Below are 57671 nucleotides of genomic sequence, written 5' to 3'. Positions count from 1 at the left end.
GGGAATCTGAGGATTCGGTACTAAATTTGATTTAAGGAACACATTCCAAACCCCGGACATTTGGTTCAAAAGTCTGGATCAGGCCCTAGTTTACGTAAAATTCCCGAAAATATTGTTTCCAAAATGGCCATTTTTTCCATAACTACTACTAGTTTATGGAAATATTTGTTACAGCCGTCACGATTTTCGTTTTAGCGATTTTCGTGGGATTTGAAATCATCACAAAAATCCCTCCCATCCTCCACACCCCACTTATGTCGGGTTCGAACGCCATTTCCGGCATCACCCTCATCGGTGCATTGTATGCTGCTGGAATCCAAGAGAGCAATATCACTAAAATTTTGGGCTTACTCTCTGTTATTTTTGCTACCATCAACGTTGTGGGCGGATTTCTCGTTACACATAGAATGCTTGGCATGTTCAAGAAAAAGGATGCACCGAAATAATGGAACTCATCAGCATTTTAAATTTAGCCTACCTCGTTGCTTCCATCCTATTCATCATTGGTATCAAACAATTAGCACATCCAAAGACAGCCACTCGGGGAAACCTACTCGGTGCACTGGGCATGCTCATCGCAGTTGTCGCAACACTCTTTGACAGAGAAATTCTCTCTTATGAATGGATCGCTGTTGGTGTTCTCATTGGATCTGTGATTGGAATTATCCTCGCAATCAAAATCCAAATGACTGCGATGCCTCAACTTGTGGCCGTTCTCAATGGATTTGGTGGTATTGCGTCTGTATTTGTAGCTGGTGCTGCATTACAATTGTCGATTCCAAAATATGCGACAGCGGTGAATTACCAGGAAATTGTTTCGATTGTTTTCTCTGCCATCGTGGGTGGGATTACTTTCTCTGGAAGTTTTATCGCCTTCGGAAAGTTACAAGGTTTTATTACAGAAAAAGCAGTTCGTTATCCAGGTGACCAACTTGTTAAGATCCTAGTTGGACTCACTGCAGTTGGTCTCGGTGTGTATGGTTGTATGGAACCAACAGATGAGTCTATTTATTGGATCTTAAGTGGTGTGAGTTTACTTCTTGGAATTTTTCTTGTGATTCCAATTGGGGGAGCTGACATGCCAGTTGTGATTTCCCTACTTAACTCTTATTCTGGGATCGCGGCATCTGCAACAGGATTTGTTCTCAATAATAATGTGCTTATCATTTCAGGATCACTCGTAGGAGCATCTGGAATCATTCTAACACAAATCATGTGTAAAGCGATGAACCGAAGTTTAACGAATGTTCTCTTTGGTGGATTCGGGGCTGTTGCTACAGAAATGAAAGATGATGGCGATTTTTACTCGGGTAAAGTCAAATCAACGAGTGCAGAAGAAGTGGCAATGTTACTTGATGTTGCAAGAAGTGTCGTAATTGTTCCTGGTTATGGTATGGCTGTGGCACAAGCACAACATACAGTAAGAGATTTATACCAACTTTTAACAGCTCGTGGAATCGATGTTACTTTTGCAATCCATCCTGTAGCAGGTCGTATGCCTGGTCATATGAACGTATTACTCGCTGAAGCAGATATTCCTTATGATCGATTGAAAGAGATGGACGAGATCAATAGTACTTTCGAAAATGTTGATGTTGTAATCGTTAATGGCGCCAATGACGTAACGAACCCTCTTGCAAAAACAGATCCAAAATCACCAATTGCTGGTATGCCGATCTTGGATGTTGGAAATGCAAAAACGGTAGTTGTGATCAAAAGAAGTTTGAGTGCTGGATTTGCGGGAGTTCCCAATCCACTCTTCATTGCTGACAACTGTTTGATGTTGTTTGGTGATGGTAAAAAAGCTACGCAAGAGATGATTGCAGCGTTAAAAGAATCTTAGAGCCGGAAGTTATGAAAAAACAAGTCTATATCGTTGATGACCATCCTCTTGTAGTAGATGCATTACAAAACCTAATCGCTAAATCTGATGATTTAGCGTGCATTGGAAGTGCCGATAATATTGAAAAAGCTTTCAACGATATAGAACAAATGCAACCTACACTTGTTTTGATTGATATCCAACTCAAACAAAACCAAAACGGTTTACAACTTCTGAAGAAACTTCGAACAACTTTTCCAAATATTGCCGTCATCATCATCAGTATGTTGACGGACGATACCTTTGTGGATCGTGCATTCAAATTAGGTGCTATGGGTTACGTCTTCAAAGAAGACACAACCACACAAATTGTAGAAGCAATTCACACCGTACTAAAAGGTGATTATTTTGTAAGTTCTTCCCAAGCGACAAGACTACTTGGGCATTTATACCGTGCATCTCAAAAAGACGAAAAGGATCCAATTGATCGATTGTCCAATCGAGAGTTGGAAGTATTTCTCATGATTGGAGAAGGGATGCCTGTGAAGGAAATTGCAGCCAATATGGGACTTGCACCTTCTACGATTGAAACCTTACGTTCCAGAATCAAATCCAAACTGAGCATCACAGAAAACGAAAAATTGATTCGTGTGGCAGTGGAGTGGAAATACACCCAAGCCAAAACGGATATCGTTGTTTCGTAATCTAATATCTTAATTTAAAGTAGTGATAGAGTAAATCCTTTCCTTCGCGGGAAGAGAGTAACATTCTGTACGCTTCTGCAATTTTCGATTCGTTTTGAGATTGTTTTTGGATGAAATGAAAAAAGTCGTTGGCCCTTTCATCAAATCCTAAATTGAGAAGTAAGTTTAAATAAAAACTTTGGTCATATTCATCAGCAAACGGAGAATAAGCGATCGGTCTGAGTAAATTCTCCGCTTCTCTCCATTTTCTCATTTCAAAATAACAACGAGCATATACCTTTTTTTCTCTCCAACCCAATGCCCTTGGGTTTTTTAAATAGGTAAGAGATTTTTTTGGATCTTTTTCGAGTAAATACACCACTCGTCCCATTAAATGAGATGCCAACATATGTTTTGGATCTTGTTCTAAAATAGTGGTTAGTTCAGATTTTGCTTTTTCTACTTGGTTAAGTTCCAAATAGGTTTTTGCTAATATGAGTTTTGCTTCATTATAATTGGCTTTGTATTCCAAAGATTTGCTTAAAGAATTGATAGCATTGTTGTAATCTTTTAAAATGTAATACGCTACTCCTAAGTTATAGTGATAAAAAGGATTATAGGGTGAAATTTGGTTTGTTTCTAGCCAAGTTTCCTTTGCTTCAGACCAACTATCCTCTTGCGCATAAATCATACCGAGTAAGAAACTTGCTGCTTCATGATTTGGTTCTTTTTTTAGAGTTCGATTTAAACTTTCTTTGGCTTCTTGCCATTCCATTCTTGAATATAACAAACTTCCATTTAAATAATCGTACTCAGCAAATGATTTGTAGACTTCTGATTGGATTTTTTTCCACTCTGCATCTGCTAAACCAAATTTTCCATAACGTAAAGCATTGATGATATTTCGACTTACCTTTTCGATTTCAATTTTTGCGTTGATCTCGATCGATTCCTGATCCTCTGCATCAGCAATTAAGGTATATTGAAATGTTAAAAGCAATAGTATAGTGAAGATGAACTTATGTTTTATTTTCATATCGTGTTTAAACAATGGAATTTAACCATCTTAGAATTTTTGTATGAGCATCGCGAACCAATTTGATTTTCTTTGAGTTCGTTTTGTTAGGAAAATGATTGATTTGATTCAGATTAGCTAAGGAAGCAATGTATGGAATTCCTAGTTTTTGTTCGGCAAACAAACCAAGAGTTTCATGGATTTCAGAAATTCCAATTAAACATACCTTTTTGAATTTTGCCATTCCTTCGATCATCGTTTGACCAAAATACGTGCATACCCATTCTGATGAATCAATTTCTCTGAGGAATTCTGAATACGAAATTCTTGGTTGGTATTCAATTTTTGAATCCTTTGGTTTTTTTCCACCAATGCGCACAATGGAATGAAAATGTGGATTCACTTGATTTTTGGATTGGTGGAACCTTAATAAAAACTCATCAAGCTGTGTTGATTCGGTTTCATCCAATTGTCCAGCATAAACCAATAATTTTCCAGATGATTCTGGAATTGTTGATTTGAGTTCAGACAATGGTGAACTATAGTAGGAAAGTGAAACTTCATTCGGAATAGAAATGGAAGGGTGTGGGAGAAAAAAAGTAGAATTGGTTGTGTTCGGTGGATGATTGAAGTTATCGATATAAAAAGCATTTTGAACTGGGTATTCGATTTCCCTTGTATCAAATATATGGGGAATGTTTGATTCTTTTTCTAAAAATGAATCTATGAGTTGAACATCATAACCATTCAGTTGTAAGTAAATTGATAAGGATTTACAACGTTCAAAGTGTCCGTATCCGAATTGGATTGGGTTCCCATATAAAACATTAACCCTCCTTTTGTTTTTTTTTGTTTTGGGAAGTGTAAATACAACTTGTTCTACGTTTGCATTCAAATCATAAATATTTGGATTAGAATCATATAATTGTAATACTTCTTCTGCTCCAAAAAAAGGATTCGTTTCTCCCAGTTGAATCCAAATGTTGCAGATCATTTCAAAATCTTTTTTCTCATCAACTGTGATCCTGAGGTGTGATATCTCACCGTTTTGTAATTTTCGAAAGATGTCTAGTGTTTGTAAATGGGGTGGAGAAAGTCGATATTGTTTATGAATTTCTGGGAATTCCTTTATGTGTAAGGATACATGTTCTTTATGTCTTTCCAATTGGGTTTCTTCTGAATCATAAAACAATGAAGCCGTTGAAAAACATTCCACACCCATTCCAAGAGGTAACCCACTCATTGACAAACTATAATAAGTGTCCTTGATTTCTAAAATTGCTTCATATAAATAACGAATTGAATTGATATCTATAAATGGATTATCAGCCGTTAGTCGAAAAATATGTTTTGCACCAAAATGTTTTGCCGCTTTGCGAAATCGATCCCTAACATCCAATTCAGATCCGCAGAAATAAAGATAACCTCTGGAGTTTAGAAATTGAATGGACTCTTCATCTGATTCTGGGATGAGGAAGATGATTTGGTTATGTTCAAATAAGGTTGACAATCGCCGATGGATATGATCTAAAAATGTGACTCCTGAATCCTCAGGAATTGATTTTAATATTTTTTTTGGAAATCGTGTTGAGCCTAGTCTTGCCTGAATGAAGGCAAAACTATCATGCGTTGAATGTATACCACTCATCACAATTCAAACAAGGTGCAGGGATTTTGTCATGTTCGCCATTAAAACTTAGGCGAAAGGAGTCATGGCCTTTTTTCCAAACATCAGATAAGGATTCAGTATAGAGATTTCCAATGATTTTAGTTTGGTTTTGTTTACAAATTGAAACATCACCTGTTACAGATACATATAAATCGCGTGTTAAATGCCAACAAAAGTCTCTATGGATTGGCGTAAGGTCACTGACTCTTCGTTCTGGTAGTTGATTGGCAAAACGATTGTATTTTTGTAAAATGATGTTGATTCCTTTTTTTTCAAATGAAGTAAAGTAAGGATCAATTTCATCTTCTACTTCTTTCATCTTAATCATTTGCACATATAAAGAATTTTTTGGTAATAGTTTAGAAAGAGTATCCACCGATTCTAATACAGTAGTTAATCCTTTTTTGCCATATAAAGTTTGGTATGTTTCTTCTTTTAAGGTACTGAGATTAGTAATGATACAAAGTTTTTCTTTGTTTGTTTGGTCTAGTTCCTGGATGAGAGAAACCAAAACATCAACATTTTTGTATAGTGCTGTTTCAATGATGAGTTCTTTGAGTTGGGGAAGAGTGAGGATTTCTTTTATAATTGAGGTAAACTCAGGGTGTAAAAGCGGTTCCCCATTTCCTGATAAACTAATGGTGATAGGAGAAGTTAATTCCTTTTGGAATTTTGAAACCATTGTTTTTACAGAAGTGAGTGGAACAAAACTTCCATCATTTGATTTGTCAATGAACTCGCGTGGGCAAAATACACAGGACAATTCACATCCTTTGTAAATTTCCCATTCCATATAAGATGGGGAACTGCGATATAATTCGGGATTTTGTTTTAAAGTGGAGTGTAAATCTTCATAAGGAATTTCTTCTGCTATAGCAAGTAATCCGTTGATGAGAATATTGGAGCGTACCGAATGATAACGAAAATCCAAACGTAATTGTCGTAAATCAGGAGATTGGAAAAAAATATCTACATCATATTGGTTGATATTTTTAAGAAAAAAGGAATGAATATCGGTTGTTAGTTGGTCTGGTAAAGAACTCAAAAATTCTCTAGTGATCACCGTTGGAATTAGGCCAGGTGGAATGTTTTCCGAATAAGAATACTGTGAAAAAAAGTTTTTATGGCGATTCCAAATTTTTTCAGTTAACGATGTGTTGAGTAAAGGTGAAATTCCAGTAAAATATAAAAAACAAACTTCGTCCCATTCTGGATCTTTAAAAATCGATTCAGGTAATAAGCTTCCAAATTGTTTGAAGAATTCAATTTCTGTTATATTTGGATCGTAAAAAACAAATGAATTTACGAATTTTGAACCAGATAACTTTGATTTAACGGAATCATTCACATTTATGTGGAGATTTAAATTGGGAAACACTTTGTGAAGTTTTGAAACAAATGTTTCAAATAATTTTATATCAAAATTAGATTCTAAAAATGAAAGTGTTTGGGTGTCTAAATAAACAACGGCAAAACTTGGATTGTATTCTTTGCGATTGATCATTAATCTGAATTGTACTTTTCTTCGGGATTATTTATATTATGTTCTTTGATGTAAATTGGATCAAAGATTGTGATTGCCATATTTTTGCGAGTCACAACAACCCATTCTTCGAAAGAAGTTTGTTCCTTTTCACGAAATAAAAATCCCTGGATCCCTTTTCTAACAGCATCGAGAGGTGTTGGTCTCATTCCTTCAATATATACTAAACAGTATCGTTTTCTATCGTCACGGAATACTTCAGAGAATTTTCCTTGTCCACCAACTTGTGCTAACACAGAAGCAGTGGAAGGTTGGGTTTTGTACAATTCAAATGTAGGCACCCAGTTAACAAGTCCGCCATTCAATCGATAACGAGATTCATTTCTTGGACCAGATGCCACAAGCTTAAAAAAGGAAGGGTCATTGATAGATTTGTTTCTAATCTCAGTGAGTTCGTTAAACAAACGAGATTCTTCTTCAATGGAACCATTGGCTGGTGAAAAAACAAGCTCACGAAATTTAAATTCATTTCCAACTTTCGACTTATTTTTGTTATACCATGATTGTACTTCTTGTTCAGAAGGAAGTGGAGGACTTACTTTAATTTGTAAAAGTTGTCCCTTTTTGATTTGGTAAGGAAGGTCATCCAACCAAATGTCATACGGCAAATTAAATTGGTTTTGAACCGATTTTTTAAATTGTTCTAAGTCACTGATACCTTGAGCATCCATTCTTTTTTGAATTTCTGCTTCGATTCGTTTTTCATTCACTTGAATTGATTCTTCTTCGGCAACAATATCAACCACAGCCCGGTCAATGAGAAAGTCGATCACCTGCGAATGAAGAGAACCTTTTTTACGGTAATTTGGGAAAAATCGAGATAGGTTTTTATAACGTTCCACACCTTCTTCATAATCCAAAGTGGAAATCGATTTTGGACCAACAATGGCTAGAACTGCATTGAGTGATTCATAGGAGTTGAGAGGTTTTGTGGGAACAGCGAGAGAAAAACAAACTACCGCTGCAAAAACTAAAACGAAGTTATGCGAGATTCGAATTCTTTTTTGCATACGGTCATAAATCTACCCAATAAAGGTAGTGTGTAAAGCTTTTACTGCATCTTCCGCTTGGTTTTGTTTGATGACACAAGAGATTTTAATCTCAGATGTAGATATCATTTCGATGTTGATGTTTTTTTCTGCGAGGGATTGGAACATTTTTGCAGCCACTCCAACGTGTGATTTCATTCCAACTCCAACAGCAGAAACAATCGAGATATTTTCGTCAATTTCTGCCTTTCCATTTCCATGGTCTTTTGCATATGTCTCAATGATTGGTTTTGCTGCGACAATGTCTTTTTTTGCTATTGTAAAGGAAATGGTATTAATTCCATCTCTTGGAGAGGATTGAACGATTACATCAACAATCACATCTTTGTTGGCAAGTTGAGTGAAAAGGTCTGCTGCGATGCCTGGTTTGTCTTTAACATCAGCAATGGTAACACGTGCTTGGTCCCCTTTTGCAGTGACTCCGCTAACTTTCATTTTTTCCATAATTTTATCCTCACTCATTACTAACGTTCCCGGTTTGTCATGGAAACTAGATCGAACGTGGATAACCACGTTATAATTCATCCCTAATTCAACACTTCGTGAATGTAGGACACCAGCTCCTAAACTTGCTAGTTCCAACATTTCTTCGTAAGTGATTTGTTTGTGCATTTTGGCAGTTGGGATTTTTCTTGGGTCGGCTGTATAAACTCCGTCCACATCAGTATAAATTTCACACTCATCTGCACCGAGGGCTGCAGCGAGAGCCACAGCAGAAGTATCACTTCCACCTCGTCCTAAAGTGACAATGTTTTCGTCCTTATCGATCCCTTGGAAACCAGCAACGATAACCACCTTTCCTTTGTTAAAGGCTTCATCGATTCTAGACCTGTCGATCATTTCAATTTTACCATTGGAAAAGTTTCCATCTGTTAAAATTTTTAATTGAGAACCTGTAAAAGATTGTGCAGGAACTCCTAATTCATTGAGAGCAATAGCAAGTAAGGCAATGGATACTTGTTCCCCTGTAGAAAGTAACATATCCATTTCCCGTTTTGGCGGGTTTTTCGAAATTTGATCAGCAAGGTCGACCAGTTCGTCTGTAGTATGTCCCATTGCAGAAACAACAACAGCAACCTTTTGGCCTTCGTCGTGGTAACGTTTGATGCGTTTGGCCACATTTTGTATTTTGGTGGTGTCACCAACAGAGGTTCCACCGTATTTTTGGACAACGATTTTCGATGACATGGGTTTATGGACAGGGTAGGAGAGGCAAATCGGGAATCAAGTAGAATGAATTTTTTTGCAACCAAACCCTTTGGAAAGACTCCAATAAGTATAGGTTATTGAATGAATTCTGCATCTTCTTCGGTGGAACCTGTTGTCAAAGAACAGGCACCTTTACTTTTCCTCGTTTTATTTTTTCTCGTCCAAGCGACTGTCTTAACGGTATTTACCGTCCCGTTTTCCTGGACTTTGGTTTGGGTTGCGGTTGGTTCTTATTTCCTTCGTATGTTCGGAATCACAGGTGCTTACCATCGTTATTTTTCCCATGCATCGTTTAAGACTTCTCGGGTTTTCCAATTTGTCCTTGCTTGGATCGGGTCCATGTCCATGCAAAAAGGTGCTCTGTGGTGGGCAGCTCACCACAGAAACCACCATAAGTACTCTGATACCGAAAAAGACATCCACTCCCCAAGCCGAAAGGGATTTTGGTATTCGCATATGTTTTGGTTTCTACGAGATGATTACAATGATTATGAAGCCAAACTGATCCCCGATTTTTATAAATACCCTGAATTACGTTGGCTTGATCGTAACCACTGGATCCCTCCACTTACCTATGCAATTCTATTGTATGCGGTTGGTGGTTGGGCTTGGCTTGTGTATGGTTATGCTGTATCCACTTTTATCCTAGGGCATGCCACATGGACCATCAATTCACTTTCTCACGTGTATGGGTCGGTTCGCTTTGAGTCTAGAGACACAAGTAAAAACAATGTTTGGTTGGCACTACTCACAATGGGTGAAGGTTGGCACAATAACCACCATTACTATTGTTCGTCGGTGAACCAAGGTTTTTATTGGTATGAAATAGATATTACGTATTACATTCTGAAAGTATTAAGTTGGTTTGGGATTGTTTGGGACTTAAAAAAACCACCTAAAAAAGTGATTGAAGAAGGCATTCAAAGAGACCGTCTTAAAAAAGAAGAGATGGCACTTGTTCGAAAACAAAAACAAGAAATCAAAACAAAAAAGAAAGTAGAAGTGTTATCGACTTAAGTTAAAGTCATACACCCAATCGTTTGCGTATATCTGCTGGGATACTTTGGATCGAGTCGTATCTTTTCTTTTTTCCTCCTGGCAGAGATACATAATAAAATCCATTGATCATTTCCAAAAAATAATCCTGTCCCTTTTCCCCTAACGAACGATTGTCGAGTTCTTTCACCATCTTTTGGTATTTTGATGGTAGGAGATTCCAGTTCATATAATTGGTAACAACTCCTTGGTCATTCACAGTATAGGCTCCATCTTGGTGGAGGATTTTGGTACCATTATAATCAAAAATTTCCATCACCTTTAGGTTGTTATCTTTTGGTAATTTGGGATCTTTTTTCGATTTTCCATCGGAGTTTCGATTGTTTTCTAAGGAAGTGGAGTTGGATTTTGATTTTTGATTGGAGGCTGATTCTTTTTTTCTGAGTTTTCCAAATAAAAGTAAAAAGACACCAGCGAGTCCCAATGCTGCGAACAGAAACATTTCTGCAGTTGATAAATCAAATAAATAACGCCACATAGTTAACGAAAACTTGTTCCGATCGCCTTACAAGAATCAGGAGTGTACCCTTCGGTATTCCAAGCAGGGCAAGTTGTGAGTTCAATGGCTCTAAAACAAAGATTTGCATCGTCAATTTTGACTCTGCCTAAAGCAAGAGCACCAGGTAATTTATTAGAACCGCATGCTGAATTTTTTAAAGTATACTTTTCAAAAATCTTTTGGTTCCCTTCTTGCGCAGAATAAAATAAATCATCTCGTTGTTGGATACAACTAAAGAATACCAAAGTGATGTTAACATAAAGAATAATGGAGAGAAGTTTTTGGTTCATCGTTTCAGTTTGATCCGAGAAACTTCCCGAACAGGCACTGGTAATTTTCCGAATACACTATCAATTTGTACAGTTCCATAAATTTCAAACTCTGCTTCTTCCCCTTTTTTTGCAGCCTCTCCCAATTGTTTTGCTAACAAAAGTAATTTGGGAAGTAGGGAACCATTTTGTTCGGGAACTAGTTTCAAAACAACAAGTGTTTCTGAATTTGGTTCTACTTCCACTGGAGTTTGGTTTTGGAGTTTTCCAATGTATTCTTTTCCTTGGTTTGTTACGAGTTCGATATCCAAATCAAATTCGTAAATACTGACTTTTGTAGGATTTGGATTTGTAACAGATACTTGGGGGTACAAATCAAGAAGTGGTATCAAAGGAAAACTAGGATTTGGTTTCAATTCGACACGAACGTCCACCAAATCAAACTTACACGCCTTTAGACTTTCTAAATTTTTTTTGGTATCACTGATACAATTGATCAGTACCAATGAACCAAAAAAATAGATTCCAAATTGTTTTACAAAGTTACGGACCAAAAACTACCTTCCCTTCGGTCATATGTTGTTTGTAAAATTCTAAACCTTCTTTGTATTCTTCAAACTTAAATCGTTTGTTAATTTTTGTTTGGAAAACAGTCTTTAAGTATTTTTGTGCTTCTTTTGCTTGTTTCTGAAACTCTTCCAATCCAATTTCATAAATCCATGAAGACAGCCAAAAACCTTCAATTTTTTTGTTTTGGAAAAGAATGATCCCTGAGTTCACTGAAAATGGTTTTTCAGACAGAGCACCATAACAAACTATTTTTGCCCCATAAGGCATACATTCTACTAAGGATTGTGCTGTTTCGCCAGCGACTGCATCGATAGCATACGTTGCATTTAGTTTTTTAGAAAGTTTGAATAAATCTTTTTGGTAATTAGGTGAACTGGAATTTAAAATATGTTCTGCACCAATTTCAGTTAAGGTATCTTCTTGTTCTTTTTTTCGAACGATGTTGATGAGTGGAATTCCTTTCTCTTTACAAAGGCGAACCACCATTTTGCCAAGGGCACTTGCAGCTGCTGTTTGAATCATTGCTTGGTGTCCTTCTTTTTGGCATCGAGATACCATCGCCCAAGCGGTCATTGGGTTTACAAAAAAACTAGATCCTTCATCGAGAGTCACACCATCCACTAACGGTAAACAGTTGTCTTCCGTTGTGATCATATACTCAGCCCATGACCCATCATTTTGAGGGGCCACACAGGAAACAGCCATCCCCACTTTTAATGTTTTGATCGCACTTCCTACTGCATCGACGGTTCCACTGGCTTCAAATCCTGCAGAGACAGGTGCTTTTTTTTTGAATCCATACAAACCACGAATGAACATCAAATCCGATGGATTGATGGGCGAGAGGTGGATTTTGATCCTAACTTCGTTTTCTTTCGGTGTTGGAATTTCTTTTTCACGGAGTTCCAATTGTGGTTCGATTTCATCGTATTTGAGGATGGTGACTGCTTTCATCTCATCCCATTCACTCACGGAAAATCTGCTTGCCAACTCTTTCTTTTGAGGGAAAGTACTTTGAGTCCCCCGTGAAATCAAAAAAATTAAATAACGAAACCATCACTGGTATCATATTTTTTTCGATTTTAGTTTTTGCATTTTTTACGACTGTCGTCCAACCAGACAGGCCCACTAAAAAATACCCTTACCGACTATCGTTATTTTATTCACGTATTGATGGGATCAAAGAAGGGACAGAAGTAAGAATCCTTGGAATCCAAAAAGGGTATGTTGCCCATATTGACTCAAGGCCACTGATGGATGTTCCTGACAGACGGTTCCTTGACCATAACATGGATCATGCGATCGAATTACACATTGCACTCGAAGACCCACTTACTCTTTGGGATAATTATGAAGTGGATTTCCAAACTGTGACATTATTTTCTGGAAGGATCATAAATATCAACCCAGGTAGTTCTGACGGGAAACGTCCCTTTTTTAAACCTACGTTTCGTGAAGGGGAAAAATCTCCTGATTACTTACCCTCTGCAAGGTATTTTGATGATTTCTTCAAAGCAACTTCGGCCACGATGGAAGAAAATCGATCTGACCTGAGACAAATCACATTGGATTTTCGGTCCATCACCGATAAATTAAACCAAACAGAAGGTACAATTCCCAAAATCATTGGAAGTACTGAGATGTATGACGAACTTCTTGCGACCATCAAAGACGCAGAAACGATAGGAAAAGAAGGAAGAAGGTATATGGAAAGTTCTAGAAATTTGGAGAACACCATGCCTATTCCATTTTTAATAACAGCCTCGTATTACGGCCGTACAACGCCGATTACAGGAAGAAGGATTGGACCACAAGAATAATGAAAGTTGCAATTATACATGACTGGCTCACTGGAATGCGAGGAGGCGAAGTTGTCCTCGATAGTATGTTAAAAGCTTATCCAGAAGCAGATTTGTTTAGTCTTTTTTACTCTAAAGGCAAACTGAATGCAAGAATTGAAAATCGAAAGATCACAACAGCCTTCACCAACAACTTACCATTCAAAGAAAAATACTATCGATATTATTTGCCGTTATTTCCAACAGCGATTGAAACATTAGACCTAAAAGGGTATGATGTTGTGATCAGTTCTTCTCACTGTGTTGCAAAAGGAGTGATCCCTCATCCCGATACATTTCATTTGAGTTATGTTCATAGTCCCATGCGTTATGTCTGGGATATGTATTATGACTATTTCCCGGCGAGGAAGGGTTTTAAATTTTTTCTATTACAATCCATTGCCAATTACCTCCGCACCTGGGATGCTGCTTCAGCAAACCGTGTGGATTATTTTACATGTAACTCGCATTTTGTGGGAAGACGGATACAAAAGTATTACCGACGAGATTATAAAATCATTTATCCTCCATGTTTGCCCCAAGACTTTCGAGTGCATGATAATTCCAAAGATGATTATTATCTGATGGTATCTGCCTTTGCTCCTTATAAAAAAATTGACTTGGCCATCGAAGCCTTCCGTGAAAATGGAAAACCTCTCATCCTTGTAGGTGGGGGGCAGGAAGAGGGGAAACTCACGAAAAATCTTCCCAAAAATATCCTTTGGAAAAAAGGGTTACCTCGCCAGGAAGTCGTAGAACTCTACAAAAAGGCACGTGGGTTCATTTTTCCAGGAATGGAAGACTTTGGGATCACACCAGTGGAATCCCAGGCTTACGCCACTCCGGTCATCGCCTATGGAAAGGGTGGGGCACTCGAGTCGGTAAAAGATGGCAAAACTGGTGTCTTTTTTGAAGAACAGACCGTAAAATCCTTAAACGATGCCATCAAACGGGCAGAAAAAATCCAATTCAAACGTTGGGATTTCCAAAATTCCATCAATCGATTCACGGAAGAAAAATTCGTAAGCGAAATTCGAAAGGTAGTCGATAGACATAAATAGAAATCTCTGAAGGGGGATCTCTTGGTCATTTTACACCGACTCAAAGGGGCTGAATTTGTTCTCAATGCAGATTTGATTGAGACTATTGAAGCCAATCCAGATACGATCATCACTCTTGTGAATGAAAAGAAATTCATTGTACAAGAGTCTGTTGCGGACGTTGTGGAAAAGGTAATCACTTACCAAACAAGAATCCACAACCTGCCTCGAGTGAGTGATAGAAGGCCTGAGGAAACATAAGAAATGGATATAGCTACAGTCATTGGTTTGGCCCTAGGAGCGGCCTTGATGTTATTAGGGGTGGTTTCAGGGGGTCTTGCATTAACAGACCTTATCGATATTCCCTCGGTAATGATTACATTTGGTGGAGCTGCAGCTGCCACGATCATTTCATTTCCTTGGACATCCACCATTGGTGTGGGTGCGGTGACCAAAAAAGCCTTCCAAAATCCACCTTCAGATTTACCTGGTCTCATCACGACACTCGTTAGTTTCTCTGAAAAAGCACGACGCGAAGGTTTACTTGCCTTAGAAGATGATATCAACGAATTACCGGAAGAATTTTTAAAGAAAGGAATCCAACTCGTAGTGGATGGAACGGATCCCGAACTTGTCCGTAACATCATGGAAACAGAAATTGGAAACACTGCATCACGTCATGCTTATGGTCGTGGTTGGTGGGATGCTTACGCTGGTTTTGCGCCAGGGTTCGGGATGCTTGGGACCCTTGTGGGTCTTGTGGGGATGTTAAAGAACTTAGGTGGTGGGGATGCGAGTGCCATTGGACAAGGTATGGCGACAGCTCTTATTACAACATTATACGGATCTCTTGCACAGAACTTATTTGCGGCACCAGTGGTAAGAAAGTTAACACGTAGATCAGAAGATGAACTTGTGATCAAACAAGTTATGGTGGAAGGTACTTTATCAATCCAATCAGGTGATAACCCAAGGATTGTAAAAGAGAAACTTGCGAGTTTCTTAACTCCAGCAGAACGTGTTGCCTTAAAAGATGATGGAGATTAATCCTTAACCATGGCTTCCAAAAAAGAAAAATGCCCTGAGTGTATCCAAAAAGTTCCCGAGTTCATGGCAACTTACGGGGACATGGTGACACTTCTCCTTTGTTTCTTTATCCTTCTGTATACAACAGGGAAAACAGATGCAAAGGAAATGCAAATCATTCTCTCGGCATTTAAATCCACCACAGGATTTTTCACTGGTGGACAAACATTATCAAAAGGTTCATTGGAAGAGATGGGAATGCAAATTGAATCTTTGCCTTCCCAAGTAGTAGGTCGTAACTTATCCAAATCTAAAAAAGATGCACAAGAAGTATTCAAACCAGAAGTAGAAGCTGGAAAGGTGCGTATTTCGGAAAACGAAAGAGGTCTTGTGATATCTCTTGTAGGTGCTGATTATTTTTATCCAGGGTCAGCTATCCTAACGCCTGCTATCCGGGAAACGTTAAGAAAAGCTGCAGGTCTTATCAAGGGACTCGAACGTTTTGTGCGAGTAGAAGGGCATAGTGATGATGATGCTGTGAATCCAGTGAGTCGTCCTGGTCGTGAAGAAAGAGAATATATCAATAACTGGGATTTGGCGGGAGCTAGGGCGGTGAACGCCACTGTATTTATGATCAATGCAGAAGAAATTGAGCCTAGTTGGTTCCAAGCAGTAAGTTTTGGATCCTACAGACCTCTTGTGTTGGAAAATGAAGGTACACCAGAAGCAAAGGCTTTTAACAGAAGAGTGGATATCATCATTTTAACTGAGAAGTCTACAAAACGAGGACCAGGAGAAAGTAAATACGGACTTCCTGATACTCGTTTGCCGAACACTGAAACAAATGTAGAAGGAGAATTTTAACATGGGTGACCGTGAAGTAGATGAAGAAGAAGGTGGGTTAGCCGAAGGTAGTTCCGCCTCTGCTGGGATGTCCCCCATTGTCAAATGGTTATTGTACATCGCTGCGGCCATTTTTGGAATTATCATTGTAACCGTAATATCGATGTTTGTTGCTCAGAAAACAGCAACAAGTGTTTTCAAACAACAAAAGAATATCTCACTTGTGAAAGCTCCACCTCCTTTGGAAGTTTACACATTTCAGGAAGAGTTCCGAGTGAATACTTCTGATGTTGGAGAGTCACACTTTGTGAAGTTAAAGATGTCTCTTGGATTTGAATCAGGCCAACCAGCACTTTCTGCAGAACTTGCAGCTCGTGTGGCTCAAATGCAGAACATCATCAACTTGGTGATAGCTCGTAAGACAAAAGATGATCTAAAATCCATTACGAACCAATTGGATTTGCGTGAGGAAATCAAAGCCCACTTAAATCACATTTTGACAAATGGAAAAATCAAAGAGGTTTACTTTACCGAGTTCTTGGTAAACTAGGACTATGTCCGACCAGATTCTCGGTGTGATTCCTGCGCGTTACGCGAGCACACGATTTCCAGGAAAACCACTGGCCCTCATTGGAACAAAACCAATGATCCAGTGGACTTATACCCATGCATCAAAATCAAAGTCTTTCCACCGTTTGGTGGTAGCAACAGATGACAAACGAATCCATGATATTGTATTAGGATTTGGAGGGGAGTCTGTTCTCACAAGTCCCGACCATCCGACGGGAACTGATCGTATCATTGAAGTCGCAGAAAACTTTCCTAGTTACGGAATCATCGTAAATATCCAGGGTGATGAACCAGGAATGGAAACAGACCTCATCGATGGTGTGGTGACTTTAAAAACCAAACACCGCAATTGGGAAATGACTACTGCTGCTGTTCCTTTTTCTCCTTCTGAAGATCCGAAAGATCCTAACAAAGTAAAGGTGGTCTTCGACAGAAACTCGAGAGCCAATTATTTTTCTCGTTCTCCTATCCCTGCTTCCTTTAAAGGTGATGCCAAATACCACCGTCATCTTGGTATCTATGCGTATGAACGTGATTTTTTAATGTCCTATAACCAATTGCCTCCTTCTGATTGGGAAATGTTTGAGTCATTGGAACAACTCCGTGCTTTGCAGAATGGTGGAACGATAGGAGTGTTTCTTGCAGAGAAAGCCAATTTGGGAGTGGATTCTCCTGCTGATTTAGAAGTGGTGAAAAGAGAGTTCCAAGAGAAAGGTCTGATTTAGTCCATGGAAAACAACATTTGTTTTGTGTGTCAAAAATCATTCAGAGAAAATCAATTGATCAGCGCTATTGGAATTGGTGACGAAATCGTAGAATTGATTCATTCTGATTTTCCCGGTTGGAATGAACAAAGTAAAATTTGTAAAAATGATTTTAATCGATTTCGAATGAAGTATATTACCAATTTGGTTGAAGAAGAAAAAGGTAATATTGAAAATCTAGAAAGAGAAGTTATCAAAAGTATTAATGACAACGAAATTTTGACGATAGATACCTCGTTAAAAACGGAAGCAATCACATGGGGTGAAAAAATTTCAGACAAAGTTGCATCCTTTGGCGGAAGTTGGAAATTTATTATCGCTTTTTTTTCTGTCTTAATCCTTTGGATTTTGGGAAATAGTTTTTATCTTTATTTCCATGCCTTTGACCCATACCCATTTATACTCTTGAATTTAATTTTATCTTGTGTTGCCGCGATACAAGCACCCATCATTATGATGAGCCAAAACAGACAAGAGGTGAAAGATAGAATTCGTTCAGAGAATGATTACAAAATTAATCTAAAATCTGAAATTGAAATTAGAACCTTACATGAAAAAGTTGACCATCTTTTACTGGACCAATGGTCAAAAATGATGAAAATCCAAGCGATTCAAATCGAAATTCTCAGCGAAATTCGAAGTAAAATCAGATAAGGTTCTGAAACTTCATTTTATCATGTAATTCTCTTAGTTGTTATTTCGCATCCCTCGCGAAATGTATTCATACAAAAATTCACCAGTGATCACACCTGGGATGATGACTTTTTGTGCACCGTCAGCGACTAACTTTTTTGCTTCACCCGGCTCATCACTCGTCAAAATGATTTTAGCATTCGGTGCTAATTTGCTAAGAGTGGAAAGCAAACGGTTGTTATTTGTTCCTTTGAGAAAGGAATCAGAGATGGTACAAATGACCATTGAAGCATCATGAAGACCGATATGAGATAAGGAATCGGGATGAGCAAGGTCAGCGTACGCCCATTGGAACCCTTTGTTCGTGAGTTCGTCTTTGAAAGCAGGGTTGTAGTCAGCAATGATGATCCGTTTGATGAGGGATGGTGATAAGTCTTCTAAGTATTCTACAAAGGCACGGGCAATCCGAAAGTATCCTAGGACTATGATGTCACGCACCATTCCGTCTCCATGACCACCGTGTCCACCATGACCGGCTTTCTCTTCTTTACTAGCGTCTTCCGTTTGGTCTGAGATTCCCACGCGAGCGAGTAATCGTTCAAAAGTAGCTGCAATATTATGGTTAAACATAATGATGTAAGTAGATAAAACAGATGCGATGATTGTCGAAGTTAAAATGACAGCTTGTAGTTTGGGAGTAATGTGTTCGAAACCAGCACCTAATGCTAAGATTACGAGGGAGAATTCAGATATCTGAGCAAGGTTTAGTGCCGTAAGAAACCCATTCCTTACACCTTTGTTTAGTTTGATGATGACTGGGGCAATGGTGATCATCCTAACAAATAACATGAGTGCGATAATCGCAGCAGATAACCCAATCACTTCTAAACTGGGAAGCGGAACTTTTAATCCAAGAGCCACAAAAAAGAGAGTCACAAAAAAATCTCGGATACCAATTAGTTTGGAAATCACATCGGCACCATAAGGAAAAGCTGCAATACTCATACCTGCAACAAGTGCTCCCATTTCTTTGGAAAGACCCGCTTCTCCAGCGATCCCACAAACTAAAAAACACCACATAATTGATGTTAGAAGTATTAATTCCGGGCTACTGGCACATGCTTTGTATAACTTAGCTAATACATAACGGCTGACACTAAAACTAAACGCAATCAGTAGTACAATGATTCCAACAGAAGATAGAATTTTTAAAATTTCAGGGTTGTTTAGGTTGGGTTGTACACCCATAAACAAAATAGCCCATATGTCTTGGAAAACCAAAACCCCAACGGTTAATTTACCTGAGAGAGTGTTGATCTCTACCTTGTCTTGCAATAATTTAACAACAATTAACGTCGAACTTAAGGAGAGAGCAACGGCAATATAAAGAAGGTCAAATTTTTCAGAACCAATAGAAAGACCAAAAAATGGAAATACAGAATATACAAAAGCAACAGATAAAGTGAATTGTAAGATACCGAGTGTGAACATCGCCTTTCCCATTTTAGCGAGTTCCGCAAGATTGATCTCAAGACCAATGATGAAAAGAAGTAAGATGAGTCCAATTTCGGAAATGAGTTCAATACTTGCTTCGTTGGTAACGAGTTCGAATCCCATCTCTTTCCCAAGCATCGCTCCACCGATAATGTAACCTAAGATTAACGGTTGTTTGAGAATGCGAGCAATATGACTCAAAACTGTAGCAAATATAATACTGAGACCAATGTCTTGTAAAAGTGACTCTTCCCCGTGCATAGATACCTTCTTTAGGGAAAATTTTAGGAATTCAGTGAGATGTGAAAGTCGTTTTTTTTTCTACATAAGAAATACGACTAAGGAGAAGGAGAATTTTGCAAAAAAGTTGCTGTAGATGCTTGGAAGTTGGCAACTGCGACATGATGATCGTACAATGCCTTAATTTCACGCACGGCTGCTTCCGCACTTGTCTGTTCGCGAATATTCACAAATAAAAGTGTAGAATCTCCCAAAGCAAAACGTTCCCGTTCCATCTCTTCTAGTTTTCTGGCAAGTTCTACTTCATTTTGTGTGACGTTCACTCGTTTGGCTGAAGCAATGACTTCTGAGATTGCGTCTTGTACTTCGGTTTTGATTTTGTCTTTTGAAAATTGTAATTCTTGGTCAAGTTGGGCAATTTTTGCTTCTGCCGCTCCAATCATCCCACGAGGCCTTCTTGTTTGGATGGGGACATTCAAGACAAGTGAAGCTTCTAGTTCTGGTTTAGACCTTGTGACTGAACCTGGCCCTAAGTCCTGTGATCCTGCTACCACCAAGTCCACTTGTGGTTTGAGTGAGTTATAACCCATGTCCTGGTCCACTCGTGCTTTTTCTCGTTTGAATTCATAGTCTTGGATTTCTGGTCGGAACTTCCATGCGAGTTTGATGCTTTTGTCTAATTCAAGCCCTTTGTAATCAATCGGTTTTGGAAATCCTATGGGCAATCTGTCTGTGGATGGTAAAATCAAATTTCCATCCGCAGCACGTAAGAATAAAGACAAATCAATTGCTGCTTTTTGCATCTCACGTTCAGCAGAAACAAATTGTGATTCCCTTTGTAAAATGGCACGGTCATTTTCTGTACCTTCCATTTTGGGAATATCACCTAACTTGATTCTTTGGGCTATTTGTTGTTGTCTGTTCTTTGCAATCTCTAACAAGTCTTTGTTGACCAAGTATTCTTGGCCACTTGCAACCCATTTCCAATACCGTTTGGTTGCTTCTTTGATTACTTCAATTTTTAACTTTTGGATTGATAACTCAGCAAGTTTTCGATCAATGTCTGCTTTCCTAAGGTCGGCTCTGTTTTTATCAATCTCACGGTTTCTCATGAGTGGAACAACAGCACCAGCTCTTACTTCTCCATATTCATTGGTTTCTCTTCGTCCGTCATAAACTGGAAATTTTCCACGACCAATTCGGTATCCAGCAAAAAATGATGTCCCACCAAGTGGAGTTGGTTTTTCGAACACAGTGTCCGCGCCATTATTAGTGTAATATCCAATTGGTTTGGTTGTACCCATAGCTTTGAATTGTAAATCAAAAGCACCTTCAGCTGCTAAATAATTGTATTCTGTTTCTGTTAATAGTTTTTCAGCAGCTAGGACAAGGGGATAGGATTTTTCAACAGACCTTAATAGTTCTGAAAGAGTTAATACTCCTGGTTGTTGGTTGATATAATCTTGTGTATAAATGTTGGGTCCATGTAAGGATTCGAACGGATCTTTTGTTGGATCCGCTTCCAATAAAAAAGAAAAAAACATCCCAAATGGGCATAACAACGCCAATAAAAATCGATTTAATAGCGTTTTCATTTTGTTTTCTCTCCTCCTCCATTCTCATCTAACAACGATTTCATTTCAGGATCATCCATTGGTAAATTTGGAGGGAAATCGTTGAACCTTCTCCACAATTCATAACCAACACTGACTCGATTGAGAAAAATCCATCCTTTTGCTCTTACCCCTTGTCTGAGGTAACGACTCGAAGGCCACTGTCGATCTTCATTATCAGGGATTACAAGGACACGAAAATTTCCTGATCCATTGTCAGTGATGTCCACTAGTTTGACAACACCACCAAAAGTACCAACAGCAGTTTCGGGCCAACCACTGATTTGTAAAACTGGATACCCTTGGAATTGTAAACGAACTTTTCTTCCTTCACCAACTAACGGAATGTCATTCCCTGATATAAATAACTCTACAGCTTTGTCTTCCGCATCTGGGACAAGGATGGCAACTCCATCACCTTCTTTCACTTGTTGTGTGTCTGGATTCACAAGGATTCTCATGATGGTTCCATCTCTTGGTGCAAACACTTCCTGATTTTCTTGTCTTGATAACCTTGCATCTAATTTAGGTAGTTCTTCTAAAACTCTCGCAACCTCAGATTGTGCAGAAGCAAGAGATGCCTTTGCATCATTAATAGATGCTTCAGCATCTTGTTGGACTTTTCCTGTATCACTATTTAATGCTCGTTCTTCTTTGACAGCGGCATCATAAGTTGCCCTTGCACGATCGAGACCGGTTTCTGCATTTGTATGATCAAGTTCTGCAAGTTCTAATGTACGTTTGGAAGTTAAACCCTTTTCCCATAATTGTTTTTGGCGGTCTAAATTGAGATTTGCTGTTTTTAAGGCAGCTTTTGCGGCATCTACTGCTTGTTCGCTGGCACGAACTCTATCCCTCGCCATCATCATACGAGAATCGGCTGCACTCACAGCACTTCCCTTTGACGAACGTAAACTTAATATCCTAGAACGGATGTTATCTTCTCTGGAGCGAGCAGCTTCGAGTCTTTGTAAGAGTGCATTTCTTTCTTCGCGAATCCTAGTGATAAAATTGGGATCATTGTCCGAAATATCAATAATAGGATCTCCTTTTTTAACACGAGTACCTTCATGGACATGCCATTTAACAACTCTACCACTAATTGGAGATTCAATTACTTGTTGGCGATCTAGTGGCGCATATGCCACGACTCTTCCAAAACCCATAGTGGTTTGTTGCCATGGAACATAAAGTAAGATGAGAACACTAAGAAAAAAAATAACCGTTAAGATATAAGCTAAACTTTGTGCTGGAAGCGCAGTTTGTACCAATCGATATGATGGCAGATTTTTGCGAAGTTTCCATTTGGGTGACATATTCGTTTTCATAGTGGATTATGAATTAACCTTTAAGGAATGAGAATCATCTTCTAAGCGCAGGATTTGGTCCATTTGTCCCAGTATGGTTGGTGATTTGGATACAATGAATACTGTCCATTCCCGATTTTTTTGGAGCAAAACTTTCAAACAAGAAGTTAACAAAGGTGGTGGTAATTGGTCAAGAATTCCATCAATCAGGATCAGTTTCGGATTTCCAATGATAGCTCTTGTTAGGATTAACAATGCAGATTGGACATTGTCAAAAGGATGCCCAAAAGTTAACAGTTGTGTGTGGATTCCTTGTGGTAAAGATTGAATTGTTTTCCAAAGTCCTAAATCTTCTAATAGATCTCGTATTGTAATCAGAGAAATTTCTTCGCGTCCCACTCGGATATTTTCTAAAATCGTTCCTTCAAAAATTTCATTCCCTCTGATGAGAACTGTATACGATTGAATCTGCTCTTTTGAAACTTCATGGATATTTTGATGGTTGTATTCAACAATTCCAGAGTTTGGTTCTCTTAGTCCGCTGAGTAAATCAAGTAAGATATGCGCATCGTAAGGTGTATTGGAAGTGACACCGATTGTTTTTCCTGCTTGGACTTTTAAATTGAATTGGTTGAAAATTTTATGTCCGTTGGCAAGTGAATAATCTACTCCTGATAATTGAACCTGGATCGGTCCTTTCGGAATTTCAAAAGGAACTGTTTTAGCAGTTAATGTCGGTAAATGGAAAACCGAATTAATTTTATCAACTGCTGCTATTAAACTATAAAAACTATCCAATTGTTTTCCAAACTTGGATATATCATTTAGAACCTTTGCAATCACTAATTCTGCGGCAACTAATTGTCCAATTGTAAGTTGTCTATGAATGACCAAATAACCACCAATCCCTAAGACAATTGCACTTGCTAACGCTTGTATGCCGACAAGTCCAATGATTTGTTTGATGTAAACAGAGAAGTATTTTTTACGAGCAAAAAGATAATCGCGGATAATAGAATCTGCTCTTTCAATTGCAAAATGAGACCCAAACGTAGAATGAAATAAAGCGGAATGCCTCGAAATTTCCTCGAGCCATGCAGCTACCTTATACTTCTCTTTTGAAATTTTGATGTAGTTTTCAGAAGCAGGTTTTCCTAGTTGGTAGATTACAACGTAACCACCAACAACCAATATAAACAAAGAAAAAACAATAAAGATAGGATGGTAAAATGAGATGAGTACGAATCCGATAACGGTTGTTAAGACAACTGCTAATCCATCAACCAATAATGAATGAATGGATTTTTGAATGGTCATTGTATCAAAAAATCGATTCACAAGTTCAGGATTATGGTGTTTGTCTAAGGCATCTTGTTTGATCCTTGGAAAACGAACAGCAAACTCAGTGGCGATCCTAACAAACACTCTTCTTTGTAAAATTTCTACGACATAAATTTGAATGGTTTGCATTGCTCCTGCAAAACCCAAAAAGAAGACAACTAAGAAAGTTAGAATGATGACAGGTTGTAATAAAACCCCGAAGGCAACAATATTGACTAAGGAAGAGGTTGCAACTGGAACAACTAAAGATAAAATTCCAATTCCAATTCCATAAATAAAAACAATCCAAACATCCTTTGACTCAATGCGTATGAGATGATAAATTTGTTTGATTGCATTTTTGACTGCAGAGGATGTGGAATGAGATTCCTTTTGCGATGAAAAGGGAAACATTGGTTCTGCGACAATCCAATCCACAACATCCTTTGTTGATTTGATTTCGAATACTTTTAGAAATTCTTTTTCGGAAACCCATTCTTCATCACCAATATGATTGTGTAAAGGTCGTATGAGATAAGAGGATGCATGGTATCCTAAAATCGCATAAAATTCAGGAAGACCAAGTTCCTTATTTTTAATTTGAAATAAAAAAGGTGCTTCTTTTGTGATATAACTCCGAATCTCCAAAATGGATTTTTGGACGAAGTTAAGTTTAATTTGGTATTGGTGAGAAGCTGCTATTAAGTAATCGAGGAATTCCAGTTTTGCTTCATGTGGGAATTTGCTACGAAGTGATCGGAAACCTTCCAATATTTGGCTAGGGACAGATTGGATACTTAAAGATTCGGATAAAAAATCTAAAATGGACTGAGCGAGAGACTCACCAGTCGAAAGTCGTATGGGAAGTTCGATTTCCTTTGTTTTGAAGAGTTGGCTTCGGAAATGGCGAAGCAACGATTTTATTAATTTTAACATGTGAATTTCAATTCGTGCTTTAGACTCCTCTTGACAAAACTTAGTTTTTGATTTTCTATTTTTGGATAGAGGATTCTATGAAAATTTTTTATTCTATTTTAGCTTTATTCATTGTCGGCATTTTGGGGCCAATTGTTGCAGAAGAAAATTGTGAATATGAGTATGATCCGAACAAAACCAACTTAGAATGGACAGCGTTCAAGTTTACTGAAAAAACAGGTGTTAAAGGTAAATTTGATAACATTCGAGTGACGGGAAAAACGAAAGACAAATCAAAGTTTGGTGTCGCAGAAAAAATTCGATTCCAAATTGACAGTTCGTCCGTGAACTCATCCAATCCAGACCGTGATGCCAAAATCAAAAAGTTTTTCTTTGGATCTGTAAAAGGAAATCATAAATTAACAGGTCATTTTTCAGACCTCTCATCGGGAGAAACTGGCACGGCAAAATTACACCTTCAATTTGGAAAATTCAAAACATCAGTTCCCGTAAACTTTGTATGGAAAGAGGATACGGTAGAAGTAGTGGGAACAGTGGATGTGGCAACTCTTGGTTTAACACAAGGTTTATCTAAATTAAATGCCGAGTGTAATGATTTACACAAAGGTGCAGATGGAGTGAGTAAACTTTGGCCTACAGTTGATGTGAAAGTAGTTTCCACATTGAAAAAAGTTTGTAAGTAATTACAGATTGTTTTAACGTAACAAAGATTTGTTAACTTAGGTTTGGGTAAGGACGGTGAAGTTTTAGATGGACAAAGAAATTCAAAACTATCATCAATCTTTATCCCAAACAGAACAAGAAATTTGTAACTTGTTGTATGATGTGATTAATACATCACTTTCAAAATCTGAACATAAAATTTGGCATGGGCATCCTGTTTGGTTCCTGAATGGAAATCCTATTGTAGGTTATAGTAAACGAAAATCATGTATCCAACTTCTCTTTTGGAGTGGCCAAAGTTTTGAGATAGAAGGCCTCACACCAGAAGGTAGTTTTAAAGCAGCAGTAGCTCGATTTACAGATGTAAAACAAATCAAGAAAAAAGATCTAAAACTATGGCTTACCCAATCAAAAAAAATACAGTGGGATTATAAAAACATTGTAAAACGAAAAGGGAAACTAGAGAGACTCAAATAAATTGAGTCGTTCCATCATGTTAAATATAAGTATAAAAAAACTATCTGCAGATAATTTGTTTGAGTTTCTAGATCTCATTCGTGTTTTTGAAGATGTATTTGAAATGAAACAGTTTCAAATGCCAAACGAGAGTTACCTTCAATCTCTTTTATCACGAGATGATTTTTTTGTGTTTGTTACATTAATTGATGGAAAGGTAATCGCTGGACTCACTGCTTATCTATTGAGACAGTATTATTCCGAAAGACCACTGGTTTATATTTTTGATTTAGCGGTACAAACGAAATGGCAACGAAAAGGAGTTGGTAAAACATTAATTCGAAACATCAATGAATATTGTAGAAAAGAGGGCATGGAAGAAGTATTTGTCCAAGCAGATGTAGCTGATGAGTATGCTTTGGATTTTTACAGATCTACAGGTGGTCTACCAGAAGAGGTTATACACTTCACGTATCCTTTAAATTAATTCTTTTCATTTTTTTAGTTCTCTTATTAAGAAACTTCCTCTCTCTGAATTTGTTTACATAAATTTGGAATCGAATGAATGTATGTCATTACGAGGCCATTTATGAAATATATTTTTGCATTCTTTTTCCTAATTGTGATTGGGTGTAACACGCAGCAGAAAATCAATCACCAAAAAAATCCAAATGAAAACGATACTATTCAACTCAGTGAATCGGATCTTTATAAAGGTCCTGATTTACTCATTCCTCCCAATTCTACTGGATTTCAATATTCAAGTTACCTTCCAATTTCGTTTGATGAATTCCTAGAACGAGGTTTTAGTGAAGAAAATTCGAAAGGAATGAAAATATTCAATTCGAGAAACAAAATCATATTAAAACTCACGGCATATCCAACAAAAAATTTGGATTCGGATGAAATTGGAAGCAGGGATACGTTTGCTCTTTTTTATCCAAATATGAAAGCCATCATTCATATTTATGATTCTAAGTTAAAATTTAAATACAAAGACCAAAATTTTTTATTCATTTTTCAATCCCAATTGGTTCCTTATTTACGATCGGAAGTGAAACTTGGCGATTTAGTTGGATTATTTGTACTACATGCTACCTACGATGAATTTTCAAATACACATGTGATACTTGTGAATGAATTTCATAAATACTAAATCAATTCTTTATGGAATAACTCCTAACTGATTCACAAATGGATATGTCCTGCTAAGTGCTTACCTGTTTCTAAGTACGTTTTTAGATTGGAAAGAACACTTGGCCATCCAGACGAAATGCCATTAAACATTTGTGGGTCTAAATCTAAGTGAGTGACAGTCAATCGAACAAGTCCATTTGCATAATTGGAAATTTCGAACGTGACTCGAGAGTGTTTTGATTCATCGTCTTTATCTTTCGGTCGTGACCATGAAATCACTAATTTGTTAGGAGGATCTATTTCCAAAACTTTACCTACGATATCAACGGTTTTTGTTTCATCCATCTTCACATGTTTCCACTCCGATCCAAGTTTCCATTCTGATACATTGATATGAGCAGGATTTTTGGACAAAGGATCTGACCAATACTTACTTGTGATTTCTGGATCGGTGATTGCATTCCATACCTTTTCTGGTGTACTTAAAATAAATGTCACATAAACAAAGTTATATTGTTCCATGGCTTTCTCCTTCCAATTGTGTTTTGATTTCGTGTAAAAATCCTAAACGATTCTCTTCAAATTTACGTACCCATCGTTCATAAACTTCGTAAATCGGAACAGGATTGAGAAAATGAAGTTTCTCTCTTCCTTTCCAAACCACTGTTACCAGGTTTGCCTTGACCAAAATCTCGATGTGTTGGGAAGCCGATTGCCTTTGCATGTCGAGTTTTTCGCAGAGTTGGGTCAGAGTTTGTCCATTTTTAGAGAATAGAAGGTCTAGAACCTTTCTCCGGTTCGGATCTGCCATTGCCTTGAATATGAGGTCTGTCCCTTTTCCTTCTTTTTGCACGTAATTTTATTATGCAGGTAAATACCTGCATGTCAAGGAGATTTTTGAACTTTAAGTGCAAAGTGTTGGGATTGTCACAAAAGTTTAGGTGGAGTGAGTTATCTTTGGCCTATAGTTGGTGGGAAAGCAATATGAACCAGTTATGAGATGCTAATCCCTTCTTTTTTCAATAAACTCAAAAACTCAGATTCCGAAACCAATTTCACGCCTAGTTCCTTTGCTTTGTCTAGTTTGGATCCAGCACCTGGCCCATAGAGTAGGTGAGTGGTTTTGGAGGAAACCCCTGTTACTTTTTTACCACCATGTTTTGTGATGAGATCCATGGCTAGGTCACGAGGTTGGAAATTTTCGAAACTTCCAGTGACACACCAACTTTGCCCAACAAATGGTTGTAATTCGCTTTTTTCGGTTTGGTCTGCTTCAAATTTAAGACCAAGTTTGATGAGGGTGTTTACCAGTTTTAAAGTTTCTTTGTCTTTGAGGTGGGTGAGTAATGCATCTATGGTTCGTGGTCCTATGCCATGGATCGCCTTAAGTTCTTCGGCTGCTGATTTTGATTTAGCTAAAGTGAGCAGTTTATCCCAGGAATCATAACCATTTTCTATGAGGATTTCAGTCACCTTAGGACCAACTTCATTTAGACCAATGGAAGGAAGTGTGAATCGAAAGTCTTTTTCTTTTGATTTTTCAATAGCATCAAATATGATTTTTACAGATTTATCTCCGAAACCATCTAACTCTAGTATGGTAGGTTTGTATTTTTCTAAAGTATATAAGTCAGGAATGTCTTTTACCCAACCCTTTTCAAAAAAAATCTGAATTTGCCTTTCGCCAAGTCCTTCGATGTTCATTTGTTTTTTGCTACAGAAAAAGATGAGTTGGTTTAGTTTCCTTTCTGGGCAATGACGATTTGTACAAAACAAATCAACGGAATCATCGACTTTCGTTAATTTTGTGTTACACGACGGACATTCTTTAGGTAAAACAAAAACAGTTTTGGGAGGAAACGTTACTTTTTCCACCGCGGGAATGATCTCACCACGTTTGGAGATGAGTACCTTGGCACCGATTCCAGCGCCAAGTTGATCGATATAGTCTTGGTTGTGTAAGGTGGCGTAAGTAACTGTAGTTCCAGCAAGGGAAATCGGAGTCACTCTTGCTCGTGGTGTGACTTTACCAGTACGACCAATTGCAAAATCGATTTCTTCTATCGTTGTTTCTTTTAGTAGTGCATCAAACTTAAAAGCCCTCGCCCAACGAGGGGAATGGCTTGTTTCTCCGAGGTTTTCCCGTAAGTTTAAGGAATCAAGTTTGATGACAAGTCCATCCACAGGGAATGGCATTTTATCTTTTTTCTTTCGGAACGATTCAATTTCTTTGATTAATTTAGTTCCAGAAAGTATAGTTGTGTCAGGAGCTAAAGGGAATTTTTCTTTTTTTAACACATTTAAAATATCTTTATGAGAATTGATTCCTTTTCTTGAACTAGAAAAATAAACATCATATACAAAGATTCTTAACGGTCGTTTTGCGACCTCAAGTGGATCTTTTTGTTTGATAGAACCTGCGGCTAAATTTCTAGGATTGGCAAATTTTCCACCATACTCTTCATTAAATTCTTCAAAATCAGCGAAGGTCATAAAAATTTCGCCACGAACTGTGAGGTTCATTGGCTCTGATAGGTTTTGTGGAATGGAAGAAATGGTTTTCACATTTTCTGTGACGATATCACCAATTCCACCAGTACCTCTTGTCACACAATTGGTAAGTTTTCCATTTTCATAGTATAACAATATGGAGGCGCCATCAATTTTCCATTCTAAGGAATAAGTTTCTTCCACACCGGTTTTTTCTAACCATTCGGAAAGTTCAGATTCATTATAGGTGTTTTCTAAAGATAATACAGGAACTTTGTGTTTGAATTTACTAAATTGCGGGCTAAGGTCTGAACCTACTTGTGTTGTAGGTGATGAGGAATCTGCTAATTGGGGATTTTCTTTTTCTAATTTTTGGAGTTCTTTAACAAGAAGATCAAATTCTTTGTCAGATATGATCGGAGCATTGTTTTTATAATATAAATCATTGTGACGATTGATTTCTTTACGAAGTTCCAAAATTCTTTTTTTTGGATCTTCGGCTTTTGTTTTTTTAGGCAATCAGTATACTCCCGCTTGCATGTATTGTTCTGGATCCGTTTTTCCTTCCTCGGAAATAAAAATTTCATAATGAAGGTGAGGTCCAGTAACATTTCCTGTTGCTCCAACTTCTGCAATTTGTTCTCCAGCTTTTACTTCTTGTCCTGAACGAACATAAATTCTAGAACAATGACCGTATAACGTACTAAAGCCGAAATCATGTTGGATGATGATATGATGTCCGTATCCCACGTTGGAGTATGTGACCCTAACAACTCTCCCTGGTGCAGACGCATAGATAGGTGTTCCAACAGCATTTGCCATGTCTAAACCATCGTGGTATTCCCAATAACCAGTAGTAGGTGATTTACGCATTCCAAATGGAGATGTTAAATTATAGGAATACATTGGATTAAACAATGGAGAGCGAGATAAGATATCTGACCTTTGGTATAAAAATTGAAAATTTGCTTCTGCCAATCGTTGGTAATTATCCATTCGATGTTTTAATTGTCTTAATTCGTAAATTTCACTTAGATACTTACGACCTACATCCAATTGTTTGTCTTCTTTTTCTTCTTTTTGTAAAGATTCAATGGCTGATGATTCAATCCAATCTTCTGCTGGAATTTTTAAGAGTTCCTCATCATTCCCATCTATCAACGTAAAGAGTTCCAACATGTTTTCGTTGAGTTTGGAATACTCTTCCTTCATTTCTTCTAATTGATTGGCATGAGTGATATAAGTATCAAAATACGTTCCATAAATTTTGGAAAGTTGGTTGATTTGAGTTTGTGTATTATTGGAACCAACAATTCCATAAATTGCTAAACTCAATAGACCTAAAGTGAGGCCTAAAAAAAATAGGATGGTAAAGTGTGAAATCTGGAAGTGGAAGGAACTATCGTAACCATGGGGGATGACAAGAATGGTCATCCTTTGGTGACCTTTTTCTTTCACCTTATCAATCTGTTTCTTGATTTTCGGATTGTCTTGTGAAAAAACAGACGTAATCTCTTTAATTTTTTTCTTCATGACGAACCGCGATTCCTACATAAATAAGACGCTCCGATTCCTTTCACGGGTCAAGTGGAAATCCCTGTTTCTGGGATTGTTGGTTATTTTTGGAATTCTTAGTTTTGTCACATTGGCATCCAATTTGGGATTTTGGATTCTGTATGAAAATTCAGTTCACACCAATCATCCTTCGGAAATCCCTGAGGCAGATGTTGCCATTGTTCCTGGTGCTGCCGTGTATGGAAAAACTCCATCTCCTATCCTAATGGACCGTTTGGCTTGCGGATTAGAGCTCTACAAAGCGGGTAAGGTCAAAAAAATCTTACTCTCTGGTGATAATGGAAAATCAGATTATAACGAACTTCGACCAATGCTCGAGTACATGTTGTCCCACCAAGTGAAACCTGATGATATATTTGTGGACCATGCTGGTTTTCGGACTTTGGATACACTCATCCGAGCAAAAGAAGTATTTTTGGTAACCAAAGCAATTTTTGTAAGCCAATCCTTTTTTTTACCAAGAGCAATGTATCTTGGAAAAGAGTTAGAACTAGAGTTATACGGTTACGAATGCAATTTACGAACCTATAAAAAAGAAACGTATTATCTCTTTCGAGAATTTTCAGCAAGGATGCTTGCTTGGTGGGACATCCAATGGGACACACCTCCCAAGTATTTAGGAAAACCATATCCCATTGAAGGGAGTGGGATGAGTACTTGGAAAGGATCAATACCGGTATCAATTCCGAAATGAAGTTCCACTTAAAAATTTCATACCAACTGACCAAAACAATTTTGGTTAGTATTGTTTCTTTTATCATCTTACTGAAGTTACCACCACTATTGTTTGCTGCAAAAAGTGAAGCCAAAGTTTTTAATTTTGGTATGTACCATTTGATTCAGAATCCTTGGACAGAAAATACACAATGGGATCAATTTTTGACACCTTGGATTTTATGGGTTTCTGGTCTCATTTCAAAACCAGAGGATCTCGTTTTCATTTTAAATTGTATTACAATCCTATCTGGGGTCATTCTTGTTGGATTGATTTCCTATCAACTTGATTGGTTATTAGGTTTAACAGTTTGTTTCCTTCTCTCATCTTCCCCACTATATTTAATCTTTCAAACTTGGATTGGTTTTTCTGATCCATTTACATTTTTACTGGTATCATTGTATTTGATTCTTTTGTATTCAGAATTTTTACCAAAGTTAAAAACCTTTGGTTTATCTTTGGTTTTATTTTTAGGAATGACCAATCATCTATTTCAGATGTTGTCACTCGTGTTACTTGTGAATGTTTTGTATCTGGTATATCATCAAGATAAAATCAAAATGTTGTTCGGTGCATTTTTGTTAGCATCTGTTTTATATACGTTGTTTTTAGTTTCTATTTTTACGTATACATCCATTGGTTGGAACCAAACACGTGTTTCTGTATTTTCACAAATGTGGGGCAATGAATTTATCCGCATGAACCAATCGGAATTGTTTCTTGGAACTGTTGGTTTATTCCATGGACTATGGCCCTTAGTGGTTTACATCATGTACCGAATGCCAATCTCTCTATTAGGATTTGTTTTTTGTTATCTCCTTTCCATGATGACTTATGATACAGGGCGTGTTTTTGCAATCCTATCTACACCCATTCTACTATTGTTATCCATTCAAAATTGGCAATCCGCATCCATCATGGAAAAAAGAATTTGGATTTTGTTCTCCATTGCTTCACCCATCATCTGCAAATTGTATCCACTATTTTATAAATGGGATGGAAAGATTATCTATTTACAATGAAGAGTTTCTTTTAGAAAATTCAAATCATGAGAGTATACTTTGTTCTATTGGTTTGTATATTTTATACATCCACAGTATTTGCGCAGTCCATACCATACTTACAAAACGACCAAAAACCAATTGTCACAAAAGAGTCACTGAAGCGAAGAAGGAATCTTTTAGAATGGCACCAAATTGCAGGTCTAACAACCTTAGCCCTTTGGTTAGCTACCAATTTGGAAGGTGATAAAGCGTCTGAATCTCTGTATCGAAAATCAGACCAGTTTGCACAGGGCCTTCTCCTCGCAAACCCACAGTATGCTGCAAATGATCCAATGTATTTGGTGGCACTGAGTCCACTCAATCGGCATAGTATCGCAGCTGATTATTTTTTACTGAAAGACCCAACCAATAATGCCGGATTGTATTTTGCCTTAAAAGCAAATGAAGAATGGGAAGCAAAACGTTCTGGCGATCTTCATAAAAACTTAGCGATGGCAACGTTTAGTATGTATGCCATTACGGCAGGTTTGGCATTTTTTTCTCCTTCAAAAATTGACACGGATGTTGAAAACGAAACCGATGGGCCAAGAATTTATAGTCCAATCTTTGCGCACAAAGCAATGATTCCGATTCATTTAGCTTCCATGTTATTGTTACCTGGACTAGGTGCAAGGATCGAAAAAGAAGGCCCGAGAGCAGCACACCAAATGGAACAAGTTGGTTGGGCGGGATTTGGTGCCATGTCGATCGCATTGCTTGTGATTACGTTTTAAAGGAAAGGAAATGGTTTTTCGAATGAAAAAGTTTATCTTAACACTTATCATTTTATTGTCTGGAATCCAATTACATGCAATTGAAGTTTCAAAAAAGAAGATTGAGTTTTTAGTCGAACATACAACTAAAAATGTAACAGGTGTTTGTACGGAGATCCAATTAGGCAACCTTAACTTACAAAGTTCAAATGGAAAATACAATCTAAAGAGTCCGTTTGAAATCAAAATTCCAATTTTAAAAATTTCATCTGGTGATTCCAATCGTGATTCCCATATGCAAGAAATATTGGGTTATCCCGATTCACCTCTCATCCAAGTCAAAATAGAATCGATTTTACCTTCGAAAACAAACGATCAAATCTATACCATCAAAGGTAAATTGATGATCCATGGAAATACGAGGGATTTTTCATCCGATGCGAATGTAAAAGTTTTTGAAGCAGGTGAGTTACAAGTGGATGGTGTAGTCGTCGTAAAATTTTCTGAATTTGATTTGGAAAATCCATCGTTACTCTTTATGAAAGCAAAAGATGAAATCCAAGTGAAGTATCATTTCCAACTTAAATAAAATTCTTTTAAATCTTCAAATGGAACCAACTAGGTACCAATTAACTCTACCAAACGATTGTATTTTAATATAATTCGTTTGGTCATCTCTTCCCCCTTTTTGTTGATATCTGGATGGTATTTTTTTAATAATTCTTTGAATTTCTTTTTTACATCAACAATTGTCGCGCCAGGTTCTAAATCAAAAAAAGTGAGAAGATCTTTCACTTCTGAAGATACAGATTGAACGACTTTTTTCTTCTTTTTCTTTTTGGTTTCTCTAAATCTACCATATAATTCATAATAGGTGCGATCTCTAAATTCTCGAGTGATGTCACGAAAGTTTAAAATTTTTGTAGGGATCAGGCTTTTTAAGTATTCATACAAAAATTCTTCTGCACCAAATTCCGGATGGATTTCATATTTTTCTAAAAACTGATGGATGGACCTACGAACAAAAAAATCAATTTCAAACTTATCCATCAAATAAGAATCCACTGCATCATCAAAATCGATAGTTGCTGCAGTCAGTAAAAGCAAAAGTTCTTGGTCCAATCTGTGGTTTGCGATTGTTTTTTGGATGAGAGATTTATAAGATTCACGAAGTTCATATAACGGTCGTTCGCTAAAAAAAATACCAGCTTTTAAAAACTCTTCCGCAACTTCATCTAATTCTAAATTCCAAGCTAAAAAATCTACCAAGAGGTCACCGTCAACTTCATGGAATCCACCAGAAAGTGTCATTTGTGGTTTGCTCGCTTTAAACTGGTAAACTTTGCGTAGGCATTCTTCCTTTCGTATTTCTAAGAGTTCGGAGAGTCGGTCATAAGACAAAAACCACTGCATGGCTTCGGAAACGTTTTGCAGTTCAAAAATGACATCATGCAAAATCTGTTTGGACTTTTTTGTTTCCGTTTTTTGGACCATAAATTTGTCTCTTAAACCAATTCCATATCGGGGTGACTTTTTTGCTAGTGAATCCTATTCCATTTTCTGAACTGGAGATATGAGTCACCATATTTCTGAACATCCATCTTTACAACCATTTGATATTTCCGAGTACAAAGGACTACGAGGTAAGAATTTTTACGATATGGATCCAGCCTTACAACGGATGGTAGAAAGGTATTCAGAAACATACAATCCATCTCACAAACAAGCGATGGTCGATCACATTCGGAAATACGGAGAGTTGGTTGGTGGCATTTTAGATGAACTCACTGAAGAGTGCCATAAGGAAGGTAAGTATGGGGAAGTGATCAAATATGATCGAACAGGCAAACGAATTGATTTTATAAAATACTCTGAAGAACAAAAATTAGCACGGAAAATATCCTATGACCATGGTGTTGTCAATTTAGACTTCCACCCAGAATGGAAATACGACTTTACACATATCCATCGTTATGCGTTGACTTATTTGATGAATCTAAATGGAGAAGGTGGAGTTGCTTGTCCCTTGGCAATGACGGATGGAATGATCCTTGCTTTAAAAAAGATAGGAACAGAAGAACAAAAGAAAAAATACTTACCCCTGGTTGCTGGTAAAGGAAGTGAGTCTCATTTTATGGCGGGACAATATGTGACCGAACGAGTGGGTGGGAGTAATGTATCTGCCAACCGAACCATTGCCAAAAAACTTCCCAACGGCAAATGGGAGTTAACTGGAGAAAAATGGTTTTGTTCCAATCCAGGTGATTTGTGGGTAACAACTGCGAAAATGGAAGGAACCAATACGGTGGGAATGTTTTTAGTTCCAAGGATCAAAGAGAATGGAGAACTGAATGGCCATCATATTCTTCGCAAAAAAGACATCATTGGTTCTCGAGGAAAAATTACTGTCGAGATCATTTATGATCGTGTGGAAGCAGAAGAATTTGGACGACCTGGCCATGGACTTGTCAATTTAATTCGATATATCATCAAAACATCACGCCTTCATGTAGGTCTTGGTTCCTGTGGAAATGCTAGGCGATCCGTAATGGAAGCATCCGAATATGCAAAGTTTAGAACAGCTTACGGGAAAAAAATCTTAGAATTTCCATCCTTTGTGAAAACACTTGCTGAGATGCAAATTTTACAAACTGCAAATAGTTTTGTCAATTTTCGTTCAGTTCATCTTGCAGAAATGGATCATGATGCAGCAGAAATCACAGTTCCACTTCTCAAATACAAATCTTCTTCCCAAGCAAGTTATATTACACAAAAAGCAATTTTAACGTTAGGTGGAAATGGTATTATAGGAGATTTTTCTCCATTGCCAAGATTACATAATGATTCCATTATCAATGAAACTTGGGAAGGAACACATTTGATCATTACAGATCATTGTTTGCATGCGTTACAAAAACCAAAAGTATATACTGCATTCCAATCACTACTTGATGGATTAATAGCTCATGTGGGAGACATTTCAGAATTAAAAACTGTTCATTCAATCTTCCAAGAAAAACGAAAGGAATTAACCTATTGTTTAAAAGAAGAGTCAAAAGATTGGAAAGACATGAATCGTGTTTATATCGCAGATTTAACTTACCAAGTATTTGTTTTGGCAGAATTGATAGAACAAACAGTCCATGACGTTAAGGCAAACCTACCTACAAAATACTTATATTTTGCGAAAGGATATGCGGAAATGGTTCGTGATGGGATCGAAGCACCAAGACAAAAAGATGGCGTATTTTTTGATCCTAAAGCGCTGGAGACGTTTCTTTCTTTTTAAAATAGAATGGAAAATTTTTTATTATTGGGAATTTGTTTTGGTCTTGGATTATTCTTTCGCAGACTACCACAGTTTCCCGAAAACACTCCCAAAGTTCTGAATGGTTTTATTCTCTTTGTATCTTTACCTTCACTCGTTTTGTACCATGTCCATGAATTAAAAATCAACGTATCTGCAATTATGCCAACCTCAATGCCATGGTTGGTATTTGGATTTGCATTGGTGTTTTTTTTGATTTTATTCAAACTTAAAATTATGTCATTTCCAACAACTGTCTGTTTGGTTTTAACAGCAGGTCTTGGGAATACTTCCTTTGTTGGATTTCCATTATTGGAAACCTACCTTGGTAAGGAATCGTTAGGGTATGGAATTCTTGCAGACCAACTTGGTACTTTTATGGTATTAAGTTTTCCTGGGATCATACTTGCCTCCATTGCAATGGATGGTAAATGGGATATAATAACCTTGGTCAAACGAGTCCTTGGATTTGCTCCTATATATGCTTTGGTTTTTGCCATAGTAACTAGGCAAATCGAATATCCAGATTCTTTAAAAATCGTATTACTTCGTCTAGGTGATACCTTAACGCCTCTTGCTTTGGTCTCAGTTGGATTTATGTTAGATCTGAGAACAATCGCGGGTCATGGGAAGTATTTACTGTTAGGATTAGGATTTAAATTAGTATTAGCTCCTATTCTAGTTTATTACGTTTATAGACCAATCCAAAACGATCAATTGTTATTCCAAACTATACTATTGGAATCAGCCATGGCGCCAATGGTCACTTCAACTGTCATAACCATTGAAAAAAACATATCACCACATTTAGCAAGTCTTATGTTAGGAATTGGAATTCCACTGTCTTTTTTAACGACCTATTGTTTGAATTTTTTAATTAAAGGAAACTTCATTTGAACATTAAATTTTTATTACTTCTGATCCTTGCGATGGTTTCTTGGGGATTCTCTTGGCCCATTGCCAAGATGATTGCAGGTTCGGTACCGGTTCCTGTATTAGTGTTTTGGAGGTTCCTTGCTACCTTTTTATCAGTCATTCCAATTTTGTTTGTTATGCGATTGCCAATCCGATTAAAATCAGGAAAAGATTATTGGAATGTATTCATCGGTGGGATCATTTACACATTGTACAATCAATTTTTCTTTTTGGGTTTAAAGAATGGATTACCAGGTGCTGGTGGTGTACTTGTTACAACTTTAAATCCTATTGTAACGTTTTTTATAGTATTTTTAGTTCAAAAAAAATCTATCAGTAAACGCCAAGTTTTAGGGCTATTTTTTGGTTTTATTGGTGGATTGGTAATTCTACAAGTTTGGAAAATAAGTATCGATTATCTTTTGTTATCTGGTAACTTATTCTTTTTGTTATGTTCCTTTGTTTGGGCGACACTTTCACTCAATAGTCAAAAAACTGGGAAATCAATGTCTCCGATTACCTATAGTTTTTATGTCTATGGCGTTGGATCTATTTTAGAACTTTTATTCTGTTGGAATGACCCTAACTTTTGGAAGGTTTGGGATTTTGGGTATAAGTTTTGGTTTGCAATTTTTTATCTGACTGTGATCTCAACTACCTTTGGAACAACTGTTTATTTTTATGCAGCAACAAGACTTGGATCCGAAATTGCGAGTAGTTTTATATTTATCGTTCCTCTGTCTGCCTATTTGAGTAGTTATTTCATTTTGGATGAAGTTGTTCAAATTCCAGTGATCATTGGTGGTGCATTGGCAATGTTAGCAGTATATCTAATCAACTCAAAACACAAAAAGAAGGAATCAATCATTTCATGAGACCAATCTCTTGGAGAAAAAGATTTAAGATTTGGCTATATAATTTTTATCCACCTTACATAGGTGCGGGAATACGGATTAAAAAGATAGCAAAGGATTTAACTTCATTCGAAGTGGAAATGAAGTTAAGATTTTACAATCGAAATTATGTTGGTGTACATTTTGGTGGTTCTTTGTACTCAATGTGTGATCCTTTTTTTATGTTAATTTTATTAGAAACATTAGGTTCTGATTATATTGTTTGGGATAAAATTGGATCAATGAGCTTTATCAAACCAGGTAAGGGAAAAGTGAAAGCTAGATTTTCGATTCCAGATGAGGAAATCCAAAAGATCAAAACTGAAATTGAGGCAAAACGAAAAGGAGAATTTCATTTTACCACAAATATCTTTGATGAATCGAATAGTATAGTTGCTACACTAGATAAAACTATCTACATTCGGAAACGAGGAAAACTTCCGATACAAAATGTTTAGTCTTTATTCAGTTATCTTAAGTTTTAATTCAGTAGCAGCATCAAATGAAAGATAACTAGTATTTTTTGTCTTCATCTTCAGGAATCATACTTGCATAATACAGTAGAAGAGCGTCATTTTTAGAATGAACCATTCGATTTGCCTCTTCTATCATTTTACGTTTTTCTAAAATCTTTTTACCTTTCTCCCAAATTTCTTCAGGATCCCGGATCAAATAATTACCATCATGTCTTGAAATAAAGTCTTCAATTAACATTGTACTTTGAGAGACTTCTACTGAATAATCATTCTCCACTAAGATCTTTGCAACGATTTGATTTGGTAAAATCTTATGGTATTGTTTCCAACCCTTTGTGATACGATAACTCAATTCAATGGTAGGATCTTCTGTATGAGCATATTCCGAAATCGGAATCGGATCACAAAATTCAACGTAAACATTGGATCGTTTTGCTAAAAATCCTGCCATCCCAAGTTCTTCTGGTATATTGCAGAACTGGTTATCTTCAGGAACGGTTTCATATGAGACTGAGATCGGTACAATCACAATCTCTGTTCCAGAACTTCGGAATGCATTTACTGCCGTAGTGAGCAGTCCCGTTTTTACTGGTACAATTGCACCGGTTCTTGATCTGGTTCCTTCAGGATACACTAAAGATGGAATTCCTTGTTCAAGCATCACTTGTGAATATAGTGTCAAACATTCAAGATACAAACTATTCCTAGTTCGTTCTCGATCCACTGCATAAGCACCCAACGATTTTAACATCCACTCCCAAAATGGATTGGACATTAAATTGATACCTGCCGCATAACGAGGAACAGGTAATCCTAAATGAAATAGTGAATAAGCAACTTCAACCGAATCTAAATGTGATCTGTGAGTCGGTGCATATAACAAGTTATACTTAGAGGAGAGAGCTTTTACAACTTCCGTTTTACCACCGATATGTGGGATCATGGAACCTTTGAGAAAACCACCAGAAAACAATCGAATCGGTGCAACAAATCTTAAAACAGACTCACGTACTGTCGGGCTATAATTATCGGCGATTTCATTTACATAAAAACGAACCAACTCTTTGATGGAAGTGAGTTCTTCATCTTTTTGGCAATTTTGGAATCGTTGCCAAATTTCGATTTCTGATTCAAACTTAACTTCTTCTAGTTTTTGTTTTTTACGTTTCGCTTTTGTAAGTCGTTTTTGAGTGGATTCAATTACAGCAGAAGATTGTTTTTTCACTCTGCTAATGGTACCTGGAACATTGCTGATTTGTTTTAGGATTCGATCTACTAATAGATTATGAAAATCAATTCCAGAGGTAAGATTGAGCCCAACTTTCTTTTGGACCACAAGCGGAATGTTCTTAGCTTCTGTTTTTTTACCGCAGATTAAATCGATGAGTGAACCAGGTGGTTGTTTACGGGTTAATACATCGAATAAAGTTCTGTGAAGGGTAAAGGGAAGGCGAATCTCATTGGCAAGTTCGATGAGAATGCTGAGTGCATAGGTTCCTTCCACGTTATCGTGCCATTTTGTGGATTCTCTCTCAATGAAGGAACGAGGAGCAAAAAAGATTTCGATTCGATCTTTGATACTTAATTTTTCTCCACCTGACAAAAGTTCGCCTACAATCTTTTGACCAAACCCTCTGTTTCTGCTTTTGTTACTTGTTGCAGTTGTGATAAAATCTGCGAGTCCAGACCTACCCATCACAGTGTCAGGTCTTGCACCATAACGCATCGCAAGGTCTCTTACTTCTTGGAAACCAACTGAGAGAATTTCTCCGAGTAGGTTTGATCCATAACGAGGCAGTAAGGATACAATCCCACTGGCAATCGCCATTGGATTTTTTGCCACTCCCACAATTTCCATTCCAATCACATCATCTGTAACTGAAGTGTTGATGAAATGAGATGTATAAACTTCAGATAAATATTCAGCTGTGATTTTATCAGATGAACCTATATTAAAAAAACTGAATTTTTCTTCTAAGATTTCGCCTAAAAGGGAAGGGCCGTTAACAACAGCCACTGAAGCATTATTAAAATTCCTATCACTTAAGTAGTTTTGTAAATATTGAGAGTAAGTGATGAATCCTGTTTTTTTACGATTTTTAGAATCCAAAATTCCTTTTGTTAAAAAAGAAAATACATAATTATTAAATGGTTCTAAAACTTCAATGAGACTATGGACACTGTCCAAAAATGATCGGGAAGGAACAGCTATATGAAATGCCCAATCATCTCGCCCAAATGCATCTAAACTTGACACGATGTCAATGTGATCGGGAAGTTCTATTGTCTTTCCCATAATTTCTGTTTGGCGGCGTTTCTTTAGGAGCTCAACAAATTCTTTGTCAGGTATCCACAAAGTGATAGAATCATACTTTTCAGCCAGTATGGAAGCGATAATGATACCCATTGGGCCACTACCCAAAACTGCTTGTTTTAAGTCGTTATAGGTTATTTGCATAAAAAATTAACATTTAAATATTTCGGGAAAGTCTCATTGTATTTGTTTGCTTGAAACGAATTGAGTCTATCGAAAAAGTATCAGGTGAGTATAAATCGTCAAGTCACAATGATTCGAGCAGGTCTTCTATTTTCGACTCTTTCCATTTTTCCAGCCATCTTTGGCTTATACCAATCGTGGCTCGGACTCACCCCCGCCCAAGAAATCAATTTAGCAATTGCTCTGGTTGTTTCCTTCCTTTGGGTCACTGAACTCATCCCATTATATGTCACAGGATTTTTGGTTCTTTTTTTAGAGTTGGTTTGGTTGATTCCAGGTTGGGGTCCAGGTGCTCCAAAAACGATTACTTTTTTATCTTGTTATTTTTCGGAGACCATCTTACTCTTCTTAGGTGGTTTTGTGATCTCCAGTGCGATCAGTTTTTATGGTCTTGATGTGACCATTGCTAAATTTGTGATCAAAAATACGAAAGGTTCAGCATTTTTACTCGTTTTATCATTAGGTTTTGCCACTGCCTTTTTGTCTTGTTGGATGAACAATACGGCAACAGCCGCCATGATGTTAGGACTTGTCTCTTCCATGATGAAATCTTTGGATGAGAATAGCCCTTTACGAAAATCAATTTTGTTTATGGTTCCTTTTTCCGCAAATTTAGGTGGGATTGGAACACCAGTTGGAACCCTTCCCAATGTGATTGGAATTGCCTATTTACAAGAAAAAGGGTTTCAGATTGGATTTTTGGATTGGATGGCGTTTGCGTTTCCAGTCTTCATCCTTTCCGTTTTGGCTCTTGCTGGAATTTTGTACATTGTGTACCTAAAAAAAGAAAAATCCATCCAATCAATTCGATTGATCCAAGTGCAAGAGGAGAACACGTCTGTTTCTTCCCAAAGAAAACTGATCTCGATTGTGATCATTCTTATCACAATTCTCGGATGGATTAGTTCTGATTGGCATGGAATTTCCAATGGAACTGTCGCATTATTTCCAGTGATTGTTTTTTTTGGATTTTCCCTTTTGGATCTAAAGGAATTTCGAAATTTATCGTGGGATGTTTTAATCCTTATGGGAGGTGGAATTGCTCTCGGAAAAGCTTTTGAAGAAACCGGACTTGCCAAACATTTTGTTACCTTGTTAATGTTAGGTGACTCAAGTCAGTTAGGATTGTTTTTATTTTTTTCGATTTTGTCTTTGTTTCTCTCTTGTTTTCTTAGTAACACAAGTGTTGCAAATTTGATCTTACCCATTACCATGGGACTTCCTACGGATCTCATTTTACCGGCGGCCATTGGCGCAACCATAGGTGCCTCTCTCGCGATGCCATTACCTGTCTCAACTCCTCCCAATGCATTGGCTTTCAGTTATGGTGGCATTCGGAGTTTAGAAATGGTAAAAATAGGTGGGTCCATTTCCATCGTGGCATGGGTCTTTTTTACCGTTGTGGGAGGATTCCTTTTGCACCAATTGCACATTGTGGATTTTTCTAAGTTTTAAAAAAAAGACTTTTCCTTGGTTTCTCATCCGTTAGCCTTCTCACGGATTATGATTCGATTTCGAAAATTCGCACTACTAGTCTTATGTTCCCTTTTTTTTCTCTCATCTTGTTATAATTATATGAGTGAAGATGTGCCTATTGTCACAAGACCCGATTTTAAACAACAAATCCCACTGTTATCCATCAAAGTTTCCACTCCTGAAAACAATAAAAACAAAAGGGAAATCACAGCATTATATACAAAATATCTCTCGGAAACTGGTTATTTTGGCAGAGTATTGTCAGATGGTGTCAGAGCAAACCATCACATTGACATTTACACCAGTGAAGTGAATGAATACGAACATTTCTGGGTTTCGTCGATATCAACAATCTTTATGATAGGAACTGCAGGATTATTACCGTCTATTTACTCGAAAGAACGTGTGTTACATGCAGATTTTTATTTAAACGATAAACTGATTGGCCGAGAAAAATACAGGCAAAAACATTCTACATTGTTTGGAATTCCATTTATGTTTATTTGGGAAACTGGAATCAAAGAAGCAAAAACCATCCAATACAATAAAGAAAAAAATCTCATCCATAATGTCGTACAAGATTATAACCGTTACTTATAGGAGTTGTCATGAAATTACAAACAAACACAAACCAAACACCAAAACAAAAAAATCCTTCTCTTTTAGGAATTAGTTTTTTAGCTCTTTTTGTATTCACTTTGTGCAAAACTCCGGAAGTCAAAAAGGCTCCTGTTGTAGTGGTGGAAGAACCTAAAAAAGTAGAACAAGTTGTTGAAAAACAAGATCCTAATTTAGCATTTTTAGAAAGTATCGAAGATGGAAGGGAACTTCCCGATTCCGATAAATGGAAAGTAGAACAATATGAGTCTTTTAATGAGGATACATTTCCTTCCTATGGCCCTGCAAATGCGACAATTGATTTTGCAAAAGTAGACTATCCTTTGTTAAATGCTGCTATCTTTTATGTAACATCAAAAGAAAGAAAACAATTAGGCTTACGACCATTTAAGTATTCAGAACGTTGCGAACAAGCTGCCTTTGGACATGCACAGGACATGGTGACTTATGATTTTTATTCGCATACAAGCACTGTAAATGGAAAAGAAACTCTAAGGGATCGATTGGATTTAGTAGGTTTTTCAGAAACTTATTCCGCTGAAAATATCATCAATGCATTTGGAATCCAATACCAAAGTGGACGACCTGTTTTCACACCTGCACAAAATGGCGGACCATTTTTCAGTTACACAAAGGCAGGAACACCAATCCCAAATCATACCTATTTAAGTTTAGCAAAAGCAGTGGTAGAAATCTGGTTCAATTCTCCAGGACACAGAAAGAATATTCTCAATCCAGAGTTTAATTATATGGGAGCAGGGGCTTACTTTTATAAGGATAAAAAATTCTTTGATGTAGACAAAGTCAAAGCGGTGCAGGTTTTTACTGGTAAACCTTAATTGATTACTTTACAGTAACGCCTGCTAATTTTGTAACAATCTCAAATTCCTTTTTTGTCACAGGTTGGATCGATAATCTCGATCCTTTCTGTGTGACAACCATCGATTCTAAACCTTTTGTTTTTTTCAAAAGATCGAGTGAGATCATTTCTTTGAATTTGGTATGAGGTTTGAGGTGAACGCCAAACCACCGAGGTTCCTTGCCTTTCAGTTTGGGATCAAAGTATTTGTGATTCGGGTCAAATTGGTAAGGGTCGGGACTCGCTTCTTTTGCGACTTCAGCGATACCCACAACACCTGGGGGTTCTAAACGACTGTGGTAAAATAAAACCAAGTCACCTAACTTAACTTCATCGCGAAGGTAATTACGTGCTTGGTAATTTCTGACTCCCTCCCAATACGAGAGTTTTTCTCGTATTAGGTCGTCGATGGAAAAAACATCTGGTTCTGTTTTAAAGAGCCAATACTTCATTAAGCCGAATAAGCTGGTTTTGTAGCAGAAGATCCTTTTCCTTTTTTGGATCCAACACCTGGTTTTGAATCAGAAAATTTATCAAAAGAAGGTTGTACGATATCTGTTAATTCCTGTGCATCAATGGTTTCTTTTGCAAGAAGTGCCTTTGCAATCGCATCCAATTTCTTTTGGTTCTTTTTCACCAAATCACGTCCTTTGTCGAGACAAGTTTGGATGATACGTTTTACTTCTTGGTCAATCATGGCAGCAAATTCTTCTGAGTAAGGTTTGCTTGTATGCCCATAGTCCCTTCCCATAAACGGTGAAGACTCACCCGATCCATAGTGGATGGTTCCGAGTTTTTCAGACATACCCCATTCACACACCATACGTCGTGCAATGTTGGTTGCTTGTTGGATGTCATTGGAAGATCCATTGGAAGGATCACCAAAGATGAGTTCTTCTGCGATGTATCCACCCATTGACATCACAATTCGATCCAAACAATAGTTTTTACGATAGGAATGTCTGTCTTCCACTGGAAGGGATTGAGTGAGTCCAAGTGCTCTTCCGCGTGGGATGATGGTGACTTTATGAACTGGTTCGGTATACGGCAGTAAGGTGCCAAGAAGAGCGTGACCCGCTTCATGGTAAGCTGTCATTTCTTTCTCTTTGTCCGAGATGAACATCGACTTACGTTCCGGTCCCATCATCACCTTATCACGAGCTTCTTCCAGTTCTTCTTGGGTCACACGTTTTTTGTTACGACGTGCAGCAAGAAGTGCTGCTTCGTTGATGAGGTTCGCAAGATCTGCCCCTGTAAATCCAGGAGTTCCGCGAGCAATGGAGTTTAAAGAAATATCAGAAACAAGAGGCACTTTTTTTGCATGAACGGCTAAGATCTCTTCACGGCCTTTTAGGTCTGGGAGGTCTACAATCACTTGTCTGTCGAAACGACCTGGACGAAGGAGGGCTGGGTCAAGGACATCAGCACGGTTTGTGGCCGCCATCACGATGACACCTTCATTCATTTCGAATCCATCCATCTCAACTAACATCTGATTGAGGGTCTGTTCTCTTTCGTCGTGTCCACCACCGAGTCCTGCACCACGAAGGCGACCAACTGCATCAATCTCATCAATGAAGATGATACAAGGTGCATTTTTCTTTCCTTGGTCAAAAAGATCTCGCACACGTGATGCACCGACACCCACAAACATTTCCACAAAGTCAGAACCAGAGATGGAGAAAAAAGGAACACCAGCTTCACCAGCAACAGCTTTTGCAAGTAAGGTTTTACCAGTACCTGGAGGACCAACGAGGAGAACTCCTTTAGGAATCCTTGCACCAATGGCTTGGAATTTTTTTGGATCTTTTAAAAATTCAATGATTTCGAGAAGTTCAACTTTTGCTTCTTCACAACCAGCAACATCATTAAAGGTTACTTTTACTTTTGGATCCACATTCATTTTGGCACGAGATTTACCAAAAGTAAATGCTTTGTTACCAGATGCTTGGAGTTGGCGCATCATGATAAACCAAATGATCCCAAGAGCGAATAACCAAGGAATGATACCTGATACAACACTCCAAAATTTATTTTCTTCAGTGGACTTTGCAGTAAAACTAAGGCGTGACTTACGAAGTTTTGTCACCAAATCATCGTTCACTTGTGCTACATTGGTTTTGAAAGGTTTTGGTTTGTTGTCCTTACTGTTTTCAGGAATGTACCAACCTTCAATGAGTTCTTTATCAATGATGATTTGTTGTTTGGATGAAATGTCTTTCCCATCTTTAGAAGTGATTTTCCCAATGGGTTTTTTTCCTTCAATGGGTTCTACCATATTCAAAAAATCGGAATAACTGATTTCGTCGGGTTTACCGGCAAAGTCTTGGCCTTTGTAAACCGTTGCCAAAATGACAAGGAATACGAGTAAAAATAGGAATACGGTTTTGATGTTTTTATTCATGTAAGACTTCCGAAGATTAGACTACAATCAAAGGTGATATTTCTGAATCACTTCGTCGATATCCCCCATGGAAATCGAACGAATCGCCGCTTCGGCGTCATTGATGATCTGTATCAAACTCAGGTTCTCTAAAGGCTCAAAATCTTCACGTAAAAAATCTTCTCTTTTTTTCGGATTGTAGCTAGAATTAAGAACGCCGATCCGAATGCGAATGAAGTTAGGAGAACGTAATGAGACAGAAATCGAGTTTACCCCAGGATTTGTGTCATTTTCGCCCCCTTTTGTGACTACGATTTGGCCTAGTTCCAGTCCCACATCTTCGTGGATCACAACGATGTCTTTGACTTGGATTTTGAGAAAGGAGGCAATGTAGAGGACAGACTCACCAGAGAGTTCGCTGAAGGTTTGTGGTTTGAGTAAAACCACTTCATCCCCTTCAAAGTCGCCTCGTCCAATGAGTGATTTTTTCTTTTTAGTTTTGATTTCGATGCCAATGTTGTTCGCAATGACATCGAGAATCTTAAAACCAATGTTAGATCGATTGTTGTTATACTTATCGCCAGGATTTCCCAGCCCTACAATTAACTTCATTGGTTCTTAAAAGTAGTTCTTACTTCTTAGCCGCTTTTTTAGCTGCTGGTTTGCCTTTTGCATCAGCTTCTGCTTTTTCAGCACGTTCTGCTGCTAGGATCGCTTTCGTTTTGTTACATGATGCAACAATCGGATCACCATTCACTAAGATTTCCCATGATTTTGGGTGTGGAAGTTCAGAAACTTTAATCATCATTCCCACATCAAGACCACTTACATCAACAGTGATTACGTCAGTAAGATCTTCTGGAGTAGACTTAACTTTGATTTCGTGAACTAAGTGTTCGAACTGACCACCAGCTTTTGATCCTTTCGCAACACCTGAAGTTTTGATCGCTACAGTTGTTTGGATTTTTTTACCTGGAGTCACTTTGTAAAAGTCAATATGACGAATTTGTCCTGTGTGAGGAAATCTTTGGATTTCTTTTACGAAAACTCTTTCCGATTTTCCGTCGAGTTCAAGGTCAATGAGAGTTGCCTTACGAATTCCGGAGTCGATAAGTCTTTGGATTTCTTTTTCGACAACACTTGCCGATTTTGCCTCACCGTTTCCGATGATGTTAGCCGGTACTAAACCTTCCACACGCATTCTTCTGGCAGGACCTTTTCCTGTTGAAGTTCTTGGTTGTGCTTTGATAGTGATTTTTTCCATGATTATGTTCCTTAAAGTTATGAAAACAGACTAGAGATTGATTCTTCGTTATGAATCCGCTCGATGGCTTTTGCAAAGAGTGGGGCGATAGAGAGCGTTTTCAAGTGATTTATTTTTTTGCTCTCGGGAATGGCGATGGAATTGGAGAGAACAATTTGTTTAAAATTGGCCTCATTGAGCTTGGATGGTGCTTCACCAGACAATACTCCGTGGGATGCACAACACAAAACAGATTTTGCTCCATTTTCATAGAGTGCTATTGCCGCTTTGGCAATGGTTCCACCAGTATCAATCATGTCATCGAGTAACAAACAGTTTTTGTCTTTGATGTCACCGATCACATGCATCACAACTGACTCGTTTGCTTTTGGTCTACGTTTGTCGATGATGGCAAGAGATCCGTTTACTTTTTTACCAAAATTACGAGCACGTTCTGCTCCACCTGAATCTGGTGATACAATCACAAGATCATCCATCTTTAGTGAGTTGATGTATTCTGCGAGTACTGGTGAAAAATACAAATGGTCGACAGGGATACGAAAGAATCCTTGGATTTGGTCCGCATGAAGGTCCATTGTGAGAACACGATCTGGTCCAACTGTTTCGATTAGATCAGCAACCATACGAGCAGAAATGGGAACCCGCGGTTCTACCTTTCTGTCTTGGCGTCCATAACCATAATACGGAATGACAGCAGTGATACGACGAGCAGAAGCTCTTCTTGCTGCATCGATGATGAGTAAAAGTTCCATCAAACTGTCGTTTGCTGGATAACTGATGGATTGAACCACAAAGACATCACGGCCACGTACGTTTTCTTCGATTTTAACAGAACTTTCTCCGTCAGAAAATCGTTTCACCGAGATTTGACCATTTGGAATGCCTAAGTTTTTGCAGATTTCTTCTGCTAAAGGTCTATTTGCATTACCAGAAAATACTACGACTTCGCTAGGATTCATACTCCAACCAACCCATTATCTATATATTGTTTCGCAAGTGCCAAATCATCTGGAGAATTGATTCCATGACTTTCTAAAGCATTGGTTAAAGTTTGTGCTCCAACCTTTTTCCCTTCGTTTCGGAAAATCTTAATCACATCAGTGAGGTAATATTCTTTTTGTGCATTATTGTTTCCAATTTGTTTGAGTGCTCCAAAAAGATCTTCAGTATTAAAACAATAAGTGCCGGTATTCACTTCGTTTACGGCTTTTTCTTCGGTACTGGCATCTTTTTCTTCTACAATGCGAAGTAAACTACCATCATCAGAAGAACGAATGATACGACCGTAACCAGTAGGGTTTTCCATTTTTGCAGAAAGAACTGTTGCCACATAACCATTTGTTTTATGGTGTTCAATGAGATTAGAAAATGAGGAAGCAGAAATCAGTGGTGCATCACCACAAGCAACAATCGTATAACCAGTATATGGTGCTAATTGTTTCTCCGCAGAAATCACTGCATGTCCCGTTCCGAGCTGTTCTGTTTGTTCGGCAAACTCAACACCTGGGAAAGATTTTGCAATTTCTGTGACAATGTCTTTGCGGTAACCGACAACCACAACCTTTCGGTTGATGCCGGCGGATTCGATATTACGAAGAACGTGGAGTAAAAGTGGAGATTCGTTCAGTACAACCGCAACCTTGGGAAGCTCACTCTTCATTCGAGTTCCTTTCCCCGCCGCCAAAATAACAGCAGTTACAGTATTATGTAGGTTCATCGTTCGTTCTATCGGATCTTTTAAAACTGGCTGGCCTGCTAGGATTCGAACCTAGGGAATGGCGATACCAAAAACCGCTGCCTTACCGCTTGGCTACAGGCCAGTTTCTAAAAAGAGAACGTTCGAAATTCCATTTCGGGGAATCGATTGGAAACATTGGGAAGGGCCTCGTTTCGTTTCCCTTCTGCCTTGTAAATGCCGTATAGACAAGAACCAGAACCTGAAAGAGAAGCAAAATCTGCTCCCGACTCAAAGAACCCTATTTTCAATTCCTTTAGTAAGGGTTGGGTCTGGAAAGCGATTTTTTCAAACTCGTTCTCTAGCCTGTTTTGCAGGTAAGCCCAATCCCCGACGTGAAGACTTCGAATTAAATCCTCTGCCAGAGATTTCCATACTTCGGAACCATAGGGTTTTTGTAAACTTTTTTGAAGGCCTGCGTACATAGAACCTGTAGATAATCCAAAAGGAGGGATGGCCAAAATGCCGTAACCCTTGGCAACTGAGATTGGTTCCAAGACCTCTCCGATCCCACTCACAAAACAAGGAGAACTTTGGAGGAAAAAAGGCACATCGGCCCCAATGGATTTGGCAAAACCGATCTGTTCCTCCGGGTTTAAATTTGTAAAAGGGAAAAGTTCGCGCAAAAACACACCTGCGTTGCTACTCCCACCACCAATTCCCCCCTCCGGAGGCAGAAATTTTTCTAAGTAGATGGTGATTTGGACAGGTGTTTTGAAATGGGGTTTTAGTTTTGCAAAGGATTTGGTCAGGATATTCCGTGAAAGGTCTCCTCGTTCTGAAACTGCTTCAAACAAGGCATGTCGGTAACCTTGTAAATGGTTCACGGAATGGAATTCAAATGTAGATTCATCCCCTTTTGGTACGGATTGGATCAGGATTTCCATAGGATCACCCAAGTCAATCGGCACAAAGACACTTCGGATTTCGTGTAGTCCATCTTCCCTTTTGTAAGGAATCACCAAACCAATGTTAATTTTTGCATGGGTGGTGGTTAACAAAAGATAACCTCTATTGTGAGACGGACTCGTTTTGTTTCGAAAGGGAAATGGATTGTAAATGGAGTTTGATGGAGTCTTGGATTTCTTTTGGTTCCGCGACTAAAACGGATGGTCCATACCCAAGGATGGTTTGGATGAGCCAATTTTCATCTCGCATCGGAGTTTGGAACTGTCGATACATTGTGTTTCCAATTTGTTTTGTCTTCCCTGTTTCTTTTAAAGGGAGTTTGAGACCTAAGTGGTAGGAAGCTGAGTCTGTCACCCATAGAGTTACATTTGTTTCGGAACTTGTTTCATTTTGGAACTTTTGTTGGAAACCTACTAAAAACTCACCAGCAGTTTCTGGTAATTTAGGAAATTCTAAATCGGTAAGAGTTACATCTAAAATATAATCCAATCGGAAGGAACGAAATCCTTCCTTTTTTAAATCATACGCGAGTAAGTAAGATTCATTTTCTTCCAGTAATAACCATGGAGCAAGAGTTCTAGTTTCTTTTTCTTTGGTGTTGCGTTTCCAATAAACAATTGTTAGAGTTTTTTGGGAACGAATGGCATCTTGGATGGTCTCTTTTGTTTTTTGATGAGGTGACCATTCTCCCGATGGCAAAACAGAATCTATTTTTTGTAAGATGGATTGTTTGGTTGAGGGATTTTTTTGTCCTGTATCAGAAACAAGTAACGAGCGAAGGTTTGCCCATTCTTTAGGGGAAAGGGGAAGGGCAGAATCAACTGCAATGGGGAGTCTGATTTTTACCTTATCCCCATCAAAGTCTAAATCCACAGCATCTGTTGGTGAGTAAGGATACATCTCAATCATATACAACTCTCCCAAATCTTTTTTGAGAGAGGATATGGATTTGTGTCCTGTCACTCCTTGGATTTCTTCTAATGACAATCCTTCTGGATGTGAAGCCAGAAGGCGGATTAGATTTAATTTAGAAGCGGCCCGAGCTGTAGAAGGGTTCATTAAACTTCGAGAATCACCTTTAGTTCTTTTGCGTTAGAAGCACATAAAGATTGTTTTTCGATGTTTTTTGCTTTGAGATGTCCACCAGTAAGTCTTTGGCTCACAACACTTGGTCCGAAGTCAATAATGGTAGTTATCGCACTGTCGTTAAAAATAGGAGCGATCGCCAAATCCCAGTAAAGTGGTTCAATGAGTACCATTTTGAAAAGGATGTCACGAAGGTTTCCATCTTTTTGTAAGTTGTGACCATCATAGATGCTGTAAACAGGAACCTTTAAATCAGCACCAGTGTATGGGAATGGAACCACAGAAGCATCTTCTGCATTGAACTTATCAAGTGAAGATTCCATAAATGGGCAGTGGAAAGGTGCAGTAGTTTTTAAGTAGACAAACTTAAATTTCTTTTCGTCCATTTCTGCTTTCCATTGTTTACGGAAGGCGAGAAGAGAAGATGGAAGTGCAGAAAGGATCATGGAGTCAGGAGTGTTGTAAAGAGAGATAAACACTGTGTCTTGTCCTTTGAGTCCAAGAGATTCGTTTGTTTTTTTCACTCGGTCTTCGAGTTCGTCTTTTGTGTAACCAATCACCGCGACCATTGGTGCTGGGTTTTTGTCACCGTTTGCCTCGTTTTCTTTGACGATGTCTTCGGAAACTTGGAAGTTAGGATATACTTTTTGTCCATTGAATCCAAGATAAAAAACAAATTTTAAGAAGTCAGAGTAAGCTTTTAAGAAATCTGCACCTTCTTTTCCAAGACCGATGAGTGCAGAAGCAATCACACCTTGGCTATGACCACTCGCTGCACCCGTTGCTTTCATGAGGTCTGCTGTAGGGTAACCACGTTTGGAAACCAAAACATAGTTTGCAATTTGGGTCATAAAAATCCCAGGAACAGAAATAGGTGCACGAGCCAAATAATCTTCGTTTGGTGCTCCATCTGGATTTTCAATCCAAGACTTAAAATCAAGTCCTTCGTTTAAGAGAGGGTTTTTTCCATCTCGAGCCGCAATTTCACCAAGAGTTTTGAAACTAGTTTCGAAAAATTCTTTTAATTCTGGTTCTGCATACAATTTTACGAGTTCTTTGAGGTAAGGGGAACCCTGTCCTCCGAATTGAAGGAAAAATTTTTGCGAATTTTGGAGGGTACCGGTAAGGAGTTTTGCCGAAGTCATTGGATCTTCCTGAGAAATGATTTTTCTGTTACCGTACAGAGAGGACTTCTCAGAACAAGGAGAAAATTCCTGGAAGGACTGGTTGTACACCCCCAGGATATGGATATGAGAATTCGATTTAGGCGGCTTTGCTTTGTTCTAAATTGGATTTGATACGTTCGTGGTCGAGGGCAAGGAGGACCGTATTTTCAAAATAGGTAGCAAAATCAATTCTCCCAGAAGCATAATCTTCATGGAGAAGGGCTAAGAGAAGGTAGAACATAGATCCTCCTGGTGTTTCCGAATCTATCAATGTGACATAATTCGAAAAGTCTTTTTCAAAGAAAGTGTTACTAGGTTTGTCGGCGACTTTGGAAAATTTTTAAGGAAAATATGGGAGGAAGGCACCAGTTTGGGATTTCCACTTTACAAAGTCTTTTTCTCGGATTCCCTTTCAAACCTATGTTTGTTGCCTTAAAGCCCATTGATTACGCGATTATCCTTGTATTTGTAGGTTTTATGGTGGTGATTGGGATGCTTTTGAAACGATCCATGAACCATTCTACGGATTTTTTACTGGCTGGGCGGAAAATCCCCAGTTGGATCACTGGGATTGCCTTCATTTCGGCTAATATTTCCGCCTTAGAATTGTTAGGAATGAGTGCGAGTGGTGCAGAATACGGGTTTTTGACCTTCCATTTTTATTACTTAGGTGCCATTCCAGGGATGATTTTTCTTGGGATCTTTATGATGCCGTTTTATTATTCGACAAAGATACGAAGTGTTCCCGAATACTTACGTTACCGTTTTAACAGACCTGCCCATCTCGTAAATTCACTCATCACTTTGTTATCACTTGCGTTAGGTTCTGGAATTTACCTCTATTCCTTATCCCTAGTGTTCGAAACTCTATTTGGTTGGAACCCGCACTTATCCATTTTATTTAGTGCCCTCATTGTTCTCATTTATACTTACTTCGGAGGACTTAGTTCATCCATTTATACAGAAGTGATGCAGTTTTTTCTTACTGTGCTCGGGCTCTTTCCATTGGTCATTGTCGGTTTAACAAGGTTAGGTGGTTGGGATGGACTCATGCAAAAAATACCAGAGTCTCACAAACATATGTGGGTAGGATTACCTGGTGGACAAAATGAACTTGGTTGGGATGTTCTTAGTGTCACAGTGGGACTTGGATTTGTTTTGTCTTTTTCCTATTGGACTTGTGGGTTTGCAGAGGTGCAAAGGGCTATGGCTGCCAAAGATTACAGAGCCGCAAGAAGAACACCACTCATCGGTGCGATGTTTAAATTGTTTTTACCATTTCTCACTGTCATTCCAGGTCTTATTGCACTTGCTGAATATTCCTCAGAAATGAATGGAGAGTACAATAAAAGTTTTCTGATTTTATTAAAGAACTTTTATCCATCAGGAATGTTAGGACTTGGCACAACGGCACTACTCGCTGCCTTTATGGCGGGGATGTCTAGTTCTGTCACAGCAATGAATACAATTTTTACCTACGATATTTACCAAACCTATATCAACAAAGGCGAAGATGACAAAACCTATTTAAAAATAGGAAAACAAAGTACGATGGTTGCTGTCGTGTTTGCCATATTTACTTCATACATTGCGATGCAATTTGAAAACATCATGAATTACATCCAATTACTCTTTTCGTTTTTTAATGCACCACTGATCTCGATTTTTTTACTGGGGATGTTTTGGAAAAAAGCATCTAAGTGGAGTGCCTTTTATGGAATGTTAGTGGGTACGGCAAGTGGGCTTTTGCATTACTTTTTGTATGTTAACAAAATTTTATATTACAAATCGGATATGGTATCAAATTTTTATGGTGCTATTTATTCGGGAGTGTTTTGTTTTCTAGTGATGGTTGTTGTCAGTTTCATCGAAAATGAGGATCCAAATAGAGACTTACATGGGTTAGTATATGCAAACAGAGACAAAACCAATGCCTTCTGGGACCCACGGATTTTAGCTTGGGGTGTGATCTTACTTGTCCTACTTGCTGGGTTTAATGTCGTTTTTGCATAAAGATTTATACATCCGTAATAAAATAGTAATTGAATACGAGTATTCTGAATCCTATGTTTGTTGCAGTATACACAAAGACTATGAAACCAAATCATTATACCGAAATACCCTCAACTTTTGAAGTTCAATTGGAATCATTAAAGGATTACGATTCGAAAAAACATATCAGTGCCCGGGGAATCAAATTTTTCCATCCTTATGACATTGAAGTGCCTTCGATTTTAAAAATATCTTTAAAAATGATTTCGATGACAGGTTCAATCGACTTTCTTGTGAAAACCTTAAAGTCAGAGAAAGTGGATCAGGAAGACTTATACGAAATCCATTGTAATTTTTATGACACAAATGCTGAAAAAGAAGACGAAGTGTTGGAGTTTATCAGGAGTTTCTAATTCCTTCAAAGGGTTCCGTTTTTTTCTCCCATCCATTGGAAGGTCTCTTCACTAAATGACTTTTCTTTGGGACCGTATTGCATCAGCCACCGCGTTGGTGGTAAAAATCCGTCCGTATTCAGGCCATAACCCCCACCTAACGGGGCACCAATTTTAGATCGTAACTCAAAGTGGAGGTGGGCGGGATAACTTCCTCCCGCATCACCAATGGTTCCAATCCATTCCGTTTTTTTCACAAGTTGACCTGGTTCTACATCGATTGTGTGGAGATGAGCATATACTGTTTCTAAATAATAGAATTTTCCATTTGGCAAGTTCTGCTGGTGGACAATCCGAATCACCTTTCCCCAACCACCACCATAATCAGCAATTTCGGAAACGACTCCATTACCAAAGGCATAAACCGGGGCTGCATAATCAGAGTCACCACCAGTGAGTGCATTCCAATCTTCACCTAGGTGTTTTCTCCCACCAAATTTTGCATTTTCAGCACCAAACTTTTGCGCTAGGTAATACCCATCTGCATACTTTCCCCCGACAGGGAATTCAAAATCAATTGCATGGAATGTTGGATACCGTTTGAGGATGGGGAAGGGGTCAGTGGTTCGCACTTCCCCGGATGCTTCCATCCAACCAAAAAGTGGATTTCCTTGGTAGGAATACCCTTTGGAGGCACAACCTGTTCCTAGGATGAGAAGTGTTAGGAAACAGATTGTGTTTTTGTACGAACGTGACAAATGGATTGTTTTACTTGGATACCAACTGTTTTTGTTTGCGAGAAGAAAGAACATGGCTCTTCTCTGAATGGTACATGGCACATGCTTCGATTGGCAAATGGTTTCCTTCCTTTGCTGCTCTTTTTTTACCTTGTTCCATTTCTTTTTTCATATCATACAAAAAACTATCATAGTCCACTTGGATGGTATGCCTTGTACTATTCACATACCTTTTTTTCATCGCCTTCTCATCTTTTAGAATGCTTCTTTCCATTTCTTCTTTGGATGGCAAAACATAGTTTCCAGTTAGGTACTGAGAAATCCATTTCCCTTGGCATTCTGCTAGTGGCATAATGGCACCTAACGGTTGCATGAGGCCCACAAAAAACAAATTGTGAATCCCGGGTTTCATCATCTTATAATAAAGTGGGATATAATTGTTTGGCGCAGAGAGAAAATCTTCTTCAAAAAAAGGAAATTTGATATTATACCCTGTGCAGTAAATGAGAACATCCGCATCTTCCTCGGTACCATCGGCAAAGGCAATTTTTTTGCCACGGAGTTCGGTGATCACAGGTTTTGGTTTGATATCACCTCGGCCAAGTCTCACAAGTAAGTCTTGGGAAATGGTTGGGTGAGCAGACCCAAATTTATGATCTGGTTTTGGTAAACCAAAGTCTTCCATTTTCCCCACTCCAAAACGAATTAGAAGGTGAGCGAGTGTTTGTTGGATGAAAAATGGAACCCAATGCGGAGTGTATTCGGTTAATTTGTCTAATGGTTTTCCAAAGAGATAATTGGGGATGACATACGCACCTCTCCTTGCGGACAAAAATACTTTTTTAGCAACACCAGGTCTCGATAATTCTACCGAGATATCCATGGCACTATTCCCCATGCCAAGAACCACTACGTTTTTTCCTTCGCAGTTAACAGGTGTTTTTGGGTCTACATAGGAATGTGAATGGATGGTTTGTCCGGAAAATTTTCCCGGGAAAGCCGGGTCGGGCCAACGTTCACTCCAGTGATGGCCATTCGCAACAACTAACACATCATAGATTTGTGTAGGTCCTTTTTCTGGTGTGATCCTCCAAAGACCATCTTCTGTACGTTCGGCTTTTTTCACTCCATTTTTGAATTGGATGTGTTTGCGAAGTCCAAAGTGG

General features: G+C 38.1%; 60 protein-coding genes and 1 tRNA gene (1 of these 61 running past the window's edge). 29 read left to right on the top strand and 32 right to left on the bottom strand.

What is annotated here, in order from left to right:
• Positions 1-155: 155 nt before the first annotated feature.
• Genes ND855_RS15515 through ND855_RS15505 form a run of 3 tightly spaced genes read left to right on the top strand, consistent with a single transcriptional unit; the run spans position 156 to position 2526 of the window.
• Positions 156-446 carry an NAD(P) transhydrogenase subunit alpha gene (locus tag ND855_RS15515; RefSeq protein ID WP_035983036.1) on the top strand — a complete coding sequence of 97 codons (291 nt, stop codon included), beginning with the start codon at positions 156-158 and terminating at the stop codon, positions 444-446.
• The gene (locus ND855_RS15510) at positions 446-1843 is read left to right on the top strand and encodes an NAD(P)(+) transhydrogenase (Re/Si-specific) subunit beta (RefSeq protein WP_265359078.1); all 1398 of its coding nucleotides are present in this window, start codon (positions 446-448) and stop codon (positions 1841-1843) included. Before ND855_RS15515 ends, ND855_RS15510 begins: the two co-directional genes overlap by 1 nt.
• A gap of 11 nt (positions 1844-1854) precedes the next feature.
• Positions 1855-2526: a response regulator transcription factor gene (locus tag ND855_RS15505; RefSeq protein ID WP_108960220.1), complete on the top strand. Its 672-nt coding sequence runs from the start codon at positions 1855-1857 to the stop codon at positions 2524-2526.
• Position 2527: 1 nt separating this feature from the next.
• On the opposite strand, the gene ND855_RS15500 is transcribed toward ND855_RS15505, so the two are convergent.
• Genes ND855_RS15500 through ND855_RS15480 form a run of 5 tightly spaced genes read right to left on the bottom strand, consistent with a single transcriptional unit; the run spans position 2528 to position 8969 of the window.
• The gene (locus ND855_RS15500; RefSeq protein WP_265359077.1) at positions 2528-3541 is read right to left on the bottom strand and encodes a tetratricopeptide repeat protein; all 1014 of its coding nucleotides are present in this window, start codon (positions 3539-3541) and stop codon (positions 2528-2530) included.
• A 7-nt stretch (positions 3542-3548) separates the two neighbouring features.
• A complete protein-coding gene (locus ND855_RS15495; protein ID WP_265359076.1) occupies positions 3549-5168 on the bottom strand; it encodes a cytidylyltransferase domain-containing protein in 1620 nt (539 codons plus the stop codon).
• A complete protein-coding gene (locus ND855_RS15490) occupies positions 5143-6693 on the bottom strand; it encodes a spiro-SPASM protein (protein WP_265359075.1) in 1551 nt (516 codons plus the stop codon). The genes ND855_RS15495 and ND855_RS15490 overlap by 26 nt, the downstream gene beginning before the upstream one ends.
• Entirely contained in the window at positions 6693-7742 is a 1050-nt protein-coding gene (locus ND855_RS15485) for a putative peptidyl-prolyl cis-trans isomerase (RefSeq protein ID WP_265359074.1), read from the bottom strand. Before ND855_RS15485 ends, ND855_RS15490 begins: the two co-directional genes overlap by 1 nt.
• A 12-nt stretch (positions 7743-7754) precedes the next feature.
• The gene (locus ND855_RS15480; protein ID WP_100719978.1) at positions 7755-8969 is read right to left on the bottom strand and encodes an aspartate kinase; all 1215 of its coding nucleotides are present in this window, start codon (positions 8967-8969) and stop codon (positions 7755-7757) included.
• A gap of 102 nt (positions 8970-9071) precedes the next feature.
• On the opposite strand from ND855_RS15480, the gene ND855_RS15475 reads away from it, so the two are divergent.
• Entirely contained in the window at positions 9072-10007 is a 936-nt protein-coding gene (locus ND855_RS15475; RefSeq protein ID WP_265359073.1) for an acyl-CoA desaturase, read from the top strand.
• A gap of 7 nt (positions 10008-10014) precedes the next feature.
• Here ND855_RS15475 and ND855_RS15470 read toward each other — a convergent pair whose 3' ends face one another.
• The 4 genes from ND855_RS15470 to ND855_RS15455 are packed head-to-tail and all read right to left on the bottom strand — an operon-like array spanning position 10015 to position 12356.
• Positions 10015-10524 (bottom strand): hypothetical protein, encoded by a 510-nt coding sequence (locus ND855_RS15470; protein ID WP_265359072.1) that lies wholly within the window; start codon positions 10522-10524, stop codon positions 10015-10017.
• Between the two features lie 2 nt (positions 10525-10526).
• Positions 10527-10835 (bottom strand): LIC13255 family lipoprotein, encoded by a 309-nt coding sequence (locus ND855_RS15465; RefSeq protein WP_265359071.1) that lies wholly within the window; start codon positions 10833-10835, stop codon positions 10527-10529.
• Positions 10832-11368, bottom strand: coding sequence for an LEA type 2 family protein (locus ND855_RS15460; protein ID WP_265359070.1), 537 nt, complete (start codon positions 11366-11368; stop codon positions 10832-10834). Before ND855_RS15460 ends, ND855_RS15465 begins: the two co-directional genes overlap by 4 nt.
• Entirely contained in the window at positions 11358-12356 is a 999-nt protein-coding gene (locus ND855_RS15455) for a zinc-binding dehydrogenase (RefSeq protein ID WP_100719983.1), read from the bottom strand. The genes ND855_RS15460 and ND855_RS15455 overlap by 11 nt, the downstream gene beginning before the upstream one ends.
• Before the next feature lie 53 nt (positions 12357-12409).
• Between ND855_RS15455 and ND855_RS15450 the strand changes: the two genes are divergently transcribed.
• The 8 genes from ND855_RS15450 to ND855_RS15415 are packed head-to-tail and all read left to right on the top strand — an operon-like array spanning position 12410 to position 18119.
• Entirely contained in the window at positions 12410-13204 is a 795-nt protein-coding gene (locus tag ND855_RS15450) for an MlaD family protein (RefSeq protein WP_265359069.1), read from the top strand.
• Complete coding sequence (locus tag ND855_RS15445) at positions 13204-14283, top strand: glycosyltransferase (RefSeq protein ID WP_100719984.1); 1080 nt, start codon at positions 13204-13206, stop codon at positions 14281-14283. The genes ND855_RS15450 and ND855_RS15445 overlap by 1 nt, the downstream gene beginning before the upstream one ends.
• Before the next feature lie 21 nt (positions 14284-14304).
• Positions 14305-14523 (top strand): flagellar FlbD family protein, encoded by a 219-nt coding sequence (locus ND855_RS15440; protein ID WP_100719985.1) that lies wholly within the window; start codon positions 14305-14307, stop codon positions 14521-14523.
• A gap of 3 nt (positions 14524-14526) precedes the next feature.
• Positions 14527-15309: a motility protein A gene (locus tag ND855_RS15435; protein ID WP_100725513.1), complete on the top strand. Its 783-nt coding sequence runs from the start codon at positions 14527-14529 to the stop codon at positions 15307-15309.
• A gap of 9 nt (positions 15310-15318) precedes the next feature.
• Positions 15319-16152 (top strand): flagellar motor protein MotB, encoded by an 834-nt coding sequence (motB, locus tag ND855_RS15430; RefSeq protein WP_012387231.1) that lies wholly within the window; start codon positions 15319-15321, stop codon positions 16150-16152.
• A gap of 1 nt (position 16153) precedes the next feature.
• Positions 16154-16681 carry a flagellar basal body-associated FliL family protein gene (locus ND855_RS15425; protein ID WP_002972703.1) on the top strand — a complete coding sequence of 176 codons (528 nt, stop codon included), beginning with the start codon at positions 16154-16156 and terminating at the stop codon, positions 16679-16681.
• Positions 16682-16685: 4 nt separating this feature from the next.
• Entirely contained in the window at positions 16686-17426 is a 741-nt protein-coding gene (kdsB, locus tag ND855_RS15420; protein ID WP_265359068.1) for a 3-deoxy-manno-octulosonate cytidylyltransferase, read from the top strand.
• A gap of 54 nt (positions 17427-17480) precedes the next feature.
• The gene (locus ND855_RS15415) at positions 17481-18119 is read left to right on the top strand and encodes a DUF1003 domain-containing protein (protein WP_265359067.1); all 639 of its coding nucleotides are present in this window, start codon (positions 17481-17483) and stop codon (positions 18117-18119) included.
• Positions 18120-18152: 33 nt separating this feature from the next.
• On the opposite strand, the gene ND855_RS15410 is transcribed toward ND855_RS15415, so the two are convergent.
• The 4 genes from ND855_RS15410 to ND855_RS15395 form a co-directional block, all read right to left on the bottom strand.
• Complete coding sequence (locus ND855_RS15410) at positions 18153-19853, bottom strand: cation:proton antiporter (protein WP_265359066.1); 1701 nt, start codon at positions 19851-19853, stop codon at positions 18153-18155.
• Between the two features lie 77 nt (positions 19854-19930).
• The gene (locus ND855_RS15405) at positions 19931-21427 is read right to left on the bottom strand and encodes a TolC family protein (protein ID WP_265359065.1); all 1497 of its coding nucleotides are present in this window, start codon (positions 21425-21427) and stop codon (positions 19931-19933) included.
• Positions 21424-22761 (bottom strand): HlyD family efflux transporter periplasmic adaptor subunit, encoded by a 1338-nt coding sequence (locus ND855_RS15400; protein ID WP_322113578.1) that lies wholly within the window; start codon positions 22759-22761, stop codon positions 21424-21426. Before ND855_RS15400 ends, ND855_RS15405 begins: the two co-directional genes overlap by 4 nt.
• Before the next feature lie 18 nt (positions 22762-22779).
• The gene (locus ND855_RS15395; RefSeq protein WP_265359063.1) at positions 22780-25008 is read right to left on the bottom strand and encodes an ABC transporter transmembrane domain-containing protein; all 2229 of its coding nucleotides are present in this window, start codon (positions 25006-25008) and stop codon (positions 22780-22782) included.
• 77 nt (positions 25009-25085) lie between these two features.
• Between ND855_RS15395 and ND855_RS15390 the strand changes: the two genes are divergently transcribed.
• The 4 genes from ND855_RS15390 to ND855_RS15375 all read left to right on the top strand — a co-directional run bounded on the left by ND855_RS15390 (position 25086) and on the right by ND855_RS15375 (position 27283).
• The gene (locus ND855_RS15390; protein ID WP_265359062.1) at positions 25086-25691 is read left to right on the top strand and encodes a YceI family protein; all 606 of its coding nucleotides are present in this window, start codon (positions 25086-25088) and stop codon (positions 25689-25691) included.
• A gap of 67 nt (positions 25692-25758) precedes the next feature.
• Positions 25759-26148 (top strand): DUF1801 domain-containing protein, encoded by a 390-nt coding sequence (locus ND855_RS15385; RefSeq protein ID WP_265359061.1) that lies wholly within the window; start codon positions 25759-25761, stop codon positions 26146-26148.
• A gap of 16 nt (positions 26149-26164) precedes the next feature.
• Complete coding sequence (locus ND855_RS15380) at positions 26165-26614, top strand: GNAT family N-acetyltransferase (RefSeq protein WP_265359419.1); 450 nt, start codon at positions 26165-26167, stop codon at positions 26612-26614.
• 102 nt (positions 26615-26716) lie between these two features.
• A complete protein-coding gene (locus ND855_RS15375; protein ID WP_265359060.1) occupies positions 26717-27283 on the top strand; it encodes a hypothetical protein in 567 nt (188 codons plus the stop codon).
• A 32-nt stretch (positions 27284-27315) separates the two neighbouring features.
• Here the strand turns inward: ND855_RS15375 and ND855_RS15370 are convergent, their stop codons facing one another.
• The 4 genes from ND855_RS15370 to ND855_RS15355 all read right to left on the bottom strand — a co-directional run bounded on the left by ND855_RS15370 (position 27316) and on the right by ND855_RS15355 (position 31287).
• Positions 27316-27786, bottom strand: a complete 471-nt coding sequence (locus ND855_RS15370; protein WP_265359059.1) for an SRPBCC family protein — start codon at positions 27784-27786, stop codon at positions 27316-27318.
• Positions 27773-28117, bottom strand: a complete 345-nt coding sequence (locus ND855_RS15365; protein ID WP_265359058.1) for an ArsR/SmtB family transcription factor — start codon at positions 28115-28117, stop codon at positions 27773-27775. Before ND855_RS15365 ends, ND855_RS15370 begins: the two co-directional genes overlap by 14 nt.
• A gap of 140 nt (positions 28118-28257) precedes the next feature.
• Positions 28258-30273, bottom strand: coding sequence for an NAD-dependent DNA ligase LigA (gene ligA / locus ND855_RS15360; protein WP_265359057.1), 2016 nt, complete (start codon positions 30271-30273; stop codon positions 28258-28260).
• A complete protein-coding gene (locus ND855_RS15355) occupies positions 30274-31287 on the bottom strand; it encodes a M23 family metallopeptidase (RefSeq protein ID WP_265359056.1) in 1014 nt (337 codons plus the stop codon).
• Between ND855_RS15355 and ND855_RS15350 the strand changes: the two genes are divergently transcribed.
• Genes ND855_RS15350 through ND855_RS15335 form a run of 4 tightly spaced genes read left to right on the top strand, consistent with a single transcriptional unit; the run spans position 31286 to position 34389 of the window.
• Positions 31286-32023, top strand: a complete 738-nt coding sequence (locus ND855_RS15350) for a SanA/YdcF family protein (RefSeq protein WP_265359055.1) — start codon at positions 31286-31288, stop codon at positions 32021-32023. The genes ND855_RS15355 and ND855_RS15350 overlap by 2 nt on opposite strands.
• On the top strand, positions 31987-33066 hold the full coding sequence (locus ND855_RS15345; RefSeq protein ID WP_265359054.1) for a hypothetical protein: 1080 nt from the start codon (positions 31987-31989) through the stop codon (positions 33064-33066). The genes ND855_RS15350 and ND855_RS15345 overlap by 37 nt, the downstream gene beginning before the upstream one ends.
• Positions 33067-33092: 26 nt before the next feature.
• Positions 33093-33821, top strand: a complete 729-nt coding sequence (locus ND855_RS15340) for a hypothetical protein (RefSeq protein WP_135605348.1) — start codon at positions 33093-33095, stop codon at positions 33819-33821.
• Positions 33822-33843: 22 nt separating this feature from the next.
• Positions 33844-34389, top strand: a complete 546-nt coding sequence (locus ND855_RS15335) for a YceI family protein (RefSeq protein WP_265359053.1) — start codon at positions 33844-33846, stop codon at positions 34387-34389.
• A gap of 29 nt (positions 34390-34418) precedes the next feature.
• Here the strand turns inward: ND855_RS15335 and ND855_RS15330 are convergent, their stop codons facing one another.
• Entirely contained in the window at positions 34419-35294 is an 876-nt protein-coding gene (locus tag ND855_RS15330; RefSeq protein WP_265359052.1) for a molecular chaperone DnaJ, read from the bottom strand.
• Between the two features lie 79 nt (positions 35295-35373).
• Between ND855_RS15330 and ND855_RS15325 the strand changes: the two genes are divergently transcribed.
• Genes ND855_RS15325 through ND855_RS15310 form a run of 4 tightly spaced genes read left to right on the top strand, consistent with a single transcriptional unit; the run spans position 35374 to position 39373 of the window.
• Positions 35374-37089, top strand: coding sequence for an acyl-CoA dehydrogenase family protein (locus ND855_RS15325; RefSeq protein ID WP_265359051.1), 1716 nt, complete (start codon positions 35374-35376; stop codon positions 37087-37089).
• Between the two features lie 6 nt (positions 37090-37095).
• Positions 37096-38004, top strand: a complete 909-nt coding sequence (locus ND855_RS15320) for an AEC family transporter (RefSeq protein ID WP_265359050.1) — start codon at positions 37096-37098, stop codon at positions 38002-38004.
• Positions 38001-38897 carry a DMT family transporter gene (locus tag ND855_RS15315; RefSeq protein ID WP_135605339.1) on the top strand — a complete coding sequence of 299 codons (897 nt, stop codon included), beginning with the start codon at positions 38001-38003 and terminating at the stop codon, positions 38895-38897. Before ND855_RS15320 ends, ND855_RS15315 begins: the two co-directional genes overlap by 4 nt.
• Before the next feature lie 5 nt (positions 38898-38902).
• Complete coding sequence (locus ND855_RS15310; protein ID WP_265359418.1) at positions 38903-39373, top strand: DUF4442 domain-containing protein; 471 nt, start codon at positions 38903-38905, stop codon at positions 39371-39373.
• 55 nt (positions 39374-39428) lie between these two features.
• On the opposite strand, the gene ND855_RS15305 is transcribed toward ND855_RS15310, so the two are convergent.
• Entirely contained in the window at positions 39429-41849 is a 2421-nt protein-coding gene (locus ND855_RS15305) for a 1-acyl-sn-glycerol-3-phosphate acyltransferase (RefSeq protein WP_135639549.1), read from the bottom strand.
• A gap of 108 nt (positions 41850-41957) precedes the next feature.
• On the opposite strand from ND855_RS15305, the gene ND855_RS15300 reads away from it, so the two are divergent.
• Genes ND855_RS15300 through ND855_RS15290 form a run of 3 tightly spaced genes read left to right on the top strand, consistent with a single transcriptional unit; the run spans position 41958 to position 44821 of the window.
• A complete protein-coding gene (locus tag ND855_RS15300; protein ID WP_322113577.1) occupies positions 41958-43343 on the top strand; it encodes a DASS family sodium-coupled anion symporter in 1386 nt (461 codons plus the stop codon).
• Positions 43344-43391: 48 nt separating this feature from the next.
• Entirely contained in the window at positions 43392-43964 is a 573-nt protein-coding gene (locus ND855_RS15295) for a hypothetical protein (RefSeq protein WP_207762624.1), read from the top strand.
• Between the two features lie 8 nt (positions 43965-43972).
• Complete coding sequence (locus ND855_RS15290) at positions 43973-44821, top strand: CAP domain-containing protein (RefSeq protein ID WP_265359048.1); 849 nt, start codon at positions 43973-43975, stop codon at positions 44819-44821.
• 4 nt (positions 44822-44825) lie between these two features.
• Here ND855_RS15290 and ND855_RS15285 read toward each other — a convergent pair whose 3' ends face one another.
• The 11 genes from ND855_RS15285 to ND855_RS15235 all read right to left on the bottom strand — a co-directional run bounded on the left by ND855_RS15285 (position 44826) and on the right by ND855_RS15235 (position 53625).
• On the bottom strand, positions 44826-45293 hold the full coding sequence (locus tag ND855_RS15285) for an EVE domain-containing protein (protein ID WP_265359047.1): 468 nt from the start codon (positions 45291-45293) through the stop codon (positions 44826-44828).
• On the bottom strand, positions 45293-47245 hold the full coding sequence (gene ftsH / locus ND855_RS15280) for an ATP-dependent zinc metalloprotease FtsH (RefSeq protein WP_135639546.1): 1953 nt from the start codon (positions 47243-47245) through the stop codon (positions 45293-45295). Before ftsH ends, ND855_RS15285 begins: the two co-directional genes overlap by 1 nt.
• Before the next feature lie 27 nt (positions 47246-47272).
• The gene (gene pth, locus ND855_RS15275) at positions 47273-47836 is read right to left on the bottom strand and encodes an aminoacyl-tRNA hydrolase (protein ID WP_100719237.1); all 564 of its coding nucleotides are present in this window, start codon (positions 47834-47836) and stop codon (positions 47273-47275) included.
• A gap of 19 nt (positions 47837-47855) precedes the next feature.
• Positions 47856-48488 (bottom strand): 50S ribosomal protein L25/general stress protein Ctc, encoded by a 633-nt coding sequence (locus ND855_RS15270; RefSeq protein ID WP_100719236.1) that lies wholly within the window; start codon positions 48486-48488, stop codon positions 47856-47858.
• Positions 48489-48505: 17 nt separating this feature from the next.
• Positions 48506-49447 carry a ribose-phosphate diphosphokinase gene (locus ND855_RS15265; RefSeq protein ID WP_135639545.1) on the bottom strand — a complete coding sequence of 314 codons (942 nt, stop codon included), beginning with the start codon at positions 49445-49447 and terminating at the stop codon, positions 48506-48508.
• Positions 49444-50205, bottom strand: coding sequence for a sugar phosphate nucleotidyltransferase (locus ND855_RS15260; RefSeq protein WP_265359046.1), 762 nt, complete (start codon positions 50203-50205; stop codon positions 49444-49446). Before ND855_RS15260 ends, ND855_RS15265 begins: the two co-directional genes overlap by 4 nt.
• A 27-nt stretch (positions 50206-50232) precedes the next feature.
• A tRNA-Gln gene (locus ND855_RS15255) sits at positions 50233-50308 on the bottom strand.
• 4 nt (positions 50309-50312) lie between these two features.
• Complete coding sequence (locus tag ND855_RS15250) at positions 50313-51224, bottom strand: 4-(cytidine 5'-diphospho)-2-C-methyl-D-erythritol kinase (protein WP_265359045.1); 912 nt, start codon at positions 51222-51224, stop codon at positions 50313-50315.
• 10 nt (positions 51225-51234) lie between these two features.
• Positions 51235-52191, bottom strand: a complete 957-nt coding sequence (locus ND855_RS15245) for a helix-turn-helix transcriptional regulator (protein WP_265359044.1) — start codon at positions 52189-52191, stop codon at positions 51235-51237.
• Entirely contained in the window at positions 52191-53363 is a 1173-nt protein-coding gene (locus tag ND855_RS15240) for an ACP S-malonyltransferase (RefSeq protein ID WP_135662278.1), read from the bottom strand. The genes ND855_RS15245 and ND855_RS15240 overlap by 1 nt, the downstream gene beginning before the upstream one ends.
• Positions 53364-53481: 118 nt before the next feature.
• Positions 53482-53625, bottom strand: coding sequence for a hypothetical protein (locus tag ND855_RS15235; protein WP_015677411.1), 144 nt, complete (start codon positions 53623-53625; stop codon positions 53482-53484).
• A 179-nt stretch (positions 53626-53804) separates the two neighbouring features.
• On the opposite strand from ND855_RS15235, the gene ND855_RS15230 reads away from it, so the two are divergent.
• Both ND855_RS15230 and ND855_RS15225 read left to right on the top strand, forming a co-directional pair.
• Positions 53805-55397, top strand: coding sequence for a sodium:solute symporter family protein (locus tag ND855_RS15230; RefSeq protein WP_135663204.1), 1593 nt, complete (start codon positions 53805-53807; stop codon positions 55395-55397).
• 80 nt (positions 55398-55477) lie between these two features.
• Positions 55478-55789, top strand: a complete 312-nt coding sequence (locus ND855_RS15225; RefSeq protein WP_100719250.1) for a hypothetical protein — start codon at positions 55478-55480, stop codon at positions 55787-55789.
• Between the two features lie 5 nt (positions 55790-55794).
• On the opposite strand, the gene ND855_RS15220 is transcribed toward ND855_RS15225, so the two are convergent.
• On the bottom strand, positions 55795-56580 hold the full coding sequence (locus ND855_RS15220; RefSeq protein WP_265359043.1) for a M23 family metallopeptidase: 786 nt from the start codon (positions 56578-56580) through the stop codon (positions 55795-55797).
• Positions 56537-57671, bottom strand: the 3' portion of a protein-coding gene (locus ND855_RS15215) for a flavin-containing monooxygenase (protein ID WP_265359042.1). Its footprint extends 284 nt past the window's final position; the window shows 1135 of its 1419 coding nt (coding positions 285-1419); its start codon lies off the right edge, out of view — the gene reads right to left on this strand; its stop codon occupies positions 56537-56539. Before ND855_RS15215 ends, ND855_RS15220 begins: the two co-directional genes overlap by 44 nt.

This window comes from Leptospira paudalimensis, from assembly GCF_026151345.1.
GTDB classification, from domain to species: domain Bacteria; phylum Spirochaetota; class Leptospiria; order Leptospirales; family Leptospiraceae; genus Leptospira_A; species Leptospira_A paudalimensis.
This window is presented reverse-complemented; position numbering and strand designations above follow the sequence as displayed.

Excerpts from the sequence above, each read along its gene's own strand:
- ND855_RS15515 (WP_035983036.1), top strand. The coding sequence starts at position 156 with ATGGAAATATTTGTTACAGCCGTCACGATTTTCGTTTTAGCGATTTTC.
- ND855_RS15510 (WP_265359078.1), top strand. The coding sequence starts at position 446 with ATGGAACTCATCAGCATTTTAAATTTAGCCTACCTCGTTGCTTCCATC.
- ND855_RS15505 (WP_108960220.1), top strand. The coding sequence starts at position 1,855 with ATGAAAAAACAAGTCTATATCGTTGATGACCATCCTCTTGTAGTAGAT.
- ND855_RS15500 (WP_265359077.1), bottom strand. The coding sequence starts at position 3,541 with ATGAAAATAAAACATAAGTTCATCTTCACTATACTATTGCTTTTAACA.
- ND855_RS15495 (WP_265359076.1), bottom strand. The coding sequence starts at position 5,168 with ATGAGTGGTATACATTCAACGCATGATAGTTTTGCCTTCATTCAGGCA.
- ND855_RS15490 (WP_265359075.1), bottom strand. The coding sequence starts at position 6,693 with ATGATCAATCGCAAAGAATACAATCCAAGTTTTGCCGTTGTTTATTTA.
- ND855_RS15485 (WP_265359074.1), bottom strand. The coding sequence starts at position 7,742 with ATGCAAAAAAGAATTCGAATCTCGCATAACTTCGTTTTAGTTTTTGCA.
- ND855_RS15480 (WP_100719978.1), bottom strand. The coding sequence starts at position 8,969 with ATGTCATCGAAAATCGTTGTCCAAAAATACGGTGGAACCTCTGTTGGT.
- ND855_RS15475 (WP_265359073.1), top strand. The coding sequence starts at position 9,072 with ATGAATTCTGCATCTTCTTCGGTGGAACCTGTTGTCAAAGAACAGGCA.
- ND855_RS15470 (WP_265359072.1), bottom strand. The coding sequence starts at position 10,524 with ATGTGGCGTTATTTATTTGATTTATCAACTGCAGAAATGTTTCTGTTC.
- ND855_RS15465 (WP_265359071.1), bottom strand. The coding sequence starts at position 10,835 with ATGAACCAAAAACTTCTCTCCATTATTCTTTATGTTAACATCACTTTG.
- ND855_RS15445 (WP_100719984.1), top strand. The coding sequence starts at position 13,204 with ATGAAAGTTGCAATTATACATGACTGGCTCACTGGAATGCGAGGAGGC.
- ND855_RS15435 (WP_100725513.1), top strand. The coding sequence starts at position 14,527 with ATGGATATAGCTACAGTCATTGGTTTGGCCCTAGGAGCGGCCTTGATG.
- motB (WP_012387231.1), top strand. The coding sequence starts at position 15,319 with ATGGCTTCCAAAAAAGAAAAATGCCCTGAGTGTATCCAAAAAGTTCCC.
- ND855_RS15425 (WP_002972703.1), top strand. The coding sequence starts at position 16,154 with ATGGGTGACCGTGAAGTAGATGAAGAAGAAGGTGGGTTAGCCGAAGGT.
- kdsB (WP_265359068.1), top strand. The coding sequence starts at position 16,686 with ATGTCCGACCAGATTCTCGGTGTGATTCCTGCGCGTTACGCGAGCACA.
- ND855_RS15410 (WP_265359066.1), bottom strand. The coding sequence starts at position 19,853 with ATGCACGGGGAAGAGTCACTTTTACAAGACATTGGTCTCAGTATTATA.
- ND855_RS15405 (WP_265359065.1), bottom strand. The coding sequence starts at position 21,427 with ATGAAAACGCTATTAAATCGATTTTTATTGGCGTTGTTATGCCCATTT.
- ND855_RS15400 (WP_322113578.1), bottom strand. The coding sequence starts at position 22,761 with ATGTCACCCAAATGGAAACTTCGCAAAAATCTGCCATCATATCGATTG.
- ND855_RS15395 (WP_265359063.1), bottom strand. The coding sequence starts at position 25,008 with ATGTTAAAATTAATAAAATCGTTGCTTCGCCATTTCCGAAGCCAACTC.
- ND855_RS15390 (WP_265359062.1), top strand. The coding sequence starts at position 25,086 with ATGAAAATTTTTTATTCTATTTTAGCTTTATTCATTGTCGGCATTTTG.
- ND855_RS15385 (WP_265359061.1), top strand. The coding sequence starts at position 25,759 with ATGGACAAAGAAATTCAAAACTATCATCAATCTTTATCCCAAACAGAA.
- ND855_RS15380 (WP_265359419.1), top strand. The coding sequence starts at position 26,165 with ATGTTAAATATAAGTATAAAAAAACTATCTGCAGATAATTTGTTTGAG.
- ND855_RS15375 (WP_265359060.1), top strand. The coding sequence starts at position 26,717 with ATGAAATATATTTTTGCATTCTTTTTCCTAATTGTGATTGGGTGTAAC.
- ND855_RS15370 (WP_265359059.1), bottom strand. The coding sequence starts at position 27,786 with ATGGAACAATATAACTTTGTTTATGTGACATTTATTTTAAGTACACCA.
- ND855_RS15350 (WP_265359055.1), top strand. The coding sequence starts at position 31,286 with ATGACGAACCGCGATTCCTACATAAATAAGACGCTCCGATTCCTTTCA.
- ND855_RS15355 (WP_265359056.1), bottom strand. The coding sequence starts at position 31,287 with ATGAAGAAAAAAATTAAAGAGATTACGTCTGTTTTTTCACAAGACAAT.
- ND855_RS15340 (WP_135605348.1), top strand. The coding sequence starts at position 33,093 with ATGAGAGTATACTTTGTTCTATTGGTTTGTATATTTTATACATCCACA.
- ND855_RS15335 (WP_265359053.1), top strand. The coding sequence starts at position 33,844 with ATGAAAAAGTTTATCTTAACACTTATCATTTTATTGTCTGGAATCCAA.
- ND855_RS15330 (WP_265359052.1), bottom strand. The coding sequence starts at position 35,294 with ATGGTCCAAAAAACGGAAACAAAAAAGTCCAAACAGATTTTGCATGAT.
- ND855_RS15325 (WP_265359051.1), top strand. The coding sequence starts at position 35,374 with ATGAGTCACCATATTTCTGAACATCCATCTTTACAACCATTTGATATT.
- ND855_RS15320 (WP_265359050.1), top strand. The coding sequence starts at position 37,096 with ATGGAAAATTTTTTATTATTGGGAATTTGTTTTGGTCTTGGATTATTC.
- ND855_RS15305 (WP_135639549.1), bottom strand. The coding sequence starts at position 41,849 with ATGCAAATAACCTATAACGACTTAAAACAAGCAGTTTTGGGTAGTGGC.
- ND855_RS15300 (WP_322113577.1), top strand. The coding sequence starts at position 41,958 with ATGATTCGAGCAGGTCTTCTATTTTCGACTCTTTCCATTTTTCCAGCC.
- ND855_RS15295 (WP_207762624.1), top strand. The coding sequence starts at position 43,392 with ATGATTCGATTTCGAAAATTCGCACTACTAGTCTTATGTTCCCTTTTT.
- ND855_RS15290 (WP_265359048.1), top strand. The coding sequence starts at position 43,973 with ATGAAATTACAAACAAACACAAACCAAACACCAAAACAAAAAAATCCT.
- ND855_RS15285 (WP_265359047.1), bottom strand. The coding sequence starts at position 45,293 with ATGAAGTATTGGCTCTTTAAAACAGAACCAGATGTTTTTTCCATCGAC.
- ftsH (WP_135639546.1), bottom strand. The coding sequence starts at position 47,245 with ATGAATAAAAACATCAAAACCGTATTCCTATTTTTACTCGTATTCCTT.
- pth (WP_100719237.1), bottom strand. The coding sequence starts at position 47,836 with ATGAAGTTAATTGTAGGGCTGGGAAATCCTGGCGATAAGTATAACAAC.
- ND855_RS15270 (WP_100719236.1), bottom strand. The coding sequence starts at position 48,488 with ATGGAAAAAATCACTATCAAAGCACAACCAAGAACTTCAACAGGAAAA.
- ND855_RS15265 (WP_135639545.1), bottom strand. The coding sequence starts at position 49,447 with ATGAATCCTAGCGAAGTCGTAGTATTTTCTGGTAATGCAAATAGACCT.
- ND855_RS15260 (WP_265359046.1), bottom strand. The coding sequence starts at position 50,205 with ATGAACCTACATAATACTGTAACTGCTGTTATTTTGGCGGCGGGGAAA.
- ND855_RS15245 (WP_265359044.1), bottom strand. The coding sequence starts at position 52,191 with ATGAACCCTTCTACAGCTCGGGCCGCTTCTAAATTAAATCTAATCCGC.
- ND855_RS15240 (WP_135662278.1), bottom strand. The coding sequence starts at position 53,363 with ATGACTTCGGCAAAACTCCTTACCGGTACCCTCCAAAATTCGCAAAAA.
- ND855_RS15235 (WP_015677411.1), bottom strand. The coding sequence starts at position 53,625 with ATGTTCTACCTTCTCTTAGCCCTTCTCCATGAAGATTATGCTTCTGGG.
- ND855_RS15230 (WP_135663204.1), top strand. The coding sequence starts at position 53,805 with ATGTTTGTTGCCTTAAAGCCCATTGATTACGCGATTATCCTTGTATTT.
- ND855_RS15225 (WP_100719250.1), top strand. The coding sequence starts at position 55,478 with ATGAAACCAAATCATTATACCGAAATACCCTCAACTTTTGAAGTTCAA.
- ND855_RS15220 (WP_265359043.1), bottom strand. The coding sequence starts at position 56,580 with ATGTTCTTTCTTCTCGCAAACAAAAACAGTTGGTATCCAAGTAAAACA.